The 57,176-nt window shown below is 63.1% G+C and carries 51 protein-coding genes and 3 pseudogenes (2 of these 54 running past the window's edge); 32 read left to right on the forward strand and 22 right to left on the reverse strand.

The genetic code is table 11. From position 1 onward, the window contains the following. A protein-coding gene (locus tag MOD31_RS00740; RefSeq protein WP_142936654.1) for a DNA-formamidopyrimidine glycosylase family protein crosses the window boundary here: on the forward strand, positions 1-253 show its 3' end. Its footprint begins 578 nt before the window's first position; the window shows 253 of its 831 coding nt (coding positions 579-831); the start codon falls outside the window, past its left edge; its stop codon occupies positions 251-253. A 260-nt stretch (positions 254-513) separates the two neighbouring features. Here MOD31_RS00740 and MOD31_RS00745 read toward each other — a convergent pair whose 3' ends face one another. Continuing rightward, entirely contained in the window at positions 514-1,770 is a 1,257-nt protein-coding gene (locus tag MOD31_RS00745) for a ricin-type beta-trefoil lectin domain protein (protein ID WP_250819607.1), read from the reverse strand. A gap of 341 nt (positions 1,771-2,111) precedes the next feature. Between MOD31_RS00745 and MOD31_RS00750 the strand changes: the two genes are divergently transcribed. From MOD31_RS00750 to MOD31_RS00760, 3 genes are read left to right on the forward strand one after another with little or no spacing between them, the layout of a single operon-like run. Further along, a complete protein-coding gene (locus MOD31_RS00750) occupies positions 2,112-3,995 on the forward strand; it encodes a glycosyltransferase (protein WP_250819687.1) in 1,884 nt (627 codons plus the stop codon). 44 nt (positions 3,996-4,039) lie between these two features. Continuing rightward, positions 4,040-4,492: an STAS domain-containing protein gene (locus tag MOD31_RS00755; protein WP_250819608.1), complete on the forward strand. Its 453-nt coding sequence runs from the start codon at positions 4,040-4,042 to the stop codon at positions 4,490-4,492. Further along, the gene (locus MOD31_RS00760; protein ID WP_374206952.1) at positions 4,483-5,715 is read left to right on the forward strand and encodes a glycoside hydrolase family 26 protein; all 1,233 of its coding nucleotides are present in this window, start codon (positions 4,483-4,485) and stop codon (positions 5,713-5,715) included. Before MOD31_RS00755 ends, MOD31_RS00760 begins: the two co-directional genes overlap by 10 nt. Positions 5,716-5,732: 17 nt before the next feature. Here the strand turns inward: MOD31_RS00760 and MOD31_RS00765 are convergent, their stop codons facing one another. Next, positions 5,733-6,362: a YitT family protein gene (locus MOD31_RS00765; protein ID WP_250819609.1), complete on the reverse strand. Its 630-nt coding sequence runs from the start codon at positions 6,360-6,362 to the stop codon at positions 5,733-5,735. Positions 6,363-6,421: 59 nt separating this feature from the next. Here MOD31_RS00765 and MOD31_RS00770 point away from each other — a divergent pair, with 59 nt between their 5' ends. Then, positions 6,422-7,885, forward strand: a complete 1,464-nt coding sequence (locus MOD31_RS00770) for a PLP-dependent aminotransferase family protein (RefSeq protein ID WP_250819610.1) — start codon at positions 6,422-6,424, stop codon at positions 7,883-7,885. On the opposite strand, the gene MOD31_RS00775 is transcribed toward MOD31_RS00770, so the two are convergent. Continuing rightward, complete coding sequence (locus tag MOD31_RS00775; RefSeq protein WP_250819611.1) at positions 7,882-8,385, reverse strand: DUF4188 domain-containing protein; 504 nt, start codon at positions 8,383-8,385, stop codon at positions 7,882-7,884. The genes MOD31_RS00770 and MOD31_RS00775 overlap by 4 nt on opposite strands. Positions 8,386-8,504: 119 nt before the next feature. Here MOD31_RS00775 and MOD31_RS00780 point away from each other — a divergent pair, with 119 nt between their 5' ends. Next, entirely contained in the window at positions 8,505-9,092 is a 588-nt protein-coding gene (locus MOD31_RS00780) for a TetR-like C-terminal domain-containing protein (protein ID WP_238703247.1), read from the forward strand. On the opposite strand, the gene MOD31_RS00785 is transcribed toward MOD31_RS00780, so the two are convergent. Then, entirely contained in the window at positions 9,089-9,781 is a 693-nt protein-coding gene (locus MOD31_RS00785) for an SRPBCC domain-containing protein (RefSeq protein WP_250819612.1), read from the reverse strand. The two genes, MOD31_RS00780 and MOD31_RS00785, sit on opposite strands and share 4 nt — an antisense overlap. Beyond that, the gene (locus MOD31_RS00790) at positions 9,774-10,415 is read right to left on the reverse strand and encodes a helix-turn-helix domain-containing protein (RefSeq protein WP_142936666.1); all 642 of its coding nucleotides are present in this window, start codon (positions 10,413-10,415) and stop codon (positions 9,774-9,776) included. Before MOD31_RS00790 ends, MOD31_RS00785 begins: the two co-directional genes overlap by 8 nt. A 145-nt stretch (positions 10,416-10,560) precedes the next feature. On the opposite strand from MOD31_RS00790, the gene MOD31_RS00795 reads away from it, so the two are divergent. Then, positions 10,561-11,490 (forward strand): RluA family pseudouridine synthase, encoded by a 930-nt coding sequence (locus MOD31_RS00795; RefSeq protein ID WP_142936697.1) that lies wholly within the window; start codon positions 10,561-10,563, stop codon positions 11,488-11,490. A 12-nt stretch (positions 11,491-11,502) separates the two neighbouring features. Here the strand turns inward: MOD31_RS00795 and MOD31_RS00800 are convergent, their stop codons facing one another. Further along, entirely contained in the window at positions 11,503-11,997 is a 495-nt protein-coding gene (locus MOD31_RS00800) for an Lrp/AsnC family transcriptional regulator (RefSeq protein WP_250819613.1), read from the reverse strand. A gap of 173 nt (positions 11,998-12,170) precedes the next feature. On the opposite strand from MOD31_RS00800, the pseudogene MOD31_RS00805 reads away from it, so the two are divergent. Beyond that, a pseudogene (locus MOD31_RS00805) lies at positions 12,171-13,391 on the forward strand (amino acid permease); the annotation flags it as partial. Positions 13,392-13,474: 83 nt separating this feature from the next. On the opposite strand, the pseudogene MOD31_RS00810 reads toward MOD31_RS00805, so the two are convergent. After that, positions 13,475-14,016: pseudogene (locus MOD31_RS00810) on the reverse strand (O-acetyl-ADP-ribose deacetylase). A gap of 54 nt (positions 14,017-14,070) precedes the next feature. On the opposite strand from MOD31_RS00810, the gene MOD31_RS00815 reads away from it, so the two are divergent. Then, complete coding sequence (locus MOD31_RS00815; RefSeq protein ID WP_250819614.1) at positions 14,071-14,715, forward strand: DedA family protein; 645 nt, start codon at positions 14,071-14,073, stop codon at positions 14,713-14,715. Between the two features lie 5 nt (positions 14,716-14,720). Here MOD31_RS00815 and MOD31_RS00820 read toward each other — a convergent pair whose 3' ends face one another. The 5 genes and pseudogenes from MOD31_RS00820 to MOD31_RS00840 all read right to left on the reverse strand — a co-directional run bounded on the left by MOD31_RS00820 (position 14,721) and on the right by MOD31_RS00840 (position 21,152). Then, positions 14,721-15,026, reverse strand: a complete 306-nt coding sequence (locus MOD31_RS00820) for a hypothetical protein (RefSeq protein ID WP_142936668.1) — start codon at positions 15,024-15,026, stop codon at positions 14,721-14,723. Between the two features lie 104 nt (positions 15,027-15,130). After that, positions 15,131-17,928: pseudogene (gene ppc, locus MOD31_RS00825) on the reverse strand (phosphoenolpyruvate carboxylase). Positions 17,929-18,042: 114 nt separating this feature from the next. Further along, positions 18,043-18,363: a hypothetical protein gene (locus MOD31_RS00830; RefSeq protein WP_142936670.1), complete on the reverse strand. Its 321-nt coding sequence runs from the start codon at positions 18,361-18,363 to the stop codon at positions 18,043-18,045. A gap of 60 nt (positions 18,364-18,423) precedes the next feature. Then, positions 18,424-19,353: an ATP-grasp domain-containing protein gene (locus MOD31_RS00835; RefSeq protein WP_223941769.1), complete on the reverse strand. Its 930-nt coding sequence runs from the start codon at positions 19,351-19,353 to the stop codon at positions 18,424-18,426. 173 nt (positions 19,354-19,526) lie between these two features. After that, on the reverse strand, positions 19,527-21,152 hold the full coding sequence (locus MOD31_RS00840; protein ID WP_250819615.1) for a sigma-70 family RNA polymerase sigma factor: 1,626 nt from the start codon (positions 21,150-21,152) through the stop codon (positions 19,527-19,529). A gap of 269 nt (positions 21,153-21,421) precedes the next feature. Between MOD31_RS00840 and MOD31_RS00845 the strand changes: the two genes are divergently transcribed. The 3 genes from MOD31_RS00845 (at position 21,422) to MOD31_RS00855 (ending at position 24,523) form a co-directional block, all read left to right on the forward strand. After that, positions 21,422-22,060, forward strand: coding sequence for a hypothetical protein (locus MOD31_RS00845; RefSeq protein WP_250819616.1), 639 nt, complete (start codon positions 21,422-21,424; stop codon positions 22,058-22,060). 106 nt (positions 22,061-22,166) lie between these two features. After that, positions 22,167-23,453, forward strand: coding sequence for an Ig-like domain-containing protein (locus tag MOD31_RS00850; RefSeq protein WP_250819617.1), 1,287 nt, complete (start codon positions 22,167-22,169; stop codon positions 23,451-23,453). Positions 23,454-23,695: 242 nt separating this feature from the next. Further along, positions 23,696-24,523 (forward strand): DUF1684 domain-containing protein, encoded by an 828-nt coding sequence (locus MOD31_RS00855; protein WP_166843148.1) that lies wholly within the window; start codon positions 23,696-23,698, stop codon positions 24,521-24,523. An 11-nt stretch (positions 24,524-24,534) separates the two neighbouring features. Here the strand turns inward: MOD31_RS00855 and MOD31_RS00860 are convergent, their stop codons facing one another. Together MOD31_RS00860 and MOD31_RS00865 are read right to left on the reverse strand one after the other, a co-directional pair. After that, the gene (locus MOD31_RS00860; protein ID WP_374206953.1) at positions 24,535-25,800 is read right to left on the reverse strand and encodes an acyl-CoA dehydrogenase family protein; all 1,266 of its coding nucleotides are present in this window, start codon (positions 25,798-25,800) and stop codon (positions 24,535-24,537) included. Next, positions 25,797-26,594 (reverse strand): SDR family NAD(P)-dependent oxidoreductase, encoded by a 798-nt coding sequence (locus tag MOD31_RS00865; RefSeq protein ID WP_166843147.1) that lies wholly within the window; start codon positions 26,592-26,594, stop codon positions 25,797-25,799. The genes MOD31_RS00860 and MOD31_RS00865 overlap by 4 nt, the downstream gene beginning before the upstream one ends. Positions 26,595-26,685: 91 nt before the next feature. Here MOD31_RS00865 and MOD31_RS00870 point away from each other — a divergent pair, with 91 nt between their 5' ends. The 4 genes from MOD31_RS00870 (at position 26,686) to MOD31_RS00885 (ending at position 31,864) form a co-directional block, all read left to right on the forward strand. After that, positions 26,686-27,870, forward strand: a complete 1,185-nt coding sequence (locus MOD31_RS00870; RefSeq protein ID WP_250819618.1) for a glycoside hydrolase family 76 protein — start codon at positions 26,686-26,688, stop codon at positions 27,868-27,870. Between the two features lie 175 nt (positions 27,871-28,045). Beyond that, positions 28,046-29,095 carry an iron ABC transporter substrate-binding protein gene (locus tag MOD31_RS00875; RefSeq protein WP_250819619.1) on the forward strand — a complete coding sequence of 350 codons (1,050 nt, stop codon included), beginning with the start codon at positions 28,046-28,048 and terminating at the stop codon, positions 29,093-29,095. Positions 29,096-29,099: 4 nt separating this feature from the next. Beyond that, the gene (locus tag MOD31_RS00880) at positions 29,100-30,701 is read left to right on the forward strand and encodes an iron ABC transporter permease (RefSeq protein WP_187697055.1); all 1,602 of its coding nucleotides are present in this window, start codon (positions 29,100-29,102) and stop codon (positions 30,699-30,701) included. Further along, positions 30,698-31,864, forward strand: a complete 1,167-nt coding sequence (locus MOD31_RS00885) for an ABC transporter ATP-binding protein (RefSeq protein WP_187697056.1) — start codon at positions 30,698-30,700, stop codon at positions 31,862-31,864. Before MOD31_RS00880 ends, MOD31_RS00885 begins: the two co-directional genes overlap by 4 nt. A 13-nt stretch (positions 31,865-31,877) precedes the next feature. Here MOD31_RS00885 and MOD31_RS00890 read toward each other — a convergent pair whose 3' ends face one another. Then, positions 31,878-32,471: a YdeI family protein gene (locus MOD31_RS00890; RefSeq protein WP_223941762.1), complete on the reverse strand. Its 594-nt coding sequence runs from the start codon at positions 32,469-32,471 to the stop codon at positions 31,878-31,880. 43 nt (positions 32,472-32,514) lie between these two features. Here MOD31_RS00890 and MOD31_RS00895 point away from each other — a divergent pair, with 43 nt between their 5' ends. Then, positions 32,515-33,213: a hypothetical protein gene (locus MOD31_RS00895; RefSeq protein WP_223941761.1), complete on the forward strand. Its 699-nt coding sequence runs from the start codon at positions 32,515-32,517 to the stop codon at positions 33,211-33,213. Here the strand turns inward: MOD31_RS00895 and MOD31_RS00900 are convergent. The 5 genes from MOD31_RS00900 to MOD31_RS00920 are packed head-to-tail and all read right to left on the reverse strand — an operon-like array spanning position 33,210 to position 40,549. After that, positions 33,210-34,466: a M20 family metallo-hydrolase gene (locus MOD31_RS00900; RefSeq protein WP_250819620.1), complete on the reverse strand. Its 1,257-nt coding sequence runs from the start codon at positions 34,464-34,466 to the stop codon at positions 33,210-33,212. The two genes, MOD31_RS00895 and MOD31_RS00900, sit on opposite strands and share 4 nt — an antisense overlap. An 8-nt stretch (positions 34,467-34,474) precedes the next feature. Continuing rightward, positions 34,475-36,178: an amidohydrolase gene (locus MOD31_RS00905; RefSeq protein WP_250819621.1), complete on the reverse strand. Its 1,704-nt coding sequence runs from the start codon at positions 36,176-36,178 to the stop codon at positions 34,475-34,477. An 8-nt stretch (positions 36,179-36,186) separates the two neighbouring features. Further along, complete coding sequence (locus MOD31_RS00910) at positions 36,187-37,584, reverse strand: gamma-aminobutyraldehyde dehydrogenase (protein ID WP_250819622.1); 1,398 nt, start codon at positions 37,582-37,584, stop codon at positions 36,187-36,189. A gap of 14 nt (positions 37,585-37,598) precedes the next feature. Next, positions 37,599-39,221 (reverse strand): thiamine pyrophosphate-dependent enzyme, encoded by a 1,623-nt coding sequence (locus MOD31_RS00915; RefSeq protein WP_250819623.1) that lies wholly within the window; start codon positions 39,219-39,221, stop codon positions 37,599-37,601. Then, positions 39,218-40,549 (reverse strand): MFS transporter, encoded by a 1,332-nt coding sequence (locus MOD31_RS00920; RefSeq protein WP_250819624.1) that lies wholly within the window; start codon positions 40,547-40,549, stop codon positions 39,218-39,220. Before MOD31_RS00920 ends, MOD31_RS00915 begins: the two co-directional genes overlap by 4 nt. A 136-nt stretch (positions 40,550-40,685) precedes the next feature. On the opposite strand from MOD31_RS00920, the gene MOD31_RS00925 reads away from it, so the two are divergent. The 9 genes from MOD31_RS00925 to MOD31_RS00965 all read left to right on the forward strand — a co-directional run bounded on the left by MOD31_RS00925 (position 40,686) and on the right by MOD31_RS00965 (position 49,449). After that, positions 40,686-41,897, forward strand: coding sequence for a CdaR family transcriptional regulator (locus MOD31_RS00925; RefSeq protein ID WP_142936685.1), 1,212 nt, complete (start codon positions 40,686-40,688; stop codon positions 41,895-41,897). Positions 41,898-42,202: 305 nt separating this feature from the next. Further along, a complete protein-coding gene (locus MOD31_RS00930; protein ID WP_162520262.1) occupies positions 42,203-43,570 on the forward strand; it encodes an MFS transporter in 1,368 nt (455 codons plus the stop codon). Further along, positions 43,567-43,974, forward strand: a complete 408-nt coding sequence (locus tag MOD31_RS00935) for a RidA family protein (RefSeq protein WP_166843139.1) — start codon at positions 43,567-43,569, stop codon at positions 43,972-43,974. The genes MOD31_RS00930 and MOD31_RS00935 overlap by 4 nt, the downstream gene beginning before the upstream one ends. Beyond that, complete coding sequence (locus MOD31_RS00940; protein ID WP_142936687.1) at positions 43,971-44,579, forward strand: RraA family protein; 609 nt, start codon at positions 43,971-43,973, stop codon at positions 44,577-44,579. The genes MOD31_RS00935 and MOD31_RS00940 overlap by 4 nt, the downstream gene beginning before the upstream one ends. A gap of 77 nt (positions 44,580-44,656) precedes the next feature. Beyond that, positions 44,657-45,196, forward strand: a complete 540-nt coding sequence (locus MOD31_RS00945) for an NUDIX hydrolase family protein (RefSeq protein ID WP_024819523.1) — start codon at positions 44,657-44,659, stop codon at positions 45,194-45,196. Between the two features lie 73 nt (positions 45,197-45,269). Further along, on the forward strand, positions 45,270-46,307 hold the full coding sequence (locus tag MOD31_RS00950; protein ID WP_250819625.1) for a DUF6707 family protein: 1,038 nt from the start codon (positions 45,270-45,272) through the stop codon (positions 46,305-46,307). Positions 46,308-46,367: 60 nt separating this feature from the next. Beyond that, the gene (locus tag MOD31_RS00955; protein WP_142936689.1) at positions 46,368-47,078 is read left to right on the forward strand and encodes an SRPBCC domain-containing protein; all 711 of its coding nucleotides are present in this window, start codon (positions 46,368-46,370) and stop codon (positions 47,076-47,078) included. A gap of 47 nt (positions 47,079-47,125) precedes the next feature. Further along, positions 47,126-48,436: a tRNA guanosine(34) transglycosylase Tgt gene (gene tgt / locus MOD31_RS00960; RefSeq protein ID WP_250819626.1), complete on the forward strand. Its 1,311-nt coding sequence runs from the start codon at positions 47,126-47,128 to the stop codon at positions 48,434-48,436. 83 nt (positions 48,437-48,519) lie between these two features. Beyond that, entirely contained in the window at positions 48,520-49,449 is a 930-nt protein-coding gene (locus MOD31_RS00965) for a type IV toxin-antitoxin system AbiEi family antitoxin domain-containing protein (RefSeq protein WP_250819627.1), read from the forward strand. A gap of 69 nt (positions 49,450-49,518) precedes the next feature. On the opposite strand, the gene MOD31_RS00970 is transcribed toward MOD31_RS00965, so the two are convergent. Next, a complete protein-coding gene (locus MOD31_RS00970; protein ID WP_223941754.1) occupies positions 49,519-50,229 on the reverse strand; it encodes a queuosine precursor transporter in 711 nt (236 codons plus the stop codon). Between the two features lie 269 nt (positions 50,230-50,498). Between MOD31_RS00970 and MOD31_RS00975 the strand changes: the two genes are divergently transcribed. Both MOD31_RS00975 and MOD31_RS00980 read left to right on the forward strand, forming a co-directional pair. After that, a complete protein-coding gene (locus MOD31_RS00975) occupies positions 50,499-51,161 on the forward strand; it encodes a TetR/AcrR family transcriptional regulator (RefSeq protein WP_250819628.1) in 663 nt (220 codons plus the stop codon). After that, the gene (locus tag MOD31_RS00980; RefSeq protein ID WP_250819689.1) at positions 51,158-52,072 is read left to right on the forward strand and encodes a TIGR01777 family oxidoreductase; all 915 of its coding nucleotides are present in this window, start codon (positions 51,158-51,160) and stop codon (positions 52,070-52,072) included. Before MOD31_RS00975 ends, MOD31_RS00980 begins: the two co-directional genes overlap by 4 nt. A 329-nt stretch (positions 52,073-52,401) precedes the next feature. Here the strand turns inward: MOD31_RS00980 and MOD31_RS00985 are convergent, their stop codons facing one another. After that, positions 52,402-53,097: an isoprenylcysteine carboxylmethyltransferase family protein gene (locus tag MOD31_RS00985; RefSeq protein ID WP_250819629.1), complete on the reverse strand. Its 696-nt coding sequence runs from the start codon at positions 53,095-53,097 to the stop codon at positions 52,402-52,404. 313 nt (positions 53,098-53,410) lie between these two features. On the opposite strand from MOD31_RS00985, the gene MOD31_RS00990 reads away from it, so the two are divergent. From MOD31_RS00990 to MOD31_RS01005, 4 genes are all read left to right on the forward strand, one after another. Continuing rightward, positions 53,411-54,814 carry an MFS transporter gene (locus tag MOD31_RS00990; RefSeq protein WP_250819630.1) on the forward strand — a complete coding sequence of 468 codons (1,404 nt, stop codon included), beginning with the start codon at positions 53,411-53,413 and terminating at the stop codon, positions 54,812-54,814. A gap of 118 nt (positions 54,815-54,932) precedes the next feature. Next, on the forward strand, positions 54,933-55,595 hold the full coding sequence (locus MOD31_RS00995; protein WP_250819631.1) for a response regulator transcription factor: 663 nt from the start codon (positions 54,933-54,935) through the stop codon (positions 55,593-55,595). Next, positions 55,592-57,004 (forward strand): HAMP domain-containing sensor histidine kinase, encoded by a 1,413-nt coding sequence (locus tag MOD31_RS01000; protein ID WP_250819632.1) that lies wholly within the window; start codon positions 55,592-55,594, stop codon positions 57,002-57,004. The genes MOD31_RS00995 and MOD31_RS01000 overlap by 4 nt, the downstream gene beginning before the upstream one ends. Beyond that, on the forward strand, positions 56,997-57,176 hold the start of the coding sequence (locus tag MOD31_RS01005; RefSeq protein WP_250819633.1) for a TAXI family TRAP transporter solute-binding subunit. Its footprint extends 798 nt past the window's final position; 180 of the gene's 978 nt are visible here — the first part of the coding sequence; it begins with the start codon at positions 56,997-56,999; the stop codon falls past the right edge of the window. Before MOD31_RS01000 ends, MOD31_RS01005 begins: the two co-directional genes overlap by 8 nt.

Here is a 57,176-nt window from a genome sequence, read left to right on the forward strand (position 1 = left end):
GCCGGTGGGAGAAGTTCCTGACCTTCCCAAGACCGTCAGGGACGCCAAACGCCTTCTCGGCGAAAATCTGGGCCCCGGGCGGCGGACCACCCTTGGTCCGCGCGCCCTCCGTCCCGGGTATTGGGTATACGGCAGGGAACGCCAACCCTGCAGGCGCTGCGGCACCACAATACGTCGCGGCCTCCTGGCAGGACCGGACGGTACAGAGGAACGGGACATCTACTTCTGCCCGCACTGCCAGCCGGCGCCGTAGACGGCCCGGCTGCCCAACAACCCGGCACGCAACCAACCGCGCGCCCAACAACCCGGCACGCAACCAACCGCGCGCCCAACAACCCGGTACGCACCACCGGCCGGACCCGGCCACACATCAGCCAGCCAGGTCCGGCCCTCAACCGCCGCGACGGCTGCGCACAGTTGCCAGCCCGGCCCGCTACTCCAGGAAGCTCCCCAGCCGCCCCAGCAATAGCCGCCGGACCCCGCAAAGTTGCGCGCCGCCGTCGGACGCTTTTATTACACCATTCGCCACCACTTTTGGTTCGTGGTACCTGCGCAATCCCACAGCTGCAGCGTCGCACCGTTGGCTGAATTCCAGTCAACTACGTCAACGCATTTGTTGGCCTGAGGATTCACCAAATCCCCGGAAGAATTCAGGACGAATTGTTGCGCTGCACCGCCGTTGCAGCCGGTGAGCTGGATTCTGGCACCGTTTGCCGTTGATCCCCAGGCAACATCCATGCATTTGCCCAGCGAGCGGATGGTTCCGTTGGCGGCAAAGGTCCATTGCTCCGAAGCAGAGGTATCGCAATCCCGGAGTTCCAGCGGGGCACCATCGGCTGCTTGGCGGCCGGCTACATCAAGGCACTTTTCGGAGTAGCCCTGGATTCGGGTGCTGGACGCAGAAAGTGCAGGAATTGAAGCGAGGTCATACACACGGACGTAATCGACCAACATGGACTGTGGGAACACCGTGCCCGAGTCCGGCGCTCCCGGCCAATCGCCGCCCACGGCAAGGTTGAGGAGCACAAAGAAGTCGTGGTCGAATACCCACGGTCCGGCAGTTGAGGCCTTGGTCTTGTGTGAGTAGGCCGTTCCGTCGATGTACCACGTGATGGACTCGGGGCCCCAGTCCACAGTAAACGTGTGGAACCCATCGCCCAGGGCCTTGGCGCCGGGCAATGTGTAGCTGGCGTTGGTGGCGTTTGGCCCTGAGTAACCGGGCCGGTGGATACTTCCCCATACCGTTCCGGGTTCCTTGCCAACGTTTTCCATGACGTCCAGCTCACCGCTGGCAGGCCAGCCGTCGGTGAATACGTTCTCTCCGAGCATCCAGAAGGCAGGCCACATTCCTTGCCCCTTGGGCAGTTTGAGCCGGGCTTCGAACCGGCCGTGTGTCCGGCTGAACTTGCCAGCGGTTGTCAGCCGGGCGGACGTGTACTGGCACGTCCCGTAGTGGCACTGATATCCGGCGGGGTTTTCCTTAAGGGCGGTGATGGCCATGTTTCCCTGACCATCGGCTGCAGCGTTGCTTGTGTTGTTGGTGTAGTACTGCAGTTCGCCGTTGCCCCATCCGGACCCTCCGGTGTCGTGCGTCCATTTTCCTGCGTCGGGTGCCGTGCCGGCGGGTCCGTTGAATTCGTCGCTCCAGACCAGTGTCCCGGGGGCGGGCATACCAGCCGATGCAAGTGCAGAAGGCTCCGGGGCTATGAGGGTAGCTGCGATGGTCAGGCCAGCGACGAGCATCGTCAGGGGCATGAGTCTTCGCTTCATGAAGCCACTTTGTAGGGCCATCACCGTGCCGCGCAAGCTTTTTCGATGCGACACGCAAAACGTCACAGCCAGGAAATAATCAACGCGAGTTTACTTATCAGTGCCGTAACGGGGATGAAATGTGGGCGGGAGAAAGTGGAATCAGGAACCAACTGGCTTGAGATGAATTCCCTCAAGCGGGTTGGCAAAAGGACATTCCGTTCGCAACCGAATTCCTTCCCTTGAGCATCGACGATGCAGCTCCAGGCGCGTCAGCCGTGTCTTCCCAATTTCGCTCTGAGGAGCGTGTGGACATACTGGCGCGCCTTGGCCTTTTCCCCAGCAGTTACCGGAGGCTAAAGATGGGCATTTACAGACAAATACTGGTAAGGATCCTTGCAGTTCTGGTGGTTTCCTTTGGAGTGATCTACATCAGTTGGCGCTGGTCGAGCACTGTGGCCTGGGATGCTTGGTGGATCTCGCTGCCTCTCGTGGTCGCGGAGACTTACAGCCTCGGCGAATCGGCACTTTACGCCGTGACTATGTGGAACGCACGACGACGTCCACCTCCCCCACCTGCCCTGCCGGGCAGATCGGTGGACGTATTCATTGCCACGTACAACGAGCCACTGGACCTGGTGCTCACCACGGCCATCGCGGCCAGGGACATGACGTATCCGCACGAAACGTGGATCCTGGACGACGGCGATCGAGCTGAGTTTGCCGCCGCAGCCAGGCAGATCGGCGTCGGGTACATCACCCGCGGCCCGGAGTGGGACGGACGGCAGCGCTTCGCAAAGGCAGGGAACGTCAACAACGCCCTGTCCGTGACAACAGGCGAGTTCGTGGCCATCTTTGACGCAGACCAAGTCCCCGAGCCCCGCTTCCTGGACCGTGTTCTGGGCTATTTCGACGCTGAGGAAGTGGCCTTCGTCCAGACCCCACAGCACTTTTGGAATGTTCCGGAAGGGGACCCCCTGGGTAGCCAGGCGGAACTTTTCTATGGCCCCATTCAGCAGGGCAAGGACGGTTGGGACGCGGCGTTCTTCTGCGGTTCGAACGCTGTCCTTCGCCGGGAAGCCCTCATGGCCTTAGGCTTGACCCGTTACACAAGGACAGCCACTGAGCAGACGTGGCGTGCCTTGCGCAGGGGCCGGTCCAGGCTGCAGGATCTTCATGGCGAACTGGGCAGGCGTCATCCTGCCGCCATGCCGGTCGCAGAACAGGCGCTGGAGGCAGTGGCACGCGCGGAGCACCAGGTGCGCAGGGGCGATGTCCTCGCCGAGATCACTTTCGAGCTCCGGGTTGCCTTCCATACGGCTGCGTTGGCGGTCCCCGATGCCATGGACGATGTGGTGCCGGAACTGGACGCGGTCCTTGAATCAGTGGATGTGGCGCACACGGACCAGGCATTGGCCATCCACCCCATGGACACCACCACCATTACCGAGGACATGGCAACGGCCATGCACCTTCACGCGATGGGGTGGGGCAGCGTCTACCACCACGAGGTCCTGGTCCATGGGCTTGCCCCTGAGGACGTGTCCACCATGCTTTCGCAGCGGCATCGATGGGCGGCAGGCACCATGCAGGTGTTCTTCAGTGATAATCCGGTGTTTTTGAGGGGCCTTACCGTGGCCCAACGGCTCATGTATCTGGCCACCATGACGAGTTACCTCAATGGCTTCGCCGCCCTGAGCTACATCGCGGCGCCTGTGGTGTTCCTGATGGCTGGGACCTACCCGCTGACTGCCAGCCCGGTGGTGTTCTTCTGCCTCTTCCTCCCCTTTTTCGTGACCTGCCAGCTGCTTTTCCAAGTGGCGGGCAACGGGTCGAAGGGACTGTGGCGGGGCCAGCAATGGTCCTTTGCGCTGTTTCCCACGTGGATAGCGGCCACGTGTTCCGGTGCGGCGGCGGTCTTCCTTGGCAAGCACCTCACGTTTTCGGTGACGGCCAAGAGCAGGCAGGCTGCAGGACGCGGTTTTCAGCACGTCAGGCTGCAGATGGCAGCCATGGCATTGCTCGTTGTGTCCTCACTCATCGGCATTGCCCGAGTGTCCTTCGGGGAAGCGCCGCTGTATCCCACCCTCATCACGCTTGCCTGGGTTGCTTTGGACCTGGCGCTGTTGAGCGTGGTGATCGGCGCGGCAAGGTACCGGGGACCCAGCGAACAGTTGGAGGAACCCGTGTCCACCCCGAAGGAGCTCGCCAGCGTCCTTGGGACTACCTCCGAACATAAAAACTGACAGCAATCACACGCCGTTCCATCCCCCAGCAAGGAGCGACTCCCATGTCCATGATTTCCCCTGCCCCAATGACCATCTCCTCTGCCCGGCAGCCAGTAGATCTGATAAGTCTGGATCTGACCGTTACCGGCGATTTGGACGCCACTGCCGTTCTCGACGTTCGCCAAGCGTCCGCCAAGGCCGCCGCGGACGGCCCCATTCTGGTCCTTCTCGATATCGCCGCGGTGACTTCGGTGGGAGCATCCGGCGTCGTAGGGCTCCTTGAGGTACTGCACCTGCTGCGCTCACGCGGCGGCGATCTGCGCCTCTTCGGGGACTCCAGCGCCCTGACGGAAACCCGCCTCCAGGCCCATCTGGGTCACGTGGCCCGCATCTACGCAAACCGCCAGGAAGCGGTCGACGGCGGCGCGGCCCTTATGCGGCCGCGCGGGCTTACGCCGCGGTTCAGTTGGCGCACCCTCTTCGGGCGCCGGCGCCGTTCCCTTGGATGGGGCTGACCATGGCGCAGGCTCCTCCAGCTTTCACCGGGCATCCGAACCGAAATCGACGGCGGGCCAGCCTGCTCATCCCCTTGGTGGTGACTGCCCTGGCTGCCACGGGTTTGGGTTTCGCGTCCAAGGAGGTGGTGCCTGTGGTCCAGGCTCTGTCCCTTTGCCGGGCCGGCGACGCATCCACGCTGATCCCCCAAGATGGCGTGCTCCTTGGCGTCAACCTGGATTGGGACTCCGAGACCCTGGCCGAACACCGCGCAAACCTTGGCCACGATCCCGCGGTGGTGGTGCAGTTCTCGGATATCCCCTACGACGACGAAACGTGGTCGCACACCACCAACGCCGTCACCCAGGTCCGGGAATCCGGCGGTGCGTTGCTCCTCACCCTCGAGCCGCACGGCGGATTAGAGACGATGAGCGACGAGGTGATCGCCAAACTGGCCACCGACTTACGTGCCATCAACGATCAGGGGACCACCGTCGTCGTGCGTTTTGCGCATGAGATGAACGGCTCCTGGTACTCGTGGGGCCAGCAGCCCATCCGCTACGTGGAGGTTTTCCGCAAAGTGGCGGCGGCGGTGCACTCGCAGGCTCCGGGCACGTCCATGATGTGGGCGCCGAACTATGGTGGCGGCTATCCGTTCACGGGTGGCCAGTTCGCGGCGCGACCAGGCACCCCGGACTTCGCTGCCCTGGACACGAACCATGACGGCGTTCTCACCATGGCCGACGACACCTACTCGCCCTACTATCCAGGGGACGACGCCGTGGATTGGGTTGGAGTTTCGCTATACCACTGGGGCAACCAGCGTCCCTGGGGGAACAACGACATCTCCGAGCCAGGCAAGTTCCTGGCCATGCTGACCGGCACTTACAGCGGCACCGCCGGCGACGACAGCTCCGTCCCGGATTTCTACCAGGTGTACGGGGTGGACCACGGCAAGCCGGTGGGCGTTCCGGAGACGGCCGCCATCTTCACACCAGCGCGTGGCGGTGCATCCGAGTTGGACGTCAAACAGGCGTGGTGGCGTCAGGTCTTCTCCGCCGAAACCCACCAGAAATACCCCCAGCTGAAGATGATCAACTGGTTCGAGTGGAAGAAGTACGAGATCGAAATTAACGACGACGTCGACTGGCGCAGTGCGGGATCGCCCGCCATCCGCGATGCGCTGGCCCAGGACCTGCCGGACTGGTTGCGGTACGGCGAGGACCTGGAGGCGTGCCGTTAGTGACTGAGCGACAAGCCCTACGCAGCAGGCGCGGCCTCCACGGCTTCCGTGGGGGCCGTTGCCTTGGGACGTTCCGGCACCATGAACTTCGGCAGCAGAACCTGCACGATCGGGCCGATTGCCAGGGCGTACACCACGGTGCCCACGCCCACGGATCCGCCCAGGAGGAAGCCCACAGCAAGGACAACTACTTCGATGCCCGTGCGGACCAGACGCACGGACCAACCCGTGCGGCGGACCAGTCCGGTCATCAGGCCATCACGGGCGCCGGGCCCAAGACGGGCACCGATGTAGCAGGCGGAGGCGATGCCGTTGAGGATCACAGCACCTGCGAGCATGGCGATCTGTCCGCCAAGGTGCGTGAACTCCGGGATGAGCCAGAGCCCCAGATCAGCGAAGAGTCCCACCAGGACGGCGTTGGCGATGGTTCCGATCCCTGGCATCTGCCGGAGCGGGATCCACAGGAGAAGGACCAGAAAGCTGACCGCGATGACCACAACACCAATACTGAAGCCGGTCTTTTCGGACACGCCTTGGTGGAAGACGTCCCAAGGGTCCAAGCCAAGGCCGGCCCGGATGAACATGGCCAAGGAGATGCCGTACATCGCGAGGCCGATCAGGAGTTGGGTGATTCTTCGGGTCATCATGGGTTCCATCCTCCGATAAAACTGGCCTTATTCCATAGCCAGTTTGGAATACTGGTCTTATGTCCGGCTCCCTGAATCCCACCGCACTCGTCCGTCTCCTCGGCTCCTGGAACTCCGGCGCCCTGCCCGCCTACCGCGAGCTGGCCGACGTCGTACGTTTGCTGGTGATGGACGGGCGCATACCGTTGGACGTCGCCCTGCCCAGCGAGCGGGCGCTCGCCCAAACACTCGGCCTCAGCCGCACCACGGTCACCGCCGCGTATGCGAGCCTGCGCGAACAGGGATTCCTTACGGCGGGTCAGGGCAGTCGCGGGCGGACGTGCATTCCCCACCGCACCGCGCCAGTGAGCGCCCCCGGACTCGCAGTCCCGGAAGGACTGTTGGACCTGGCGTATGCGTCGCTTCCGGCCGCCGGGGAGGTAGTCCACCGCGCCTTCGCCGACGCTCTGACCGAGCTGCCCGCCCTTCTGCCGGGGTTCGGGTACGAGGCCGTGGGAATTCCGGCCCTCCGGGAAGCCATCGCAGAAAAGTACACCTCAGAGGGGGTGCCAACAACCCCCGGCCAGATCCTTGTTACGTCCGGCGCGCAGCATGCACTCAACATCGTCCTTCGCACCCTGGCCGGAAAGCAGGACCGCGTCCTGGTGGAACACCCCACGTATCCCAACGCTTTGGATGCGATCCGCGCCGCCGGCTGTAAGCCCCTTCCCGTGGCACTACCGCTAATACAGTCGAGTACGTCACCGGCCTGGGATATCGATGCCATGGTGGCCATGATGAACCAGCAACGCCCCGCAATGGCCTATCTGGTGCCGGACTTCCATAACCCCACCGGGCGCATCATGTCGGACCTGCAACGGCGGCGCCTCGCGCGGGCCGCCGCCGCTTCCGGAACCGTGTTGGTGGTGGATGAAACGCTGCGGGGGTTGAATCTCGACGGCGTCCGCAGCGCGCCGATGTCCTCTTTCAGTCCCGCGGTGGTTTCGATCGGATCGCTCAGCAAGTCGCATTGGGCGGGGCTGAGGACCGGGTGGATCCGGGCAGACGAGTCACTGATTGCCCGTTTCATCTCCACCAGGACCGTGATGGATCTGGGCGGCCCGGTAGTGGAACAACTGGCGGCTGCCCGCTTGGTCCGGGCTTTCAGCGAACCGCTTGATGCCCGGCTCGAGGAACTAAGGAATCAGCGCGAATCGCTGCTGGGGTTGCTTGCCGAGCACTTGCCATCGTGGGAGGTGGAGCGACCCCGGGGTGGGCTCACAGTCTGGTGCCGCCTTCCCACGCCATGCAGCACCGCGTTGACTGTGCTGGCTCCCGACTTCGGCGTTCGCTTGGCGGCCGGCCCCCGCTTTGGGGTGGGTGGCGCCTTTGAGCACTTCCTGCGCGTTCCGTACACCTTGCCTGCCGCACAGTTGGAGTTCGCCGTCGGTGCGCTCCGCGCCGCCCAGGACAAGCTGGACGCCTCGCCGCATCTCCGCCGAACCCTCAAGACAGAGCGGCCAGCCGCCGTCGCAGTCGCCTAGGCTGCAGGGCCTGCGGAACGAGCGGCCGCGCCCATGCGCTGTTTTGCCGTGTTGCTGCCGGGTCCAACGGGAACATGCGTGGTGGCTTTGGCCAGCCCGTACATCGGCATGCCGTTGTACACCACTTCAATGCCCGACGCCGGCACCTGATACGTCTCGTGCCACACGCCGATGTCCCCGCTCCCGGCGATCTCCTTCATGAACTTCCGCCACGGCCCCAGATGTGGCGAGTCCTTGTCAGCGGCAAAGCGCCTCAGATGCTCCGGGCTTTCCCAATAGCTGAGCATCACCGTGGTCCGCCCAAACCACTGCTCGCTCCCCAGGAGCCCCGCCTCAGGATGAGCGGCGAGGTGTTGCATCATGGCGGGCATGGCCGACGTTACCTGAGCGATGCGACCCATCTTCCACCACCTGTTGGCCCGCATTCCGATGAGGAAGACGGTTACTGTATCGCGCCCGATATCCGCGGTGAAGCGGCCGGGGAAGATGTCCTGTGCCATGAGAATCCTTCAGTTGGGGGGAACCGATGAGTTCGCGGAACCCTTGTTTTGGAACGCCGGTTTCGTAACGCCGGTTTCGTAACGCTGTTATAAAACAATGTTATGGAACACTTGGAGGTATGGCAAGACCCGTAATTCATGATCAACACGTACAGGATCGGCTCCTGGCGGTTACGGCTGAACTGGTAGACCGCGAGGGACCGGCCCGCGTCACCCTCCGCGATGTTGCCGCTGCCGCCGAAACGTCCACCACGGCGATCTACTCGCTCTTCGGCGGGAAAGCGCAACTGTTGACGGCCGCCGTCGACGACGGCTTCCGGTCCTTTGGCGATTCCCAACGCGAGGCCGCCAAGCACGGGCTGCTGGGATTGGGCCGCGCATACCGCGCCTGGGCGCTGGACCACCCGGCCCTCTACCGCTTGATGTTCGGCGGGACGCTGGCCGCCTACGTAGATTGCAGCCCGACGCCGGAAGTCACCTCCGAGTCGATGCTCCCCTTGGTGGAGGCGGTAGTCGCCGCACAGTCGGCGGGCGCACTCCGCTCAGACGAACCCACGCTCGTGGCCATGGCCATCTGGGGGCAGGTTCACGGACTCGTCAGCTTGGAGCTGGCCCAGATGAACGATCCCGCCACCGACTGGGCCTCCATTTATGAGGCCGCCCTGGATTCTGTAGCTCGGGCCTGGGCGGCCTCACCGGACTCTTAGGCGTACACCTTCTCCAGGAATGCTCCCCAGGTCTTGGCCGTGAGTTCCGAATCGCCGGAGCCGCTGAACTCGTGCACCGTCATGCCTACCGGAGCGCCGAAAGCGTTCCTGCCGAAGAAGCGGTACATGGTGTCGGCAGTCCTGAGGCCCAGGAAGTTCTCGTTGGAAAAGTCCACTTCCCCGCTCAGCCGGCCTACGCCGTCGACGTCCACATCCACTGCAGTACCGGCGGCCGCGCCGTCTACGCCAAGGGCCCTCTTCAGCTGCACGAAACCATCCGGCGTCTGCGAAGACGGCGGCGCCTGAATGTCCGTGAAGACCGCCGGCTTGCCGTCGAAATACCGCAGGTACTGACCCAGGGTGTGCAGGTAGAACTCGGTGTGCTTGCTGGCGCCGTCATACTGCTCGTCCCAGTTGTCGGCGAAGATCCCGCTGTGAACGTAGTGCAGCTTGGCGCGTCCGCCTTCCAGCGGTTCAAGGACGTGTTCCAGCTGGTTGAACCATCCGTCAGGACCGTCCATCCTGGACACCAAGTGGGTGGGGTATTCCTCGGTGGTCTTGACGTCGGGCCACTGATCCGTGGGGAACATCCAAGCCGGCGTGTCCTTAGTGACCGCCTGCCATACCCGCTCGGGAGTGCCCGGCAGTTCGACGTCCGCTTCGATTTCGAATTTCCGGTTGTCAGTCATTGCTTTGATCCTTTTCTGCTGATTGCTCCGGGGAGGCTTGGGTTGTTTTAAGTGCCGGGTGAAGCACGACGACGAGGCGGTGCTTGCGTGCACCACCCGCCTCTGCGGCAGCACCGCCGTCGTGATACTTATCCACGAGGCGAGTCACCGCCACGCCGAGTTCCTCGGCGAACGCTGCACGTTCGGTGGCGGAGCGGAAAGTGATCTCGCCATCGATCGCGAAGCTGGCCAGCTTCTTCTTGGCCAGTGCAGCACCGGCTATGAGCTTGCCCATCTCCTGCACGGTGCGGGAGGCCAGTGCCAGCAGCCAGAAGGCCGAAAACCGGTCAGAGAAGCGCCGGGGGTCCGGTGCCACAGAAGCGAGGGCGACGGGCGAGATCAGGTAGGACGCAGCCGTGGCACGCAGCACCCTCTCGGTGACGTTGCCTTTGCGCCGCTCCTCCACCAGCTCCACCAAGCCATGGCGTTCCAGGGCTTTGAGGTGGTAATTCACCTTCTGCCGGGGCAGCCCCACCTTCGCGGCCAGTTGCGTGGCGGACGCAGGTTCCACGAGTTCCCGCAGAATACGGGTGCGGATGGGGTCCAGCGAGGCTTCCGCCGCGGCCGGGTCCTCGATCACTTCGATGTCCAACATGCTTCAAGTATGCTTACCGACAACTTTTATTGTCAAGAACTTTTTTATCGTCGGAACTGGATGCGTTGTGAGGCCCGCCCTGCATGCTTTGTGCGCGACTTAGCGCGCAGAGCGGGCCTCGCAACGCCGGTAGAATTGCCAGGTGATGCAATCCCCCCTCCCCGTGCGTGACGGCGTGAACGCCACCCGCCTCCGCCTGCCGGACGAGGGGCCATGGACCACCGCCATGGACTACATGATGCACCGCTGGGGACACATCGACCCCCAAGGCATCGAGGACCGGTTCGACGCCGGCGAGATCGTAGGCGAGGGCGGAATTCCCCTTGATCGCAGCACCAAACTGGAGGACCACACCTTCATCTGGTACTACCGCACGCTCCCCCCGGAGACGCGGCTGCCCGTGGAAATCAGCATCCTCCACCAGGACGAACACATCCTGGTGGTGGACAAGCCGCATTTCCTCCCCACCACACCGGGCGGCACCTACATCCAGGAATCCGCGCTGGTCCGGCTCCGGAACCTCTTGGACCTCCCGGATCTCATCCCCATGCACCGCCTGGACCGGATGACCGCCGGCCTGTTGCTGCTCTCCACCAACCCGGAGACGCGCGGCAAGTACCAGGTCCTCTTCGAGAAGCGCCAGGTCCAGAAGGAATACGAGTGCGTGTCCGCCGCGACGCCCGCCGCAGGCTATCCCGCCGTCGAGTTCCCAGCAGTGGTACGCAACCGCATGACCAAGTCACGCAGCTATCTGCTCGCCGAGGTCATCCCCGGTGAACCGAACGCTGAAACGCGCATTGAACAGACAAAAACGTTCGACGCCGGAACTCACCAGCGCGCGCTGTACCGGCTGGAGCCTCACACCGGAAAGACCCACCAACTGCGAGTGCACATGGCGTCGCTCGGGCTGGGCATTGTCAACGATGCCTTCTATCCGGATCTGCTGGACAAAGCGCCGGACGACTACAGCAAGCCGCTCCAACTCCTGGCCCGTGGGATCCGGTTTGTTGACCCGATCACCAAACAACCCGTGGAATACCGCAGCCAACTGGAGCTCAGCGAAGCCCACGGCTGATTCCCCGAAACGTCAGTCCCCCGGGGTCAGGTGATCGAACACCAGGTTCGTCTGGGTGTTGGCAATTGCCGGATCCGATGCCAGGTGAACTGCGATGAAGTCCCGAAGTTCCGTGGGAGTTCCGCAGGCTACGTGCATGAGGAAGTCTTGGTCGCCGGCCAACAGAAACACGCTCTGGACGTTGGGCAATGATCGCAGGCGCTGACCGATGGCAAGCATTTTGTTGCGCGCTTGGGAGTTCACCCGCACCGAGATCAACGCGTAAACCAGCAGGCCCAGGGCTTCAAGATCCACGGATGCGTGGAAGCCGCGGATGATTCCCGCATCACGCAGTGCCCTGACCCGGCCCAAGCACGTGGAAGGCGCTATTCCCGCTTTGGCGGCGAGGATGTTGTTGGGGATCCTTGCGTCCGCCATGAGCTCCTGGAGGATCAAACGGTCTGTGTCGTCCAGCCGAACCCGGTTCGGCAGCGACCCCCGTGTACGGGTCGTGGGTGAATCTGGCACGAACCCACCTCCAATATTTTCCTGATCCTTCGAAATCCTTGGCACAGCTCTGAGCTGGATTCTATCTTGAAGCGATTTGCAGAATCGACGAGGAGGTCGTTGTGGGCGGTTTCGATAAGATCCAAGAACGTGAGGGCGGGCTTAAAAGGCAGCTCACCTCACGGCAAATGACCATGATCGCGCTGGGCGGAGCGATCGGTACCGGTCTGTTCCTGGGGAGCAAATTTGCCATCGGCTTGGCTGGGCCCAGCGTCATCATCAGCTACGCCATCGGAGGCCTGATCGCACTCCTCCTCATGGGCAGCTTGTCCGAGATGACAGTGGCACACCCAACCTCAGGATCCTTCGGAGCTTTTGCCGAACACTACGTCAGCCCGCTGGCCGGTTTCCTGGTGAAGTACATGTACTGGTCCTGCATCGTGCTGGCCGTGGGAACTGAGGTGACCGCGGTGGGCGAATACATGAAACTGTGGTTCCCTGACGTGCCGTCACTGCTATGGGTGATCTTCTTCTCGGCGGTTCTCATCGGCGTGAACACCATGAACGTGAAGGTGTTCGGAACTCTGGAGTACTGGTTCTCCAGCATCAAGGTCTTCGCAATCATCGCGTTCATTGTGCTCGGCGCGTACATCGTCTTCGGCGCCCGCACGGAAGGCACTGGCTTCCAGAATTACACAGCCGAAGGCGGCTTCTTCCCCAACGGATTCTCCGGCACCTGGTTCGCGGTGATCGTGTCCATCTTCAGCTACCTCAGCATCGAGATGATTGCCATCGCCGCTGGTGAAGCCAAAGACCCGGCAACCGCCGTGAAGAAGGCTTTCCGGACCACTATCGCCCGGCTGTTGCTGTTCTACATCGTCACACTGGCACTGATCCTGGCAATCGCCCCCGTGAGCCAGATCCTGGCCGGGGGCAGCCCTTTCGTCACAGTCATGCAGAATCTGGGCATTCCCTTCGCGGACAGCCTTTTGACCTTCGTGGTGATCATCGCTGCGCTCTCAGCCATGAACAGCCAGCTCTACATTTCCACGCGAATGATCTTCAGCCTGTCCCGCAGCGGTGACGCACCGGCCGTATTTGGGAAACTCCGCTCCAACGGCGCCCCCGTGAATGCCTTGGTCCTATCCACGGCAGGAATCGCGATCGCCACTGTCGTCTACGCCATGTTCCCCGAGACTGCCTTCACCTTCATGATGGCCATCTCCATGTTCGGGGCCATGTTCACCTGGTTCATGATCTTCGTGACCCATTGGTTCTTCCGCCGCAGCATGAAGCGCAGCGGCACTGAACTCGCCTACAAGACCCGGTTCTACCCGGTGGGCACCATCCTCGGCGCGGTCCTCATGATTGCCATCGCCATCAGTACACTCGGCACCTCGGCGTTCAATATGACCTTGATCTTCGGCCTGCCATCCCTGGCACTCGTCACGGTCCTCTACTACGTGGTGCAGCGCCGCAAACGTCAGGAATCGCCTGGTCAGGAATCCTCTGGCGAGGCAGCAAACACACTCCGGAAGACCGCCGTCGTATCCTCCGAAAACAGCACAAACTCCACCACCTCAAGCGGACTGTCCGACGCCGCGCCGGCGGAAGACGACGACGAGAACGATCTCACGGCGTCGAACGCTACCTCCGCCACCTGAGCGGGGTCCCACCCGTAAATTCCGGCGCTGATCGCAGGGAAGGCCACAGTCCGGACGCCACTGCCAGGCTTTCGTGGAAGCACGAGGCGAGCAGGGCCGGATCTGTCTGTCCGGCGTGCCGGTTGGGACCCACAGTGTGGATGACCCAGCGCGCCGGGAGCCTGAATGCGGAAGTCGCGACGGCGGAACCCACCGGCAGTCCGTCCGGCAGTTGCGTCCGCCTCAACTCGCGGCACGCCTCGAGCAGTTCCCCGCCAGCGGCCCTGTGGATGGCGCCGTCCACTCCCCCTCCACCCAGCAAAGAGGAGTTGGCGGCGTTGACGATCGCATCAACAGCGCGGATGGTGAGATCGCCGTGCAGTATGTCGATTCGCATGGCCACAGTCTCACTCCGGAGCGGCGGACACGGCAAGTGCGGTACCTTGTGGCCATGGACATCATCGCCCCGGAAACATGGGGATCCGCGATTTACCTGTGGATCGTCCCCATTGTGCTGGGCGACGCCATCTTCCCGCCCATCCCCTCCGAAATGGTGGTCATCACCGGCGGGGCGCTGGCAGCCGATGGCCACGCGAACTTCTGGCTGGTCCTTTTCCTTGCCGCGTTCGCGTCCTGGTTGGGCGACATGGCGGTGTTCGTGCTGTTCAAACGGCGCATCAGCCATGTCCTGGATAGGTGGGCGTGGGGCCGCCGCGTCCACCGCGGCATCCACGAGGCCATCGCCAAAGCCGGCCGCTCCTCAACGTATGGCGCCATCATCGGCGCACGCTTCATCCCGGGAGGCAGGCTCGCCACCTCATCCGCGGCGGGAATCGCCAACGTCTCGGTACGCGGGTTCAGCCTGTGCGCAGGCCTTGGCGCAGTGCTGTGGGCCGTGTGGCAGGTGGGGCTGGGTTACTTCACCGGATCCACCACCAAACTCCCGTTTTGGGCCAGCTCACTCATTGGTGTGGGACTGGGCTTGGTGATCGGCGTGGTGGTGGGATTGATCGTCACGCGGCGGCGCGGCAGCCGTTCCCCCGTGGACGAACCGTTCGACGCCGACAAACCCGGCGACGTGCCACAGCCCGAGTAGGTCCTTTAGACCGGGGCCCAGCGTCCGCGGCTGCGACGCAGCACGTAAAGGCTGCCGGTCAAAGCAACACGCTCGACGGCGTCACGCATCATGGCTGCCGACGTCCGGGCTTCGTCGTTCTCGCCCAAGTAATCGCGATCGTCAACTGTGAAACGGAGGCTGAGCTGGGGCACTCCGCCGACGATGTCCAGCTGGTTCGACTCCACGTGGTGGCGGGTTTCCAGCGCTTCCACCGCTGCGGCCATCACCGATTCAGGTGCGTTGCCCGGTTTGAGGCCAGTGATCTTCAACTTGGTCTGGAACGACGGCATCCCACTACCCTAACCTTCTCTCACATCCCGCGCCCTTGGACGGATCGCTCTCTCACCAGATGAGAGAGCGATCCAGAAAAACCCGCGGGATGTGAGAGAGGGTGCTAGCCGGTGTTGCGCAGGCCGGCGGCCACACCGTTGACGGTGATGAGCATGGCCCGCTGAAGCCGCTCGTCAATCTCGGCTCCGGAAACCTGTTCCTCGCGAACGCGCCGAAGGAGTTCCACCTGAAGGTAGCTGATCGGGTCCAGGTACTGGTCGCGGATTTCGAGTGAACGCTTCAACGTGGGCTGGGCGTCGAGGAGCTCGATCTCACCGGTCAGCCTCTCGATTTCTGCCACCGTGAGTTCGTACTCATCACGGATCATGTGGAACAGACGGTGCAGCTCCTCCGGGACCAAGGAGGACACGTAATGACCGGCAATCTCCATATCTGTCTTGGCCAGGGTCATTTCCACATTGGAGATCACCGAGCGGAAGAAGTGCCAGCGATCCATCATTTCAAGGAGCGGATCGGTGTTGCCTGCCTCGCGGGCAGCCTTTAGGCCTGAGCCCACACCGAACCAACCCGGAACGATCTGCCGGGACTGGGTCCAGCCGAAAACCCACGGGATGGCCCGAAGACCGCCGAGTCCGGCTCCGGAGTCCGGGCGCTTGGACGGGCGTGATCCAATATTCAACGAACCCAGTTGCTCCACAGGGGTGGAAGCGAGGAAGTAAGCCGGAAGATCAGGATCATCAATCAACGCGCGGTAGCGGTCGAACGCTGCGTCGGAGATGATCTCCATGACGTTTGCGTAGCGCTCGCGCTCGTCCTCGGAAGTGCGCGGAGTCCGGTGCAAGGCCGAGCCCTGCATGACCGCTGCCAAGGACAGCTCAAGGTTTTCGCGTGCCAGTTCGGGCAAGGAGTACTTATCCGAGATGACCTCACCCTGCTCGGTGAACTTGATCTCACCCTCAAGCACGCCGTTCGGCTGGGCCATGATGGCATCGTAGGTGGGCCCGCCACCGCGGCCTACCGAACCACCACGGCCATGGAACAAGCGGACACGAACACCATGCTTGGCTGCTACATCGCGCAGCTTGCGCTGGGTCTTGTGGATCTCCCACTGGCTGGTCATCACACCGGATTCCTTATTGGAATCCGAGTAGCCCAGCATGATCTCCTGGACATCGCCGCGAAGGCGGACAAGTTCCCGGTAGGAGGGATCGGACAGCAACTGGTCCACGATCTCAGCCGAAGCACGGAGCTCTTCCACTGTTTCCAGCAGCGGGGCAAAGCCGATCTTGGCGTGCGGCTTGGCGCCGAAGAGGTCAATCAAGCCGGCTTCGCGCGCCAGGACCGCTGCAGCAAGAACATCATCGGCACCGCGGGTCATGGAAATGATGTAGGTTTCCACGACGTCCGGGCCGTAGGTGTGCAGGGCTTGGCGGATACTCCGGAAAACGTCGTAGGTACCGTCCGCAGTGCCCTCAAGCTTGATCGGGTGTCCGGAAAGAGGACGGCGCGAAGCCAGCTCCGCACCCAAGTAAGTGAATCGTTCCTCACGCGTCAACTCGCTGTAGGGCTTCTGCGTGCCGAGCCGGTCCACCAGCTGGCCAACAGCATCGTGGTGGTAATCGGCGTGCTCACGGATGTCCAAGGTTGCCAAGTGCAGACCAAAAGCGGCGATTGCCCGGCGGACCCGGGCCAGGGCGCCATCTGCAACCAAACCGGCGGAGTGGTTGCGCAGCGAGGCCTCAAGCAACCCAAACTCCGCAAGCAGCTCGGGAGTGGTTGCGTAGTCGCGGCCCGGCTCGTGATACGTCGACGCTGAAATACGTCGGCCGGTGTTGATGAGCTTGGCCTTGATGCAGGTCAGTTTGAGCCTGTACGGCTCTTGGGCATTCAGTTAAGGATGCGCTTATCCAGGCCGGGGAGGTTCTTCAGATCAGTCGCGATCGAGTCCAGCAGTTCCTGGTCGGCCCCAAAAAGAGCGGTCGAGTTGGAAAGTACCGAGATGAGTTCGTCGATCAAGGCAATGCTGATGCGGACAGCATTCTGGTTCTGCAGCTGCAGGATCTCCCGGGTGACGGCGGCGGTAACGTTCGGGTTGCCGTCGCGGTCACCACCGATCCACGAACCAAACTTCAGGGGTGCGGCAGCGGCCGGCAGGGAGACCCCGTGCTCAGCCAAAAGCTCTGAAAGGTCCGTCAACATCTCCGGCATGGCGTCGGTAAGGATGCTGTTCAGGTAATAGATGGCATTCCGGGCCTCATCCACAGGAGTGGGACGCACTTGCCGCAGCTCGTCGGTCTGCCACATTTGATCAATGATCTCGGCGAGTTGGCGGTCCTGACGGCGCCGCGCTGAGGTCCCCTCCGTGGTGGGCTCGGCCAGAACGTCCGAGAGCTTGCGGACCTTGTCCAGTACGGAGCGGCGTGAGGCCTCGGTGGGGTGTGCCGTGAAGATGGGGCGGACGTCCAGTTCATTGATCACGTCCTGCAAAACCTGGGGACCAGCTTGGCCGGCGATCTCTGAGACCGCTTTTGCCAGCCAACCGTCCTTTTCCTGCCGGGTGCGCAATCCTCGGACGCGGTGGACCTGCTCGGCAGCGTTGCTGAGGTGAAAATAGAACGCAAAGGCGCGGACCAAGTCAGTAGCCTGGTCAAGCGGCAGGGAGGCAAGCAACTCGCGGACCTGGGCGACGACGTCGTGCGCGCTCCATGGGCCGGTAGCGTCCGCGCCGCCTCGGGCTGCTTCCTTGGACTCCTTGGTCAGCAGCCGCACCTGCTCCACGAGTTGGAGCAGCTCCGGACCATGTTGTCTTACCAGGGACTCGCCGAGAAGCGTGGAAACGCGGCGTACGTCGGCCCGCAGTTCAGCAGCGAGATCGGTGTCTTGATGGGCAGTGTGAACCATAGATACTTACCTTCGGGGATCTGGTTGGCCCGTACACTGCGCTGGATACTGTGAGCCGGATTACTTGTTCCTACGGGATCTTACCCGCACCTAACTCAACAAAAGGAATGCGTCTCAGATTTTAACGTCGCCTTCTGCCGGCTTCTGGACAGGCCTGGGCAAGACTACTTTTCCACCGAAAACATCCCGGCCCTCCGAACCCGGGCCCGCGGACAGAGACTCGTGCCGGCGCTGCCTCATCTCTTCTATGGCTGCTGCCGCTTCCATCCGGGTGGGTGCACCCGTGGCCGGTTCAATCATGGACAACACACTGCCCAGGGTGCCGGTTGCTCCTTTTGACGGAACGCCCCTCTGCACCAGCCGCGTGCCGGCCCAGAACGATCCCACAATGAGTGCCAGGCTGACCACGGCCGGAACCACTGTCTCAATCCCCATGCAATGAGGGTACGCCCCGGGCGAAAGGGAACACAGACCGGGCCTCACGGAGACCAGGCCTCACGCGAACTCTTCCAAAGGGTGGTCCTGCTTGCACAGCTCCAAAACCGTATCCAACACCCCAGGCGCAAGGGCACTGAACATGCCAAAACGCGCCTCCACTTCCAATACTGCCGGCTTGCCGTCCTGCAGGCGCTTGATATCCACGCTGAATGGTCCGGTCAGCCCAAGGGCGGCAGCAGCTGAACCCGCCACCACCGCAACGTCAGAGTCCGAGGGCGCTTGAACCTTCCGGACACGAACTGTGGGCGAACCATCCTCCTTGGCTGCCTCTCTGAGCGTTCTCTCCAACACAACCAGGACATCATCCGGCCCGGTGAGTTGTCCGTGGCGAAAGCCTTGCGCAGCGTACTCGGTACCCGGTGCAAACCGTTGGACCATCCAGGAATCGTCCAGGCTTGCCCAAATACGGGCAGCCCGCGCACCGGAGTCGGACGTTCGCCCCAGCAACCGGATGCCGCGTCCGTTGCGTGAAATGCGAGGTTTCACCACCAGCGGGCCGCCCAATATATCCATGGCATCATGCACAGACCCGAGTGCGCTGGGCAGGCCGAATCGGGGAACGCTCACACCCGCACCCGCAAGGCAGGTCATGGTGAGGTATTTGTCGTGAGCCCTCCTCACCGGCGCAGGATCGGCGATCACCACACGAACTCCCGGCGCGAAATCGTCGCGGGCTTCAGAAAAGACGACCAGCTCGGCACTCATGGTGGGAATGAGGATTTCGATCCCATAGCCCGCCACCAGGCCCCGCAACTCCCAAAGGTAACCGCGGGTATTCGAAGGTGAAACGACCGCCACACCATCGGCCGCCCCGCAACGGGCAGGAATCTCGTCCACCCCCAGCACCCAATGGCCCTTTGCCTTGAGCTGCCGGACCAAGGACGAGCCAGCCGGGTTGGCAATGCCTGTCACCAGGACACGCGACATCAGAGCGTTCCCACACCAAGGTAGGGCACGGAAGGATCCACCACACGGCTGTGGGTTTCTGTCTTCATTTCTCACCTTTATGGATAGAGCACGCCACCCGCTACCGGGCCTTGCCGATGGATGAGTGCACCGGGGCGAAGGATCATGACGCAACCCGCACTGCGATATTGGAATCAGTACACGGCAGAGAACCTTTTGGAAGCCAACCCCGGTCCGCTCAGCGTGTAGGTAAGAACTCTTTCGCCTCTTTTGACGTCGTCCTTGCCACGCTTGAGGCCGGCTCCGATCTGAAACCGAAGATCAGCGCGCTGCACCGAGTTAGTGGAACAACTCACCACACTCCGGCTCTCGAACGAGCAGATCCAGCCATCCGGGGCACGAATTGAGTCTTCCACCACCAACGAATGCTTCCCCACGGAGAACACCGCCGTCGCGCTCCCCAAGGAACTTCCTCCGGAGACCCGGAAGTCAATTTCCAGGACCTTGCGCTCGGAATCTTCCTCCCCGGCCTCGCGCGCCGAGCCATCCACAACCGCTGGAGCAGTCAACGACGGAACAGCCAAAGGCGAGGCAGACGGTGTGGTGACCGGGAGTGGAGCAGGGGACGGCGCGATCGGCGGTTCCGCCGGGATCTGCGGCACGGGGTTCTCCACAATAGGATTCTCGTTTGCGGGCGGCCCTTCAACGGATGGCACGTCACCCGGCGGTGGCGCCTGTGGCGGCGCCGGTGTTGAAGAAACGGCCGGTGTTGTAGAAACGGGAGTCGGCGCGCTCGTTGGGGAAGGGGCTGGAATCACCGGAGCCTTTTCTGACGGAGCCACAACGGATTCCACGGCCCGCTTCTCCATATAGGCGTCCGGAGTCAGGTGGTCAACTATGCCCACAGCCCCCAGCACAAGTCCTACGGCAGCTGCTGCGATGACTGCCATGAGCACCGGTTGGGCTAGGGCAGGGACCGCAACGGCCGCGTTGGCGGGCACCATGCCACCCACAACTCCGAGCCCCGCCCCTTTGCCCGCCCACAGCGCGGCCGGGATCCCTGTCACCAAGGGCAGCAGGACAGCCCTCATGCTCCCCTGAACGTCTTTCAGCTCCGCAAGGGCCGCGGTGCACGATGGGCAGCCGTTAAGATGCTCACGGATCCTGCGCCCGGTGGCATGGGAGACCCCACCACGGATGTAGTTGCCTAGCTTCGAGGCGTACTCAGCGCATTTAGTGTCAGCCTGCTCCGCTATGTGGTACTGCAGGTACTGCCTCCTCAGGCCCTCACGGGCGCGAAGAGCGAGTGCAGAAACGGCATTGGCTGAGAGACCCAGAACCGGTGCCACAGCTGCGGGTTTCATGCGTTCGACGTCCAAGTACCACAGCACAGCCTGCCACCGTTCAGGCAGGGCCCGGAATGCTTTGGCCACTGTGTGCGATTCAAAGGCGCTGATTGCTGCGTCCGAGTCCACCAAGGTTTGGTCCAGGACGGCATGGTCACTACTGGGCAGGACCTTGCCGGCTTTCCGATTACGTTGGTGGGACAATCGGGCAACCGTGGAGAGCAAGTACGCCCTAAAGAAGGTGTCCGGCCCTTTCCCCGAGATGAGGCTTTGCAGGACCGCCTGGAATGCCTCAGCCACTACGTCCTCGGCGTCACTTTGGTTGTCCACGTTGCGTCTGGCGACGCTGGAGGCAACGGACACATGGCGCTCGTAGAGTCCGTCGAAGGCAGACATGTCTCCATTGCGGACCAAATCAATGAGTTGTCCGTCGTCGACGCTGGTTTTGTTGCTCGCATGTGACGTGCGTGCCATTTATGGCACCCCCAAACCGTAGAGAACCCTGCCCATATCTATGGAGTGTGGGTACCGCCCGAGTCGTGACGCCAGTTTGTAAAAAGTCTTTAGCAACCATGTTCGAGGCACTCCCTTCGTCACGAATCGGCTCTTCTGCGCACTGTTGGGATATGACATCGTTCCGGACAAAATCACCTGCCGAACGCACGTTTTCACAGCACCACTTGCTGCGCAGATGGCGGACTGCCAGTTACCAAAGGGGTTGGCGGTTCCGAGCGGATTGGTACGTGCCGGAAGTCCGGACAGTCGTCATTCCCCTGGCAAGCGGGGCAGTAGTTCCCGCCCCCGCGGCGAAATTACTGGGAGCTGCGCGCGCCAGGAACGGTGTCAGCATCAGAGAGACCCTGAACGACTTCCGCGCCCTGTTCACTGCCGCGGATCAGGCCCTGGACGTCGATGCCCTCCTCTCAATCGCGGAGGGCTGGGCGGAGGTAGCAGAAACAGCCCCCACCATCTCCTGCACCGACGTTTACACGGGACTGGCCACCCAGGCCCACTTCCAACGAAGGGTCCACGATGTATCCGCGTTCGGTGCGGAGGGGCCGGGTTCCCACGCACTGGCCATCATCGCGCTGCCCCGGCCCCGCGATAGCCGCACGCATGGTTGGACATTGTTGGCCCGGCTGGGGGACGCAGTGAAGGCCGCACTGCAAGGAACCGGAGCGACGGCAATGTATCAAAATTCCGCCATTCACGTCCTCTTTTCCGTCAGCGAAAGCAACCTTTCCCGGCTGATGGCGTGCAAGGCAGTTCTGGAAGCTCTCGACGACGGCAGCCTCTACCCTGCCCGCATGAAGTTCTACCCGCTTTCCCGGGCGGAGGCCACGGCTGCCACCACCTCAACTGCCGCGCGGGACTCGTCCTGAAAGCCGGATTTGGCCGAAATCCGTTCTGCAGCGTAACGAACCACTCCCGGCGAACACTCACCTTGTGACGGAATACATCCCAAGGACTCAAAGGACCCACCCACTAATGAACAAGCAGATCCATCCAAGAACCGCCTCACTGGTGGCTGCCTTTCTGGCCGCTGTCATGGCCATCCTGGGCCTGGGGCTCTCGGCCCTGCCAGCGAGTGCTGAGGAGATCCCGGGAGCGGAGATCACCCTCAGTACCGGTTCCACAGTCACCGGGCAATGGGACCAAGTGGATCTATCCTGCACCTGGTCCGTCCCGGATAACTCACAGCCCGGGGACACTTTCACTTTGCAGCTTCCCCCCGAACTGCGGTGGTTTGGCGCTGCAACCTTTGACCTGAACACTCCTGATGGCCAGACCGTAGCAACAGCTGCGGCCAACGACGCCGGCCGTGTGGTCTTCACGCTCACCGACTTCGTCGCCCTGCATCCACTCAATGTGGGCGGTACCTGCTCTTTTGCCACTCAGTACTCCGTGGCTCCGGCAACGGGCGAAACCAAGGAACTTAGCTTCGTGTTCGGTGACAGCGTGATTCGCGTCCCCGTGCAGATTGAACCGTGCACTGAGAACTGCCTCCCGGATGCTCCGACGACTGCCGGCAAGTCGATGTGGTGGGCGGACTCTTCCCAATCAGAACTTCAGTCAGTCCTTTACATGCCGCCCATGGTGTCAGCAACCAACGATGTTGTAGTCACCGATATCCCCTCAGCCGGCATGGTGATCGACTGCAGCCGCGTAACACCCCGCGTGGGCAAGGTAAGGGGCGAAGCAGGCAACATCATTGAACCCTTCGACAATGAGCAGTACCCCGCGAGTATTGAATGCACCCCTCAGTCGCTAACGGTCTCCTGGACCGGCCTTCCCAAAGGCGAACACGTGGAGCTCTTCGTTGTGACCGAGGTGTCTGATGCTTCCCTGGACGTTTACCAAAACAACGGGACAGTGACCATCTCAGGCGAGGAAAACCCGGTAGGGGCCCAAACACGCCGAAGCAGTGCCAGCGGAACCGGGCAAGGGACAGCTACGCCGACCCCCACCCCCAACCCCAGCACCGCCACGGTGACCCCCACACCCTCACCGAGCACCAGCACCAGCACCAGCACCAGCAGCCCAGTAATAGTGGTTCTTCCAACAGAATCCACTACACCGGGGCAGACGACCCCACCGGCCCCCGGCAACCCAGCACAGCCCGCCAACAATCCAACACAGCCCGCAACTGCGGCACAGTTGGCCACCACGGGGGCGCAGGGCCAGGCGTTCGTCGTCCTGGCTGCGGCGCTTCTGGCCGTGGGATCTCTCCTCGCCTTTGCCGGTGCCCGTAAGCATAGGCGGCGCTCGCACTAGACGGGCGATCGGGAAACGCCCTTCGGGGCAAGATGGCGACGGTGGGCCTGGGGTGCATGGTCCATCACGCCGTCCAGCAATCCCGGCTCGCGCTGGCATGGGTTTGGGGCCAGCGCGAGCCGATCCAAGGTAGTGGAGTTCTGACCCAGCTGGGCCGAATTCCGGGAATGCCCACGCCCGGCGCATAGTTGAGGCAAGTGGCAACCGCCGCGAACGGACGCGAACCCCAGCCGAGGAGAACCATGAGCTCGCCCACCACCGCAACCGATCCCCAACTCGCCCGTTGGGAGCGGTTCCGTGCAGGTCGACATTCAGCCCTTGCCACCGCGCACGGATGGCTGACCCTCACGTCCTTCCAGTGGCTTGAGTTCCAGCCCTCCGAGGTGGAACTTGCCCCGGGCCTCTGGTCCACCGACGGCACCACAGCATTCCTCACGGCGAGCGCTGCGGATGGACTCACCGTGGTGGAAACGGGACAGCCCGTAGAGGGGACCATTACGGCGACGCTGCAGGACGAAGAGTCGCTCATGTGGGTCCAGTTTGGCGGCGACGACGGTAAGCAGGTTGTGGTGGAACTCGCCATGCGTGCGGACAAGTACGCTATCCGCACCCGCGACAACAGCTCCCCCGTGCTGACCGGTTTCGTAGGTGTTCCCACCTACGAGTACAACCCTGAGTGGGTTATCCAGGGCCGGTTCGAGGCTTACGTTGAGCCCGTGGACGTGCCCATTGGCACGGCCAACCCCTTGGTGGATGGCGTCCACCGGTCAGTGGGCGAGGTTGTCTTCCGGGTACCGGGCGTTCCTCACGAAATCCGGCTGCACGCTGAAGAGGAGAAGCTGGGTGCGCTCAACGTCACCTTCCACGATGAGACCAACGGGGAGACCACGGACGAATGGCGGAAGGTTTTCATTCCCCGGCCTCGCCCCGACGGGTCCGTGATCATTGATTTCAACCGGGCCATCAACTACCCCAGTGCTTTCACTCCGTATGGCACCTGCCCCATGCCGGTGCGGGGCAACTCTCTTGACGTTCGGGTAGAAGCGGGAGAGAAGCTCCCTCAGGAATGAGACCGGCAGTTCTAGGTGATGGCTGAAACCCCTGTCACCGCACGGCCTACGATCAGGGAGTTGATTTCGTAGGAGCCTTCATAGGTGTAGATTGCCTCGGCATCAGCGAAGATCTTGGCTATGCGGTAGTCGGTGACGATTCCGTTCCCGCCCAGGATGGACCGGCCCATGGCCACGGTCTCCCGCATCCTGGCACTGCAATAGGCCTTTGCGAGCGCCACCTGCGCCATGTCGGCCCCTCCGTGGCGCACCCCTTGGGCGTCCGTGAAGATGTCCTCCTGCAGCTGCGCTATGCGAACCATCATTCCCATACTGGCAACCGCGTTGCCGAGCATATCCACCAGGTGTTGTTGGATGAGCTGGAACTTGGCCAACGGTTTGCCGAATTGGAAGCGTTCGACGGCGTACTGCCGGGCGACGTCGAAGGCTGCCAATTGTTGGCCTACTGCTTGCCAGGCCACCATGATCCGGGACCCTCGGAGGAGGTGGTTGGTGTCCGCGAAGCTGCTGATGCCGGCGAAGCGATCGGTTTCAGCTACCTCGACGTCCTCAAAGACGATGTCGGCGTTCTGCACCGTCCGCAGGGCAATCTTGTTTTCTATGCGGCTACGGGTGATGCCGGGCAGGGTCGCGTCGACGATGAAGGCACGCACTGCTCCGTCTGTTTCGTCCTTGGCCCACACCAGCATGTAGTCGCAGAACGTCCCGTTGCCAATCCAGCGTTTGGCGCCGTTGATCACCCAGTAATCGCCGCCGTCGGAGTCTGGTCGTTCAACACGGCGGGCGGTGGTCTCCATCCCACCGGCGACGTCGGACCCGTGGTTCGGCTCTGTGAGCGCGAAGGCCCCTGTGGTGCGAAGGTTGGAGGCGTCGTCGAGGTAGCGGTCCTGTTGATGATCACTGCCGAAGTCGTAGAGCGATTCGACGAAGAGATCGTGATGGACCATGAAGAAGGTGGCGATCGAGGTGTCGACGCGGGTCATCTCAGCGATCACAAGCCCGGCAAACAGGTGTGTGTATCCTCGCTGGGCGGGGGCGCTGAGCCGGAGGGCCGCGAGTTTGGGGAGGATGTGTTCCGGGAACTCCGCTTTCTCCCACCATCGCCCGGCGTAGGGGGCGATCTCGGAGGCCAGGAATGCCCGGAGTTCGTTGAGTTTACGCTGTTCCTGGACACTGAGCAGCGATTCGAAGTCGAAGAAGTCAGCAGTGGGAAGGTCGGCTACGGAGGGCCGAGCGGACCCAACTAACCCCGGAGCGCCGCTGTAGTCGCCCATCATTTGAGGCCCATGCGGATGGCGCCGTCGAGCCGGATGGTTTCCCCGTTGAGCATGGCGTTCTCCACGATGTGGGCGGCCAGGTTTGCGTATTCCGCGGCACGGCCCAGACGGGCGGGATGCGGAACCTGCTGTCCAAGGGATTCCTGGGCCGATTGGGGAAGTCCGGCCATCATGGGTGTTTCAAAGATTCCGGGCGCAATGGTGGCCACCCGGATCAGTGAACGGGCGAATTCTCGTGCCAGGGGCAGCGTCATGGCTGCTACGGCGCCCTTGGATGCGGCGTAGGCGGGCTGGCCGATCTGGCCTTCGAAGGCGGCGACGGACGCGGTGTTGATGATGACGCCGCGCTCGGGCCCACCCAGTTCCGTGGAGATGGGCTGGGTTTCCACCATGGCTGCGGCGGCCAATCGAATCACGTTAAAGGTGCCCACGAGGTTGATCTGGATGACCTTGTTGAAGGTTTCCAGCGGCAGCACGCCATCACGGCCAAGGACTTTTCCGGGTGTGGCTATGCCTGCGCAGTTGACCACGATCCGGAGCGGCCCCAAAGCAACAGCGGCGTCGACGGCGGCCTGGACTTGGGATTCGTTGGTGACGTCTGCGGGAGCAAAGACCGCCCGCTCCCCTGCACCCGTCGCCGAGGCGTTGAGCTCGGCCGCGTAGGACTCGCCGGCTGACTGTGGCAGATCCACCAACACCACCGAGGCCCCGGCGTCGAACAGTCGTTTGGCGGTGGCAGCGCCCAAACCTGACGCGCCACCAGTAATCAGTGCAACCGTGCCCTTGATGTCCATTCATCCTCCTTGTTGCAGACCCAAATCCGTTAATGCATGTTAACTGGAATTGTGGCCCGGTGCACACTATCGGCCCCGCTAGGCTAATGACATGTCCAGCCAGATCCAGCCAGCCGGGATTCCAGCACCCTCCGCCGACGCCACCGAATGGGCCAGGCGTGCCAATCAGGCTGCGCGGTCCGTGACCCGAAGCTTTGGCAGGCGCCTCCTTTTCCTGCCCGGCACCCACATCGGTGCGGTGACCTTGCCCAGCGACACCCTCAGGAGCCTCTCCGGCCCTTGGCATTACTGGTGGCAAGCGCACTACGTTGACTGCCTGGTGGATGCGGGCCGCCGCGAGCTGGCGGGCAAAACAAAGTTCGACGGCGACTCCCGCCCGAGCGCCGGACGGCTCGCCTCGCGGCTGGTCACCACCATCCGCTTGCGGAATCTCCTGAGATTCGTGAACGACTACTACGACGACATGGCGTGGCTGGCCCTGGCCACGCTGCGTTTGGAGAAGCTGGCCGAGGAGACCAAGAAGCCTGGCCGCAGGAGGAACGCCTATGTTCAAAAGTGCTTGACCTTGCAGTTCGATTCGGCCTGCACAGACCACCTTGGAGGTGGCACCTTCTGGAGCACCAAACGGGACTTCAAGAACACTCCGGCCACAGCTCCGGTGTCCCTGTACTACGCCCGGACCGGCCATACCGAGCGTGCACAGCACTTGGTGAACTGGCTAAACAGCAAGCTCCTTCACCCGGAACGGGGTCTATATCAGGATGGGCTGCGGATCAGTAACGGCGAGGTGGTGGTTGATGGGGCCATTTACACCTACAACCAGGGCCCGGTGCTGGGTGCGCTGCTGGAACTGGGCGGCGAAGAGAATCTGCGCAGGGCGGCACTTTTGGTGGACGCCGTGGAACGTGAGCTCACACTGCCCGGCACGCGAGTGATCCGCGGCGACGGCACGGGCGATGGCGGCCTTTTCACCGGCATCCTGCTCCGCTACCTGGCACTGGCCGCGCGGGACGTCAGGCTTTCAGCCACTACCCGCGAAAAGGCGGCGTCTTTGGTTTACGGCACGGCAGAGGCCTTCTGGGCGGGCCGCCGTGTAAGTACGGGCAGTGCCGGCAAGGGCACACCTGCGATCGTGTTCTCCTTCGAGCCCCAGCGGCCGGCGAGCGAAACATATCCGGTGGGCGCCGCCGTCGAACTTTCCACGCAGCTGCAAGGGTGGATGGCGCTTGAGGCGGCGGCGAGCATTACAAGCAACGCGAGCAGTCCCGGCAATTAGGGCACGCAACACTTCCGTAATTCAGGTGATCCTCGTCACTTAATGCCGTTTCGGCTTCATAGCAAAGGTATGGCTAACCTACGCTTTTCACAGCGGGCTCCCCAACCTACCCGCCAGCACGGACCCAAGGCATTGTCCTAGCACTGCCGTGCTTGTTCCCAGAAAGTAGCCCTCCATGAAGCTCCCCAAAAACGCTCTGGCCGGAATCGCACTTCTCGCCACCGCCGCTCTTGGCCTTTCCGCCTGCGGCTCCAACGCCACCACCGCACCGAATTCCTCCGAATCCGCGGCCGCCGGCGATGGCATCACGGTCTACAACGCTCAGCACGAGAGCCTGACCAAGGAATGGATCGACGCCTTCACCAAGGAGACCGGCATCAAGGTCACCCTGCGCCAGGGCTCTGACACCGAGATGTCCAACCAGATTGTTCAGGAAGGCGCGGCCTCACCGGCGGACGTCTTCCTCACCGAAAACTCCCCTGCAATGGCGCAGGTGGAAAATGCGGGTCTGTTCGCAGACGTCGACAAAGCCACCATCGACCAGGTTCCGGCCGAGTTCCGCCCGTCCACCGGCAAGTGGACCGGGATCGCAGCCCGCTCCACCGTCCTGGTATATGACAAGAACAAGATCAGCGAAGACCAGTTGCCCACGTCCATGCTGGATCTGGCAAAGCCCGAATGGAAGGGTAAGTGGGCCGCTTCGCCGTCGGGCGCTGACTTCCAGGCCATCGTCTCGGCTCTCCTTGAACTCAAGGGCGAGGCCGCAACCGAAGAATGGCTCAAGGGCATGAAGGAAAACTTCAAGGCTTACAAGGGCAACAGCACCGCCATGAAGGCCGTCAACGCCGGCGAAGTAGACGCGGCGCTGATCTACCACTACTACTATTACGGCGACCAGGCCAAGACCGGCGAGAACTCCAAGAACGTCACGCCGAACTACTTCAAGAACCAGGACCCGGGCGCGTTCGTGTCCGTATCCGGTGGCGGCGTCCTCAAGTCTTCCAAGAAGGCAGCCGACGCCCAGGCGTTCCTGAAGTTCATCACAGGCAAGGCCGGCCAGGAGATCCTCAAGACCGGAACCTCCTTTGAGTACGCCATCGCCTCAGAGGTTGATGCCAATGAAAAGCTTGTTCCCATCAAGGACCTGCAGGCACCCACGGTGGATCCCGCCAAGCTGAACTCCACCAAGGTCACCGATCTGATGACCAAGGCAGGACTCCTGTAATTCTGTGACCACTGATCTATCGGCTCCCGACGTTCCACGTTCAGAGGGAAGCACGACGACGGCGGGCCGGGGCAAGCGCCCCCGCCCGCCTTTCGGCGTTTCCACGGTGTCCTTGCTGGCGGTGCTGATAGCGCTGTTTTCGCTGCTTCCGCTGGGCTATGTCCTGTACATGACAGCAGCGACCGGCTGGGACACCGCCGTCGATCTGATCGTGCGTCCCCGCGTGGGCGAGCTGCTGCTGAACACGGTTTTGTTGATGATCTTTACCGTGCCCCTATGCTTGGTGCTCGGCGTGGGCGGGGCGTGGCTGGTGGAGCGAACCAGGCTCCGCGGACACCGCTGGTGGGCGGTGCTATTGGCCGCTCCTTTGGCTATACCTGCGTTCGTCAACAGCTACTCCTGGGTGTCCGCTGTCCCTTCCTTGGAGGGGCTCTGGTCCGGGGTGCTGATTGCCACGTTGTCCTATTTCCCGTTGGTCTACATCCCCGCAGCGGCGACGCTTGGCCGTTTGGACCCCGCCATTGAGCAGTCCGCGGCATCGTTGGGCCTGGGTTCCTGGGCCGTGTTCCTCCGCGTTGTCCTACCGCAGCTGCGCATCGCCATGACGGGCGGCGCCTTGCTGGTGGCCCTGCATTTGTTGGCTGAGTACGGTGCTTTCGCGATGATCCGCTTTGATACGTTCACCACGGCGATCATGGTCCAATTCCAGTCCACCTTCAACGGGACCGCAGGCAACATGCTGGCCAGCGTTCTGGTGTTCCTGTGTTTGCTCCTGCTGCTGGCCGAAGTAAAGAGCCGGGGCACTGCCCGCTATGCCCGGATCGGCTCCGGCGCGCAGGCAAAGGCTATCCGCTTGCCCCTGGGTGGCTATCAAGTGCCTGCCCAGCTCGCTCTGCTGGCCCTCACGGTCCTAGCCTTCGGGCTGCCGCTCTGGTTTGTGCTGAAGTGGGTGATGGCGGGCGGTTCTGACGTGTGGGCGGCTGATGAGTTCATCCCGGCACTCTCGCAAACCCTCATCTATGGGGCAGCGGGTGCACTGGTCACCACAGTGGTGGCATTCCCCATGGCTTACCTGGCCGTCCGGCACCCGAGCTGGTTCTCCAAGATGCTGGAACTGTCCAACTACGTCACCAGTTCGCTGCCGGGAATCGTGGTGGGCCTGGCCTTCGTCACCGTCAGCATCCGCGTGGTCCCCGGGGTTTACCAGACTGCGGGGGTTCTGATTGCGGCGTACGTCCTGCTGTTCCTTCCGCGGGCTTTGGTGAACATCCGTGCCGGCTTGGCACAGGCCCCCAAAGAACTCGATGAGGCCGCGCAGTCCTTGGGCAAAACGCCTTTGGCATCCTTCTTCAAAGTGACGTTGCGGCTCACCGCGCCGGCAGCTGCCGGCGGGGCTGCGTTGGTCTTCCTGGCCATAGTCAACGAGCTGACAGCCACCCTGCTACTCTCACCCAACGGTACGCGCACCCTGGCCACGGAATTTTGGAGCAAGAGCAGCGAGATCGACTACGCCGGCGCCGCACCCTACGCGTTGCTGATGATCCTGCTGTCAGCCCCCATGACATACCTTCTTTTCCAACAGTCCAAGAAAGTAGCCGGACAGTGACCGAACAATCTCCTTCCAGGCTTCCGGCGCCCCGCGTGGCCCCCTCGGTGGCTCCCACTACGAATGCGCATCTGGATATTCGGGAGGTCACCAAGAACTTCGGCTCCCAGGCGGTGCTGAAGGGCGTAAACCTCTCTGTGGCCAAAGGCGGGACCACTGCGATCGTGGGTCCTTCCGGTTCAGGCAAGACCACGCTGTTGCGGTTGATCGCGGGCTTTGAGCATCCGGACACCGGTTCCATCAGCCTGAACGGTTCCCGGGTGGCCGGAGAAGGCGACTGGGTGCCTGCGCACAAACGGCAGGTAGGGTACGTCGCCCAGGACGGCGCGCTCTTTCCACACTTGACGGTGGGTCAGAACGTCGCGTTCGGCTTGGATTCGGGAAAGCTCGACGGCGGTCGCGGTGCCGTGAGGTCGCGGGTTTCGGAACTGCTTGAGATGGTGTCCTTGGATGCGTCCATGGCCAAGCGCCGGCCGCACCAGTTATCCGGCGGTCAGCAGCAGCGGGTCGCCTTGGCCCGGGCGTTGGCCAGGGAACCTGAACTCATGCTCCTTGACGAACCGTTTTCAGCGCTCGATGCCGGACTTCGGGTAGCCACCCGCAGGGCCGTAGCCAAGGTGCTCAGTGCTGCCGGTGTGACCACCATCCTGGTGACCCACGATCAAGCTGAAGCGCTCTCCTTCGCTGACCAGGTGGCCATCATGCGCGGCGGCAAGCTGGCCCAGATCGGTAACCCTTTTGTGGTTTACACCCGGCCGGCGGATCGCGCCACGGCTGAATTCCTTGGCGATGCCGTGATTCTTGATGCCTGGATGGAGGGCTCCCTGGCCACGTGCTCACTGGGTGGAATCCCGGTCCGTCGACCCCCAGCCCAAGGGAAAGTCCAACTCATGCTCAGGCCCGAGCAAATCCGCATCGCACCCGATGGGCCCATCCGCGGAGTGGTGGTGGACACCGATTACTTCGGGCCGGAAACCACTGTTCGCATCAAGCTGGGTGAGTACACGGCCCCCGACGGCGGCGCCTCGGGCAACAGCCACCGCTATCCGGGCGGCGGCGAGATCATCACCATCAGGCACTGGAACGCTTCGATCACCAAACCCGGCACTGAATTGTGCCTGCGCGTGGTGGGCGAAGGGGTGGCGTTTCCTTCCGAGGCCTGACCGGCCTGCTGGATTACGTCGGCCGCTTTTTCTGGGGGTACGGGGTTTCATGGCGGGCCAGCATCTCCACGAAACCAGCGATTTTGCGCGCCCGGGTCTCTGCCCGTTTGACACCGTTGGTGCGGTGGATCAGGGCGAAGCGGTTCTGTGACGTCAGGACATCGAACATAGCCTGCGCCTCCGGGACTGCGGCGATCGCTGCCGCGAGATCGTCCGGAACCACCGAATCCGCCGGGCCCGCGTATGCAGCTTCCCACCGTCCGTCAGCTTTCGCGGCCTCAACCACGGCACGTCCGGCGTCGGTCATCCTGCCCTCGGACTCCAGACGGGCAATGTGCCCCACATTCCGCACTGACCAGATGCTTTTGCGGCCGCGGGGCGTCATCCGCTGGAAGTAGCTTTGGTCGTCGCGCCTCTTCACCTGACCGTCGATCCACCCAAAGCACAGGGCCTCGTCCAACGCGGCGTCATAGTCCAACTCCGTGACGTTACCGCCCTTCTTGTGCAGGATCAGCCACACGCCGGGGCTGTCTGTGGCATTCGCGGAAAGCCAGGCACGCCACGCGGCGCCGTCTTTGACAAGGAGTTCCTCAAGTTCATTGGGCATGGATTCAGCATAGGCTTTGATGAGGACCCACCCAGGAGGACCAATGTTGCGAGCCCGCCCCACCCACTACACCTCACGCCCCGAACAGTGGGCCACGCTGCTGATGGCCCTCGGTTTGGTGAAGACGGTGGACGACGGCGACTGGCGGGAGTTCGACGCCGGTTCGGGTCGCCTGGCGGTGGGCTCAGTAGTCCACGCACACCCCTTGGACGGCTCCACGGTTTTTGGGGTGGAGGTAGGGAACCTGGAGGAGTTCGCGCGCCGCACCGAGGAAGCCGGCACTCAAGCGGAAATCCACGAAGGTCATGAGGAAACCACCGTGCAGATCTCATCCGATGACGGCTTTGAGTTCTTCGCCTTCCCTGCGCAACGGGCAGCGGATGGCACGTGGGCCGCCTCGGACGAGGCCGACCCAGGGCTGACAGTGGTGGCTACCTGGGTCAGCCCTTTAGTGGGCATTGCCGCCACCGCCTTGCGGAACACCGGCGCCCGGCCGCGCACTGAGGACGACGAATCAGCCACGTTCACCACCAAGAACGGCGGAATCCTTCGCATCATTCATGGCGCGGATGCCACTAACGGGGACCTCGCGTTTGAGTACGACGGCGATCTGGAACCACTGTTGTCCCGCCTCAAAGATGCAGACATTGAGGCCAGGATCGATGAGGACGTCCTGTACGTCGCCAACCCGGACGCCGTGAGTGGCGCGGCCCCGGCGTCCATCGTGGTGGTGGCTGTTTAGTCCTCCAGCGCCCCGTCACACAGGCGGCCGACCACCTCGGTAAGCATGGTGAGCCCGGCCACGATGTCCTCATCCGTGGTGTATTCGTGCTCATTGTGGGAGATGCCATCCACGCTGGGCACGAAGAGCATCACCGTGGGAACCAGGTCCTTCATATTCGTGGAGTCATGCCCGGCGAGGGTCATGACTTCCTTGTTGGACAACCCGAGGTCCGCGGCAACCTTGGCCGCGAGTTCCACGCCTTCGGGCTGGTACGGGGTGACGGCCCAGGAGTGTGAGTGGTGCTTCTCAACGGACACGTTGGCAAGCCGTTCGATCTCCGAGATTCGGGCGTGCAGCAGGGCGTCGGCCTCGGCCAGGACGGCTTCGTCGGCGCTGCGCAGGTCCAGCAGCAGGTTCACGCGGGACGGCACCACCACGGGCGAATTTGGGTAGACGTTGAGCTGACCCACCGAGGTGTGCAGCACTCCGGGGAAGCGGTCGGCGAGTTCACGTGCGGCAACCACCAGCATGGACGCCCCAAGAAGGGCGTCTTTGCGGTCGGCAATCACCGTGGAACCGGTGTGTGCTTGCTCGCCGTGGACCACGAACTCGTACTTGTTCGCTGCCCAGTTGGAGCTGACCAGGCCGATGGTGATGCCCTCGCGCTCCATGCTGCGGCCCTGTTCGATGTGGATCTCGGCGCAATATGCAGCCTCCGGCCCCTCAAACGTCCCGCGGCAGCCGATCGCGTCCAAGGCATCACGCACGGTGACTCCGGCGGCGTCCTGGGTATTGAGTGCGTCCTCGAGATCCAGCTTGCCGGTGTAGACGGAGGAGCCCATCATGGACGGCTTGAAGCGGCTGCCTTCCTCGTTGAACCAGTTGACGACGGCGAGGTTGAACTTGGGTGCCTCGGCGCCGGCTTCCCAACGGGCTGCAAGGCGGAACGCGGCGTGGGCCGCGGCGAGGACGCCATAAGCGCCGTCGTAACGTCCCGCCGTCGGCTGTGAATCCATGTGCGAGCCCACCACCACGAACGGCGCACCTGGCACGGCTTCGTAGAGGCCCCACTGGTTGCCGGTGTGGTCGAACTTCACCGTGAAGCCGTGCTCCTCCAAGAGACCGGCGAGCCAGCGGCGCTGTTCGCCGTCGGGAATGGTTGCGGCTTGGCGGTCCACGCCGCCGTTCGCCGTGGCACCGAAGGCGCTCATGGTCCGGAAGTCCTGCACGAAAGCGGTGTCCTGGTTGGTGAAACTTGTGGTGGTTGTCATGGTCTCCCCTATGAGTGGGCCGCGAACGAACTTTCACGGGAAAGTTCAGCGTTGAAGCCGGTTGATTGATAGGTAAATCGGCCTCCGACGGCGGTGGCCAGGACGTGAAGTTCGCTGATGTCCAGTGCCGTCAAAGGTGAGGCAGAAAGGACGGTGAAGTCGGCCAATTTGCCAGCTGAAAGGGTGCCCTTCTTGCCCAGGGACCCTGTGGCTGCCGCGGCTCCGCTGGTGTAAGCGGCGAGGGCCTGCTGCGGAGTGAGGCGTTCGGCCGGGTTCCCGAAGACGGCCCCGGACCCGGTCCGGCGGTCCACGAACGCCTGCATGCCGCGGAGCACGTTTCCGTCGGCGACCGGCCGGTCCGAGCTTCCCGCGAGCACCACTCCGGCTTCCAGGAAACTGGCTGCCCGGTAGGCCCACGGCAAGCGGTCCGGCCCGAGGGACGCGGTCATCCCGTCACCGCCTTCGCGGAAGAAGCTTGCCTGGGGTGTCACGGCAATTCCTGCGTCCGCGAGCCTTGCCAGCTGCTCAGGGCGCGTCATGGAGGCGTGCTCGATCCTGTTGGGCAAGCGGCGCTGCCCATACTGAGCCTGGCAATCCGTGATGATGTCCACCGCGAGGTCCACGGCCCTGTCACCGATGGCGTGGGCTGCGATGGACCACCCGGCGGCGTAGGCGGCTTCGATGCGTTCCCGCAGCTGGGCGGGGTCCGCTTGGAAGTAGCCAACGTTGCCGCGGTTGTCCTTGTGGCCGTGGCTGCAGAACTCGTGGCTCACGGCTGCGGTTTCGCCCAGAAGTGAGCCATCCAGGAAAACCTTTGCCGGGCCCAGGGACAAGTAGTCATTCCCGAATCCGCTGGTGATGCCAAGATCCAGCCCGGCCGGGGCCGCACCGGGACTGTCAGATGCATGCCCGCCCAACCCGTGCAGCACATCCAGCACCGGCATGACCTGGGCACGGGCATGCAACCGGCCGTGGGCGGAGGCGCTCTGGTAGGCGGCAAGCTCGGCCGGGCTGTGCCCGATCCACCCGCCGCCCACCCCGGCCTCAGTGAAACTCGTGATGCCCTCGGAGGCGTAGAACAGCGTGGCCCTCTCAAGGGCGGCCTCGATGTCCTCCAACGAATACGGCAGGATCAGCTGCTGGATCAGTTCCTGGGCCGTCTCTTGGACCAGCCCCGTGGGATGTCCCGCCGCGTCGCGGACGATCGCTCCGCCGTCGGGATCCGGGAACGACGGCGACTCGGCACCTGCCAGCCGCAGCGCGGCGGTGTTGACCACGGCCATATGCCCGGAGTTGTGCCGCATGAACAGCGGCCGCTCCCCCGTGATGCGGTCCAGCTCGGCGATGTCCGGGAAGGCCCCGCCGTGCTGGGTCTGGCTGAAGCCGGTAGCGAAAAGCCAGCCCACGCCGTCGATCCCCGAGTGAGTAACAGCACCGCGGAGAAGCTCATACAGCTCCTCCAGGCCGCGGGCACCGGACACGTCCAGCTCCGCCAGGCCCAGCCCGAACCACGTGGTGTGGCAGTGGGCATCGATGAAGCCTGGAGTGACGGTGGCACCGCCAAGGTCCAGGACCTCAACGGCGTCCAAACCATCAAGGTCCTCGTCCAGGCCCACGATGCGCCCCTTCCATATGCCCAGCGAACTGGCCACCGGGTGGTCCGGATCCATGGTGATGATGTCTGCGTTCCGCAGGAGGAGGTCTAGTTTCATGTCAGGTTCTAGCGGTGGGAGGTGGTGACGGACTTGATGCGCGTGTAGTCCTCAAGTCCATAGACAGAGAGGTCCTTGCCCGTACCCGAATGCTTGAATCCGCCGTGCGGTGCTTCGGCCGGGATCACCTGGTGGCAGTTGATCCAGACGGCTCCGAAGTCCAGCTCCATGGACACACGAGTGACCACGCCGTGGTTCTCGGACCACACGCTGGATGCCAGGGCGTACCTGGTGCCGTTGGCGAGTTCGATCGCTTCCTCCTCGGTGGCGAACGGCTGAACGGTCAGCACGGGGCCGAAGATTTCGTCGCACACTACCTCGTCTGTCTGGAAGACGCCGTCGATCACCGTCGGCTCAAAGTGGAAGCCTGTCCCGGTGCGCTTGCCGCCGGCGAGGACGCGGGCGTTGGCAGGCAGGCGGGACATGAAGCCCTCCACCCGATCCAACTGCGCGGCACTATTGAGTGGACCGAGGTCCGATCCCACTTTCAAAGCAGCAGCGGCGTCAGCCAGGGCAGCCGCGAACTCCGTATGAATATCCTGGTGGACCAGGACGCGGGTCACCGCAGTACAGTCCTGCCCGGCGTTGAAGAACGCAGCCAGGGCGATTTCGCTGGCGGTCCGCTGGATATCGACGTCGGCAAACACCACAGCGGGCGCCTTGCCGCCCAGCTCCAGGTGGACATCCTTGAGGGTTTTGGACGCCGCGGACATGACCTGCGCACCGGCCCGGGTGGAGCCCGTAATGGAGACCATCTCCGGGATGTCATGCTCCACCATCGCGGCACCGGCCTCGCGGCCGCCGCACACGATGTTCACTACGCCTGCCGGGTAAACCTGCTGTGCCAGCTCACCCAGGACCAGGGTGGACCAGGGGGTGGTGTCGGCAGGCTTGAGGACCAAGGTGTTGCCCGCAGCCAGGGCCGGACCAATCTTCCAGATGGCCATCATGAACGGGTAGTTCCACGGCGTAATCTGGGCCACCACACCAATGGGTTCGCGCCTGATGGTGGAAGAGAAACCCTCCACGTATTCGGTCTGGGCCGTACCGGAAACCACCCGGCATGCCCCGGCGAAGAAGCGCAGTTGGTCCGCGCCGCGCAGGATTTCAAGCTCTTTGGTGAGTGCGGCAGGCTTTCCGGTGCAGGCCACCTCAGCCTCGAGCAGACGGTCAACGTTCGCCTCGATGAGGTCGGCCAGCTGCAACAGCAGCGACTGGCGCGTTCCCGGCGTCGTGCGCTTGTAGCTCTTGAAAGCTGCGGCAGCGGCCTGGAAGGCGGCGTCGACGGCGGCAGCGTCACTGTCCGGCGCGGTGCCGATCTGCTGGCCCGTGGCGGGGTCGAAGAACGGCAGGCTGGCCGCGGCGTCCACGGACTCGCCGTTGATGATGTTCTGAAGCTGGATCACGGTAAGGGCTCCGGTCAGTTGGTTGAAGTCTTGGGGGAACGCGTGGTGGGGTCCTGCGGCAAGTGCAACAGGGCCGGGAGGCCGGAGTCGACGGCGCGGCGGAACGCGGCCGCGAAGTCTTCCGTTCGCTCCACCCGCTCGCCGTAGCCGCCGTAGGAACGGGCGAGTGCGGCGAAGTCCGGGTTGGTCATGTGCGTACCTGAGGGCCGGTCCGGGTAATGCGCTTCCTGATGTTCGCGGATGGTGGCGAAGATGCCGTTGTCCACCACCAAGACGATGAACGCGGCGCCGTAGCCCATGGCCGTGGCGATTTCCTGGCCGTTCATCATGAAGCAGCCGTCGCCGGCCACGGAAATGACCTGACGGCCGGGATATGCCAGCGAGGCTGCCACGGCTGCGGGAATGCCCATGCCCATGGCCCCGTTGCGCGGAGCGGCCAAGGAGTTGGCCGAGTTGTGGCCCAGGTACCGGGCGGGCCACAGGGCGTGGTTTCCCGCACCGAAGGTGAGGACGGCGTCGTCGGCCATTTCCTTTGTGAGGACCTCCATGGCGACGCCCAGGTCCCCACCGATACCGCCGTCGGGCCGGGGCGTGGAGAAGGTGAGCTGCTCGGCGCGGGCGCTGGCGAACCAGCCTTCCTGGCGTTCGCCAGCCGCATGAGTGCCAGCCAACGCGGTGGCGAACGCGGCGACGTCCGCGATGATGTGCTGGTCCACCCGGCCGAAGTGGCCCAGGAGGTTTGCGTCGGCGTTGACCACGACGGTCTCGGCGTCGAGTCCGCGTTTGTAGCCATCGGAGAGGACGTCGCCGCGGACACAGCCCACAAAAACGAGCAGATCGGCGTCGTCCAGGCGCTGGGCGTTGGCGTCGCTGCGGCCGTAGCCCAAGTAGCCGGCGTAGGCGTCACTGCGGTGGGGAACGGCGTCGTAAGCCCTGAAATCGGCAACCACCGGGACGCTGTGTCGGCTCGCCCAGGCGGCCAGCTGCTCGCCGGACTCCTGGGTCCAGCCTTCACCGCCGACGACGGCCAGCGGCTTGCGTGCCTTCTCCAGCTTCTGGGTCAGCTCAGCCAGCTCCGCGGGGGCCGGCTCTGGACGGGCAATCCTGCGGGGTTCGACGGTGGCGTTCTCCACCACATGCACCAGCACGTCCTCCGGCAGGCCGATCACCACGGGTCCGGGGCGTCCGCTGAGGGCGGTGAAGATGGCGTCGTCCACCACGCGGGCGGCGGAAGCTGCGTCGTCGAGCGTCACTACTTTCTTGGCTGTGCTGCCGAACCAGGCGTTGATGTCGAACTCCTGGAACGACTCGCGGCCACGGTCGGCCACCGGGATCAGGCCGACGAACAGGATCAGCGGAGTGGCATCCTGGTAGGCGGTGTGTATGGCGATGAAGGCATTGGCTGCGCCCGGGCCACGGGTCACCATGGCGATGCCGGGAAGCTCAGTGAGGCGGCCTTCGGCCAGTGCCATGAATCCGGCGCCGCCTTCCTGGCGGGCCACCACGTTCTGGATCGGCGAACCGTGCAGGCCATCCAGGACGTCGAGGAAGCTCTCACCCGGCACGGTGTAGACGCGCTTGACGCCTGCCCGTTCCAGTTGGCCAACAATCAAGTGGCCGGCAGTGGTTGTGCTCAATGCTTCATTCCTTCTTCTTCGATGGAAAGGGCGGGGAGGAACAGGCCGGAAAGTGCCGTCAGTGCGGACACGACCAGCAGGATGATGGCGCCGGGCCAGAAGGAGTTGTTGGCGGCCACCAGCGCGGTGGCGATCAGCGGCACGAAGCCGGAGATAACGCCCGCAGTGTTGGAAGTGATGGCGACGCCGGTGTAGCGGACCTTCGTGGCGAACAGGGCAGTCAGCGCGGTGCCGGAGACGGCGTATGGGATGGAGAGGACAGCAACGCCGATCATCATGCCTAGGACCACCAGGACGGGGTTGCGGGAGTCGATGGCCAGGAAAACGGGAACTGCGATAGCGGCCGAGGCAACACCGCCCCACAGGATGACCTTACTGGCGCCGAACTTTTCGCCGAGCCGCCCGGCCCAGATGAGGGCGCCGATCTCAAGTGCTGCAGCCAACAGGGTGCCCAAGAGCAGGAGTTCGGAGGGCAGCTTGAGCACCTTGGTGCCGTAGAAGACCACAAAGCTGGTGATGAGGTAGAAGCCACCGATGCCGAGCAGCGCCGAGCACATGCCCACCAGGATCTGGCGCCAGCTGTTCTTCAGAACTCCACGGATGGGAGCATGTTCGGTCTCACCGGACTCCATGAGGGCTTCGAATTCGGGTGATTCGCTCAGGCGGCTGCGGATCCAGAGTGAGATTGCCAGCAGCGGGATCGCGGCGATGAACGGGATGCGCCAGCCCCACGCGTCAAAGTTGCTCTGACCCACCAGGAACAACATGCCGAAGAAGCCACCGGAAGAAAGGATGGTACCGATCGGGGAACCGATCTGCGGCAGGGCCGCGTAGCGTGCACGCTTCTCCACAGGAGCGTTTTCGACGGCGATGATCACCGCGCCGCTCCACTCACCGCCGACTGCGAGGCCCTGAACGATGCGCAGGGCCACCAGAAGAATAGGCGCCGCCAGGCCGATGGTCATGTAGTTCGGAAGCAGACCGATGAGGCCGGTGACAATGCCGATACCCACGATGGTGACCATGAGGATCTTCTTGCGACCCACCTTGTCACCCAGGGCGCCGAAGATGAAACCACCGATGGGGCGGGCCACGAAGCCGACGGCCAAGGTAGCGAAGGATCCCATGGCTGCGACAAAAGGGTCTTGGGAAACGAAGAACTGTGCGTTGAACACCAGCGCAGCAGCTGTGGTGAACAGGAAGAAGTCGTACCATTCCAGCGCAGTACCCACCAGGGCCGCGAGGGCCACCTTCTTGGTGACGCTTTCATCGACGACGCGTGCTGCCTTGGGACTGGTGTCCGTGGCTCCGCTGACCGTGCTTGCCATTGTTGCTCCATGAGTGCGAACGGGACCGGACCTTGGGGATGCCCGGGCAAATTTGTGTGACTCAATCCATAGTGCCAGTAGTTTTTCCCAAAATGACTAGCAATCCATCACGGAAACATGGCGCTAGAATGTGTGAATGCACAATTCCGAGACATCCGGGCACGCCGTTCGTTGGACTGAACTGGTGGATCAGCTTGAAGGCCGGCTGGACACCCTGGCCCAAGCCTTCACCACGAGGGTCCGCGAGATCCCCGAGTACGGCGAAAGCCAGGTGACGGTCCTGGAAATCCAGGAGACCGCACGGGAGACATTCCGGCGGCTAATCAGCGGCTTGAGGAATGGCAGGACGGACAGCCGTGATGGCCTGCTCGACTTCGCTTCCGACCTTGGATCCAAGCGCGCAAGGGCCGGCATTCCGCCGGAGTCCCTCACCTCTGCGGTCCGGTTGGACTTCAGCATTCTCTGGGCCGAGCTGCTGGAGATCGCCCACACCGAGGACGCCGCGTTGCTGGCCACACGGGTGGACCAGGTATGGAGTGTGGTGGACGAATTCGCCACCCGGACGCACACGAGCTACCTGACCGAGCGCGTCAGGATGGCCCAGGAAGAATCAAGCATTCAGCGCGAGTTCATTGCCCGCCTCTTCAACCAGAGCACCCCCTCGCAGGAAACCTCCGCGCAAGTGGCTTCGGCTTTGGGCATCAATCCTGAATCACGCTTCGCCTTGGTAGCGGCCAGCGGTGAACCTGGTGCACGGCTGCGGGCAGCAACGTCCCAGTTCGGATCAGGACAGCACTCCCGGCAGCGGCTGTTCCTCCATGAGTCGGGCGGCAACACGTATGTCTTCTGGGCTCTGCCTGCCACCCGGACCCGCGGTCCGGAACCCCGGGGCGAGACGCGCAGCCCGGAACCCGACAGCCAGCAGCTGCCACCCGGCGTCGTGAACGTCCCCTGCGGCTACGTGCCTGAGGTCCTTGGACTGCGCGCACTTCCCGGAGCGGCCCGCACCGCTGAAAGCCTGGCGGCGCTGCTTCGCCCCCGCGACGCCGGCCCGCTGTCGGCCGATTCGGCCTGGGCCCGGCTGGCCCAGCAGAACCTGCAGGACGCCGGCCTCGACCTTGCCGCCGAACTCGAAGAGGCTTTGGCGGAGTGCCGGGGCGGCGAGCGCGAACGCCTGCTGGAGACGGTCCGGAACTATCTGGCCACCGGCAATGTCACAGTTACCTCCGAGCAATTGTTTTGCCACCGCAACACCATTCTTAACAGGCTCAATCGATTCCAGGAACTGACGGGAATCGATCTCGCTGTTCCCGCGAAGACGGCCCGGCTGGTAGTGGCCTGGGCATGACCGGCCGCTGCCGCGTTGCTACCTGACCCTGTTTTCCGGCGGCGAGGGTGAAAAGTGACCGGAAAGGGTTGATCTCGACCCGGCTGGGGCCAAAATGAGGTCACCAAGCCACGGCGGCAGGCAGGCAGGCCCCACCAGGAGGCCCGTCGTCGGGAATTCCGTGCCCCGTGGCTTCGGTGTGTGTTTTCACATTCCCGGGCCAGTTTTGATGGGAGTTATGCCATTGATGGTGTGATCGGGCACACACCATAGTTGTAGCTACCTTGCACCGGACATTCGTCCCCGCACCGCATCCGGAGAATCAGATGGCCCATACGGTAGATACTGCCTCCGCATCATCGTCCAGGCTTGACCTGGCAAAGATGCGCAAGATTGCCCTCGCCAGCGTTATTGGCACCACCGTCGAGTGGTACGACCTTTTCGTCTTCGGGACGGCGTCGGCCCTTGTCTTCAACAAGATCTTCTTCCCCAGCTTTGATCCGATCGTCGGCACCATGCTGGCCTTCGGTACGTTCGCTTCCGCCTACATTGCCCGCATGGTGGGCGCCATCATCTTCGGCCACTTCGGTGACCGATTGGGCCGCAAGTCCATGCTGCTGGTTTCCCTCCTGACCATGGGAGCGGCTACCTTCGCCATCGGCCTGCTGCCCGACTACAACAGCATCGGCATCATGGCGCCACTTCTGTTGCTCTTCCTCCGTGTCATCCAAGGCCTGGCCCTCGGCGGCGAATGGGGCGGTGCCGTGCTCATGACAGTTGAACACGCGCCCCCTACCCGGCGCGGCTTCTACGGTTCACTGGTACAGGTGGGGGTTCCCGCCGGCACCCTGATTGCGAACGTAGCCTTCCTGATTGTTGCCTCCACGGTCAGCACCGAAGCCCTCTATTCATGGGGCTGGCGCATCCCGTTCCTGGCCTCAGTCCTCCTTGTCACTGTGGGCATCTACATCCGCCTGCACATCGAGGAAACTCCGTCGTTCCAGGCAGTCAAGACCGCCGGCGCCAAGGCGAAAATGCCGTTCGCTGCGCTGATGGCCAAGTATTGGAAGCAGGTTGTCCTCGGCGGCGTCGCAACCCTGTCCACGGGCAGCACGTTCACCCTGCTGGTAGCCTCCGGCGTCTCCTACGGCAAGAAGGAACTCGGCCACTCCGAGAGCCTGATGCTCTGGGTGGTGCTGGCTTCCTGCGTCCTGGGGCTGTTCCTCATCCCGTTCTTCGGAAAGCTATCGGACAAGTTCGGGCGCAAGCCCATCATCTTCGCCGGTGTAGCTGCCGAGGCCGCCCTCGCGTTCCCGATGTTCTGGCTCATGGACACCAAGTCGGTGGCACTGCTGTTCGTGGCCTACCTGGCCATGATGACCGCGTTCTGCGCCAACTACGGACCCATCGCCACCTTCCTGGCCGAGCTCTTCGGGTCCAAGGTCCGCTACTCCGGCCTGTCGGTGGCCTACATGCTGTCCGGCCTCCTAGGCAGCGCCGCCACCCCGTTCGTCACTACCTGGTTGTTGGGCATGACGGGGCAGAGCTCCTCGATCGCCTGGTACATCATGGCCGCGGCCGGACTGTCCTTGGTTGCACTCTTCCTACTGACCGAGACCCGGTACGGCAACATCGACGCCGTCGATGAGGCACCGGCGTCCGCTGGCTCCACGGAAGCCGCGGCAGCGCGGTGACCGTCACCACCATCGGGCGCCTGGCCGGTATCCCCGGCCAGGCGCCCGCCGTCGGGCCTTTTTCCCCGGCGGTCATTGCGAACGGTTTTGTGTTCACCTCCGGCCAGATACCGGCCATCACTGGACTGGATGATCAGCCGGAGACCTTCGAAGAACAAGTCCGGCAAACCATCCAGAACCTCGACGGCGTCTTGGAAGCCGCAGGATCCAGCCTGGAGCACGTGGTCAAGGTCAACACCTACTTGACCAGCCAGGACCAACTTGAGGAGTACAACCGCGTGTACGCGGAGTACTTCGGCACCGCCAAACCGGCCCGGACCACCGTGTGCGTGAGCCTGTGGGGCGTGTCCTTGGAAATCGAATGCGTAGCTGTCCTTGCGCAGAAAGCGGAGGTAACCCCGTGAGTCCAACACTCCTGAAGGACCTGACCGACGTCAGCTACCCGACCATCGGCCACTTCCTCGAGGACGGATTCGTCTCCCCCGCTATCCAGTCCCTGCATGCAAACGTGAAAATAGCCGGACCTGCCGTCACAGTCCGAATCGCGGACCACGATGCCATCGCCATGAACCACGCACTCCTGGCACTCCGGCCGGGCGACGTCCTGGTGGTGGACATGCTCGGAGACCACCATCATGCGCCCGTGGGGGCCGTCACGGCAGCCGCGGCACTCGCACAAGGTGCTGCCGCCGTCGTGGTTGATGGCATGGCCACTGACGTTCTGGAACTGCGGCAGACAGGTCTGCCGGTGTTTGCCCGCGGGACATCGTGCCTCACTACCAAACGGCTCCATGGCACAGGTTCCGCCGTCAATGTCCCTGTGCGCTGCGGAGGGACAGAGGTCAACCCCGGCGACCTGGTGCTCGGAGACGACAACGGACTGATTGTTCTTTCACCGGAAACTGCCCGGGATGTCCTGGAAAGAGCGCTGCAATCGGACGCCGCGGAGCCCGCCATCCTTGCCCGCATAGCATCCGGGGAACCGCTCGAGTCGATCCTGGCCCTCTAATACTGCCGAGAGCGTAACCACGCAGCCACGGCAGCGCCGCCAAGGAAGTTCGGCGGGTGATGCGGTAGAACTTAACCATGAGCGTACGTACACCCGACCCGTATCCAGGCTGGCTTTCTGACGAAGACCTCTTCGAAGCCCGCGGCCGACTCCCCATGGTCTATGTGGAGGCCGTTCCGGTCAGGCTGGATCCGCTCGGCTATGTCAATGAGGTGGGCACACTCCTGCAGGGCGACGCCGACGGAAACATGGTCCGCTACCTCGTCTCCGGCCGCGTTCTGTACCGCGAAACCATCCGCGCAGCACTGCTGCGGCACATGGAAAAGGACCTCGGCCCCTTGGCCTTCCCGCAGCTGCCCATCAGCCCCGTTCCTTTCACGGTGGCCGAGTACTTCCCTGCCCCGTCACAGACCGGTTTCACGGATGACCGCCAGCACGCCGTCTCGCTGGCCTACGTCATCCCCGTCACCGGTGAATGTGAACCGCGCCAGGACGCCCTGGAACTGACGTGGATGACGCCCCAAGAGGTGCTGAGCGAGAACGTCCAGCAGGAATTCGACGGCGGCCGCGGGAACCTCGTGCGGCAGGCACTGGCTTTCTCGGGCATCGTTCTCTAGCGGGTCCCGGCCCTTGCGCCGGCTGGTCTTTGTAGACTGGACGGCGGACCCCACGAGAACCAAAGGACTTCCGATGACTCACAGCCCAGCCACACAGCAGTACAGAGAAAAGCAGGCTGGGGACCTGCAGCCCGGGGATTTTGTGTTCCCGCCCGGGGATGGCCCGGCCGAGGAAATCGTCGCCCTTGAGGTGCAAAACGACGATTACGGCGTAGCAGCGCTGCTGCTGGTAACAATGGTGGACGGCGGCACGGTGCGGATCGCTACAGGGTCCAGTGTTCCTGTGGGCGACGGTGTTCCGGCCGACTCCGGCGCAGACTCAAGCGCCTCGGACTCCTCCGCCGACGCAGCCCTGAACGCCACCACCGCTTCCGAGTCCGGCCACTCCCGCACCAGCACCCCCGCGGAAGGCGACGCCCAAGCGCAAGCCGGAGCCGCCGTCGTCGTGCCTCCCCGCCCGGAGACCCCACCAACGTACACCGGCCCCACCGCCGAGGAGCTTGCGCTCATTCCGGAGCCCGACGGCACACCCGAAGCCGTGGTCCGTGCCGCGGCCGCCAACCACAAGGGCAAGAACGGCGTGCAGGTCCTGGCGGAACGGCTGGCGAAGGGCATCAACACGAAATCCGGGAGCTGCCTCCGGGACCTCAGTGATCTTGCCTTCGACCTGTGCATCGTGCTGCGCGATCCGGACCACGCCCTGGCCGTGGCCGATCTGCTGAACGTGCTGCCCTTTGACGGCAACCTGGACCGCTGGGCCTCGATCGAACGGGCGCTGGCGCTGTCCAGTTTCATATGCCGCGAAGCCGGCCAATCCGAGCGCGCCGCTGTGTACGAGAAACTGCTGCGTGCGCCCGAGTCCCAGGAAGAAGACCCCTTCAAGGCCCGGATCAACGCCCGCGTGCGCCAGCGCTCACTCAACGAACCCAACCTGTATGACAAGGAAATCTTCCGCGCGATCGACAATGGGAATCGTGAGGCCGAGCGCGAATGGCGGTTCCTCCGGCTTGAAGCGCTGATGTTCCTGCGCGCCCACGGGGGCTCCAAGACCATCGGCGAGGAAGAGCTGGCCCGGCGGATCGGCAACGAACTGGAATCGGTCCGCGCCTAACTGTCATTGGGGGCTGTCAAGACCTGTTATGTGGGCGCCAACGACGGTAGATTCGGGTCCATGACGAACAATCTGAGCGTTGTGGTTAATGCCGACGCGCAGCAGGTTTGGACAATGCTGCGCGAACCGTCGCTGGTGGCTCAATGGCACGGCTGGGAAGCTGACGATCTCACCGACGAAATCAAACAAATTTACTTCAACACCGATGTGGTGGAGGGGCCCGATCACACAAGCCTGACCGTCAACGGCGGTGACATTTTTGAGCTCCACCCGGTCTCCGGAGGCACCGAAGTGAAGGTCACCCGGGCCGCCCTGGACCACAATTCGGAATGGGCGGACTGGGACGAGGACATCACCCAGGGCTGGCTCACGTTCCTGCACCAGCTGCGTTTCGCCTTGGAACGGCACCCCCACGGGCACCGCAGGACGCACTTCCTGTCCCTGCCCGGCAAAGGCGGGCCTGCGATCGAAAAATTGGGGCTCGGTGATCTTCCGCCCGTTGGGGAGGAATACTCACTCACGCTTGCCACCGGCGAGAAGATCTCCGGCAAGGTGTGGTTCAAGAGCCGGCACCAAGTGGGCCTCACCGTTCACAGCTACGCCGAGCACGGGGACGGGCTACTGATCGTGGCCGAGCAACTGCCCATTCCGGAGAAAAGGCCCGACGGCGGCTCCATGGTGATTGCCTCCACTTACGATTTGGGGGCCCACACTTTGGCGGACATCCGGTCCTCGTGGGACAACTGGAAAGCTGAGAAGTACGGGTCCTAGGGTTTGTCCGGCGGGTTACTCACGGTAGAGCTGGCACACTTGGAAGCGTGCCAGCTTCCTCATCTGCCCCTGCATCTTCCCCTGCGCTGCCCGGTTTGTCCCGCCGGCAATCCGAGTTCTCCTTTTCGGTGGGCCAGCGCCTGACCGAGACGTGCTCGCCGTCGGACGCCCAGATAGCCGCCAACGGCGGTTCTTTCCTGGGCCGCACCGGAACCATCACCACGCCGCACGGAACCATTCAGACGCCCGCGTTCATCGCCGTCGGAACCAAAGCCACGGTCAAAGCCGTACTGCCCGAGTCCGTTGCGGACCTTGGCGCGCAGGCCGTGCTGGCCAACGCGTACCACCTGTACCTGCAGCCGGGAGCGGAAATCCTGGACGCCGCGGGCGGACTGGGTGCCTTCATGAACTGGTCCGGGCCGACCTTCACCGACTCCGGCGGATTCCAGGTGATGAGCCTGGGCTCGGGGTTCAAGAAGGTCATCGATATGAAGAATGTGGACAGCTCCGGGCCTGATGACGCTGTGGCTCCGGGCAAGGAACGGCTGGCACACATTGACGACGACGGCGTCTGGTTCAAGTCGCACCTCAACGGGGACCGGCACCGCTTCTCCCCTGAGATTTCCATGCAGGTACAGCACCAGATCGGCGCGGACATCATGTTCGCCTTCGACGAGCTGACCACGCTGCAGAATTCGCGGGCCTACCAAGAGGAGTCGCTGGAACGGACCCGGTTGTGGGCGCTGCGGTGCCTGGAGGAGCATGCTTCCCTAACCGCCTCCCGCGAGGGCAAGCCGTACCAGGCCCTGTTCGGGGTGATCCAGGGAGCCCAGTATGAGGACCTGCGCCGCAAGGCATGCCAGGACCTCGGCGCCATGCCCTTTGACGGGTACGGGATCGGCGGTGCGCTGGAGAAGGAGAACCTGGGCACTATTGTGCGTTGGTGCAATGAGGAATTGCCGGAGAACAAGCCACGGCACCTGCTGGGCATCTCCGAGCCGGACGATATCTTCACGGCAATCGAGAACGGCGCCGACACTTTTGACTGCGTCTCCCCCACCCGTGTGGCCAGGAATTCCGCGTTCTACACGCCCTTTGGCCGGTTCAACCTGTCCGGGGCTAAGTACAAGGCCGATTTCGGACCACTGCAGGATGGCTGCGACTGCTACACGTGCGTGAACTACTCGCGCGCCTACATCCATCACCTGTTCAAGGCCAAGGAAATGCTCTCGGCAACGCTGATCTCCATCCACAACGAGCGCTTCGTGGTGAAGATGGTGGACGACGCCCGCCTGGCCATCGAATCCGGGGAGTTCTTCGAGTTCAAGGCGGAGACCCTGGGCCGGTACTACTCCTAGCCGCGCCGAGATCGCCGGAGCCGTTGTCCACATAACGACGGCGGGGGCTACTTTCGGCGTCCAGCCTGCCTAAGGCTGGGGTGATGAGTCAGAAACCAACTGCTACCCTCCCCCAACTTGGAGCCCTTTGGCGCACCAGGCAGCTCAATGAACTGGGACTCAGTTCACGGGCAATCGGCACGCTGGTCCGCCGGGGTGACCTCATCCGAGTGCGCCAAGGCTGTTATATACGCCGCGCGGCATGGGCAAATCAGCCGGATGACGTCCGCGGCAAGCTACTGATCCACGCACATGCACACGGAACCCTCACCACCTCCACCGACGGCTACGTTTATAGCCACACGTCGGCGGCGAGGCTGCACGGACTTTTTCTGTGGAACGTGGATCAAACCATCCACGTCACACTTCCCACCAACCCATCCAGTGAGCGCCTCGGCAAAGATGTTCGCGGGCACAAACTACGGTTGCCGCCTTCCCAGATCACCACTGTGGAGTTCCTCCGGGTCACCGACCTTGAGCGGACTGTTCTGGACTGTGCCAAGACTCTGAATTACCGGCAAGCGTTGATCATCATGGATCACGGGCTGCGGCTCGGAGCGGACAAGCAGCTCATGCAAGCCCACTCAAGTACTTTCTCCGGACGACGAGGCTGCCGTACCTTGCAGAGATGCCTGGCCAATGCTGACCCCAGTTCCGAATCTCCTGGCGAAACTCTGTGCCGGGAACTACTCGCCCGCCTCAAATTGCCCATGCCCACGGCGCAAGTGGAAGTGCAAAGTCGGGTTGGTCGGCACCGGATGGACTTCGCATGGAAGAAAGAGAAGGTGGCCCTTGAATTCGACGGGGAGGTCAAGTACTTCAAGTACGCCCGCACTGACCGGGTGATCTTTGAGGAACGACGCCGGGAGAAGGCCTTGGTAGAGGACGGCTGGTTCTTCATCCGGGTGGAATGGAAGGACCTGTTTCAGGAGCAGGAGTTCAAAGCACGTGTTCTGAAAGCGCTCAGGAGATGAGGGTGGCCGGAGCAGCGCGACAACGCCGGAGCAGCGAACTCACACGTTTCCGGCGAACTCAGCACAAGCCTAGGCTGCGGCTGCCCCGTAGCTCGGTTCGCGCTTCTTGATCCAACCAACCACCAGCACAGTGACCGGTACGAACAGGAACTCCACGGCGGTCTTGTACACGAAGCCAACCAGGACGTAGTTCAGGAACGAACCCGCGTCAGTGATGCCAATGACGGACGCTGCGATGCTGCAGAAAATCAGGGTGTCCACGAATTCGCCCACCACGGAGGAGCCCATCAAGCGCGCCCAGAGGCTCTTTTCGCCGGTGCGGGCCTTCATCTTCACCAGGATCCACGAGTTGATGGTCTGTCCTGCCAGGAATGCGAGCAGGGAAGCGAGCACGATCTGCGGCACGGGACCAAGGGCGCCCTCAATGGCAGCCTGCTTGGCGGTTCCGTACTCGTCGTTGAAGCCGGGCAGCACGATGATGATCCAGTAGCAGAGCGAGGCGAAGACCGACAACGCAAAGGAGGTAATGATCGCCTTGCGGGCAACTTTGAAGCCGTAGACCTCGCTCATCACGTCACCCAGGATGTACGCGATGGGGAACAGGAAGAACCCGCCGTCTGTGATGATCGGCCCGAGCACAACGCCCTTGGAGGCGCCGATGTTGGACAGGATCAGCACCACGGCCATGATGGCCAGCATGATGCCGAAATACGGGGAGCCGATCGACGCAAAGCGCGGCGCGGGCTTGCTCAAGGTACTGGAGCCTGAGGGCGAGGGCATGGGTCATCCATTTCGTAGTGGTTCGCGCAGGCCCCCTTATTGAGGGTGCCCCGCTGTATCAGCACTGTGGTTGGTGGGGCATTCGGCCCGGCACCGGTTCCATTCTCCCACCACGCACCCTCTCTCACATCCCACCCCTTTCGGACCACCTTCTCTCACATCCCGCGGGCCTAAACCAAATGCTCGCTCACTCAAACTTTTGAACACGTTCAGAACTCGTGACATACTCATTCTTGAACACGTTCAAAACTTCACGCAAGGAGCAGCTGATGGCAGCAAAGAGTGAACAGACCCGGCAACTGGTGGCCGATGTGGCGCTGAAGATGTTCCGTGAGATCGGCTTCGAGAAGACCACAATGCGCGCCATTGCACAGGAGGCCGGAGTGTCGGTAGGTAACGCCTACTACTACTTCGCTTCCAAGGACGAGCTGGTCCAGGAGCTGTACATCCAAGTCCAGGATGAGCACGCCGTAGTTGCGGCGCAGGCGCTTGAGGGCGTCCAGGATCTCTCAGGGCGCTTGAAAGCCGTGCTGCACACCGGCGTCGACGTCATGTCTCCGTACCACCAGTTCGGTTCCGACTTCATCGCGACGGCGATCCGGCCGTCGTCGCCCGTCAACCCATTTGGCGAGGCGTCCACCGCCGCCCGCGAGGCCTCACTCGCAATCTTCCGTTCCGCCGTCGACGGTTCCTCCCCCGCCGTCGCCAAGAAACTGCGCGGCGATCTGCCCGAACTGCTGTGGTTGGCGTACATGGGCGTGGCGCTGTTCTGGGTTTATGACCGGTCCGAAGGCCAACGCCGCACACGCAAACTGATCGACGGCGCTGCCCCGCTGGTGGCTCGCGGCCTGTCGCTGGCGAAGATTCCCGGCGTGAGCAAAGTGTTCGACGACGTTTTGGGGCTCGTACGCAGCGTCAAGGAAGACTCATAATGCCGCGGACGGTGGTGATCGCAGGTGCTTCCGGCTTCATTGGCAGTTACTTCAGGCGTCGGTTTCTTGAAGAAGGCTGGCAGGTCAGGACGGTGGGGCGGGACGCTTCGGCTGACGCACAATGGGACGACGACGGCGCCATCACCAAAGCGCTGGACGGCGCCGAACTGCTGGTGAACCTCGCCGGACGGTCTGTGAATTGCCGTTACGACGAGAAGCACCGGCGGGAGATTCTGGACTCCCGGGTTCTGACCACGCGTGCATTGAGCCGGGCTGTGGCTGCTTGCGCCCAACCGCCCCGGACGTGGATCAACTCGAGCACCGGAACCATCTACAGGCACGCAGAAGATCACCCACAGTCCGAGGTATCGGGCGAATTGGGCAGCGGGTTCTCCGTGGACGTGGCCAGGGCTTGGGAGGATGAGTTAGCGGCTGCTGTTGTGCCGGCTACGCGAAAGGTGCCGCTGCGCATTGCGATTGTCTTGGGGGCCGGTGGCGTGATGAGCCCTCTCCGGAACCTGGCCCGGCTTGGGCTGGGCGGACACATGGGCCCGGGCACGCAGAAGTTCAGCTGGATCCATGTGGAGGACTTGTTCCGTGCGGTGGTATTTATCCACGCGGATGCCGGAGTGGCGGGTCCGGTGAACGCGGCAACGCCCTACCCCGTGGACAACCGGGAGCTGATGTCACTTGTTCGGCAAAGTATGGGTGTCCCCTTTGGCATTCCCACTCCAGCGTGGCTGCTCGAGGCCGGAGCCGTTCTGATCCGCACGCAAACGGAGCTGGTGTTGAAGAGCAGATGGGTGGAGCCCCGCAAGTTGCTCGACGCAGGATTCTCTTTCCAGTACCCCGCCCTGGCTGGTGCGCTGAATCAGATCGCCAAGGGCAAAGCCGATCCCTCTCTCACATAATCGCCCCTTGAGCCGATCCCTCGCTCACATCCCTCGGAGGTAGTCATGAGTCAGGACCCGTGGTCAATCGATGAAGAGTACGCACTGGCAACAAGGAGCCCATCCACTGGATGGCGCTACGGACCGAAGGATCGGGTGGTACTGGGAGGCAAGGGACTGACGCTGGGCATCGCCGTAGCGCACTTGACGTTCTGCGTGTTGCTGTCCAGCCAAAGTCCCGAGTGGGCCGTTGTCTTTTTCATTTACAGCCTTCTCCCAGTCTGGGCAGTTGGTGCCGCAGTAGGATCACTCCTCGGACTGGCCCTCCGACGCGTTCGGAACCAGTGGGTTCACGTGGCCGCATTCTTCGCTGCGGGTTTGCTCATGTGCGTACCCTTCGGCGCATTTTCGTCCACGGGTTCGTTTCTGTTTTCCTTGTCGATCGCAGCCGCTGCCGGCGTGGGCCGCCTCGCAGTGTGGAAGCTGGTGCGAATCAACCAGATGGGCGAGCCCACATAGCGGGGAACGTCTCTCTGATAGTCGGCATAGGACTGGCCGAATCGCTCCCTGAGCATATTTTCTTCCCACAGCGCGCCCAGATGTTCCACCAGCATTCCAGCAGGCAAAGTCACCAGAGCCCAAGCGGAACCCCTGGAAACCGCCACACCTGAGTGAATCAGCCACCACCCCAAATACATCGGGTGGCGGCTCGCCGCATAGGGTCCGCTGGTCACCAAACCTTCGGGATGGCCCAGAGCAAAGCTTCCAGTCGTTTTACGCCGGCGCTCCGCAACAGCCCAAGCGGTGATTCCCGCGCCGGTCAGCGCCAAGCCCGTACCGGCCGCCCGGAGTCGGACGTCGCGGCGTCGGACGTCGTGCCCAGGGAGAGCGTCGCGCCCAAGGTGAGCGTCGCGCCCAGGGACGGAGGCGGGATGCACACGATCGAGGACTACATCCAGCACCAGGCCCACAACCTGCCCTGGTGGCAGCGGAATGCTGGCTGCCTCACGTTTCACCGCGCGGGCGGTTCGTAGAACTGCACCCATGCCAAGAAGATAACCCCGGCCGCCCGGGAAAGCCACAGCCGAACCGGCAGCCGGGAATCCTGTGGCAAACGCCCGCCGTCGAGCACTAACCGACGTCACCCGAAACCTAAGGAAGTGTTAGGAAATCCCCCGCGGACTAGGGCTGTGCCGTGCATCACCCATAGTTTGGAACATGTCCTCTTCACCCCGGAGGGCCTTTCTTAGTCAACGAAGAGCCATGCGCAAGGACGCCATGAGCACGAGCTTCATGGACAGAACGAACTCATGCAAGACACGGCCGTTGCAAAACGCTGCCGTCCAGGAAGGTTCATTGATGAGCACCCAACAAGCTGCACCTCTGAGCGAAGCCGCCCAGACACGTAAAGCCGTGAGCAACATCCTCAAGGGCTCCGCGGGCAACCTCGTGGAGTGGTTCGACCTCTACGTCTATACGGTTTTCGCGGCGTATTTCCAGTCGCACTTCTTCAACTCCTCGGACGATCTGCAGGCAGGCCTTGAGGCGATGGCTGTCTTCTCGACGTCGTTCCTCATGCGTCCCATCGGTAGCTGGTTCTTCGGCCGCTATGCCGACCGGAAGGGCCGCAAGGCTGCGCTGACGCTCAGCGTGACGCTGATGTCGGCCGGTTCCTTCGCCATCGCGATCCTGCCGACGCAGGACGTGATCGGCCTCTGGGCCCTGATCCTGCTGGTGTTCATCCGTGTGGTGCAGGGCTTCTCGGTTGGCGGGGAGTACGGCACCAGCGCTACCTACATGTCCGAGGCGGCGACGGCCAAGCGTCGAGGCTTCTTCTCCAGCTTCCAGTACGTGACGCTGATTGGCGGACAGATGCTGGCCCTCCTGGTGCTGGTGATCCTGCAGAACACCATGAGCAAGGAAGACCTGACGGCATGGGGCTGGCGGATTCCGTTCGCCATCGGTGGTGTCGCTGCTTTGGTTGTTCTCTGGCTCCGCCGTTCCATGGAAGAAACGCTGTCCTCCGATCAGCTCCGCGCCGCCCACGTCAAGGTTGAGGGCGAGGCCCAGCCTGGCACTATGAAGCTCCTGCTCACCAAGCACTGGAAGCCACTGCTCATCTGCATCGGCATCACCCTTGGCGGCACCGTGGCGTTCTACACGTACACCAACTTCATCCTGAAGTTCATGAACGATACATCCGGCATCGCCAAGACCGATACCTCAGTGATCAACTTCTGGGCGTTGTTGATCTTCATGCTGCTGCAGCCTGTGTACGGCCTGATCTCGGACAAGGTTGGCCGCAAGCCCTTGCTGATCTGGTTCGGCGTGACCGGCGTGCTCTTCACGTGGCCGCTGCTCTCCACCCTTTCCGGCACCAAGGATCCGTTCATCGCATTCCTGCTGATGCTCGGCGGCCTGCTCATGGTGGGTGGTTACACGTCCATCAACGCTCTGGTGAAGGCTGAGCTGTTCCCGGCGTCCATCCGCGCGCTCGGCGTTGGGCTCGGTTACGCGATTGCCAACTCGCTGTTCGGTGGCACCGTTCCACTGATCGGTGCTGCGCTGCAGAAGTCGGACCAGGTGGACCTCTTCTTCACCTACGTGACGGCCGCAATCTTCATCTCGCTGCTGGTGTACATCTTCGCGTTGAAGAACAAGAAGGCGACGCACTTGGACGCGGAGCAGGGCAACGCCTTCGTCGCCAAGGTCTCTGCAAAGGAAACCGACGACGACGGCATGAAGGCTCGCGTCGACGCCTAGCCTGCCTGCCTTGTGAGGCCCGTTCTGCGCACTTTGGATACTCCGAAGGGCGCAGAGCGGGCCTCGCAACGTTAAGCTCTAGTAGCGAACCAGACCCGCGAAACAAAGGACCCAGACAGTGCATGTGCTCATCGTCGAGGATGACGACGCCATGGCGTCGGCCTTGAATGCTGCCGTCGCCTCCGCTGGCCACAAGCACACCAGGGTGGCCCGCGGCGAGGACGCACTCCTGGCCCACCGGCAGCACGAGGTGATCCTGCTTGACCTTGGCCTTCCGGACATGGACGGTTTGGACGTGCTGCGGAAGCTGCGCCAAGTCACAACGGTTCCCATCCTGATCCTGACGGCCCGCGACGACGAACGCAGTGTGGTTCTTGGACTCCGTTCGGGAGCGGATGACTACCTCGTCAAACCGGTGAAGCTCGTGGAATTGCTGGCCAGAATCGAGGCCGTGACGCGCAGAACCAATCGGGCGGGCAATGCAACGCCGCACAGCATCGTGCTCGGAGAACTGGAAGTAGACCTCGATCGCCGCACGGCCGCCGTCGGGGAAAGACAACTGGCCCTGACCGCCACGGAGTTCGACCTCCTGAGCCTCCTCGTCAGGAACGCAGGCTCGGTTGTCACGCGTGAGCAGATCCTTGACGCGCTCTGGGGCGACGCCTTCCTGGCCCACTCACGGTCATTGGACGTGCACCTGACCGGCCTCAGGTCCAAGCTCCAGCTTCCCGGTTTCATCATCAACGTCCGCGGCGTCGGCTATCGCGTCGAGCAACCGTGAAAGTCCGCGTCCTCGGCATCCTGAGCCTGCTGGTGGTGATCATCGTGGTTACGGTGTCCAGCGTGATCCTGACCTCGGCCAGCCGGGAACTCACCCAGGAACTACAAATCAACCGCGTCGCAGCCCTGAACCGCTTTGCGCAACTGGCCAGCGAAGCTGCGGAGGATAACGACACCACCCAACTCCAGCGCGAGATGGACCGATACTCAGAGCTATATGATGAAGGAATTCTGATCCGGCTCCAACAGAAAACCCTCCGTTCCGGCGGCCTCAGCGAGGACCAGCCCGAGGTCAGGGATGCTCTGAACCGGGCGAGCCTCAACCTCAGCGACACCACGCTCAGCCCCATCCGTGCCTTTGGCTCCGGCGGGGACACTATTTCAAGATCTTTCGGCACCGCCAGCCAGGTACTCGGCGAGGTAGTCCTTGAAGTGGACCTCGACGCGGCCCGGCAGAAGCTACGGGAGCGCTGGCTCGCCGTCGGAACCGCCGCCTTGGCGCTGGGTGCGCTGCTCCTGCTGGCGGCATCGCGCATCACTGCCTGGGTCCTTCGCCCGGTGCACAGACTGAGCAAAGCTGTCCACGAGTTGGAATCCACGGGCAAAACCAGCCAGCTTCCTGAAGCCGGTCCGCCTGAGCTGCGCGAGCTGAGCCGCTCCTTCACCACTATGGCCGACGCCGTGACCGAAAGCATGGAGTCGCAGCGCCGGCTCATTGCCGACACTTCACATCAACTCCGGAACCCTGTTGGCGCGCTGCGCCTGCGCATCGATCTGCTGCAGCTCGCCTTGCGCTCGGAACCCGAGAAGGAGGCAGCCGCCGGCGTCGTTGCGGAACTCGAGCGGGTGGAGGAAATGCTCGACGGCGTGCTGAAGCTGGCGACGGCGGAACACCGCGCCTCTGAGGGGGCTACGCGCGTGCAAGAAGCAGAGCACAAACGCCTGGCCGTCATCGACCCCTACCCGGTCCTGCAGGGTGAAGTGGAAAGGGCGGCGCCGGCCGCTCACCGTGCAGGATCGCAGCTGACGTTGTTGGCCCCAACCTCGGAAAACCACATCATGTGCGACCCCGACGAACTCGCGCACATGGTGGGCGAACTCCTCGCCAACGCCATCAAGTACGCCCCCGCTGCGCGTATCTCCGTGGCGACCCAGCCGACGCAAGGCGGCACCGCCGTCGTGATTTCCGACGACGGGCCCGGCCTCCCAGCCGAGCAACTGGCCGCGTCCACCACCAGGTTCTGGCGGGCGCCGCAGCACAGCAAGATTCCCGGCAACGGTCTGGGCATGACCATCGTGGAGCGGCTGGCGCAGGCAAATGGAGGGCGACTGATCCTGGAGCCGGGCGATCCCCATGGCCTGACGGCCCGCCTCGAGTTCGTGAAACCCAAGGAGGGCACGCATGCCTGACTTACCCAGGTTCTCCCGGCGGAACGCCCTCAAAACCGCCGTCGCGATCGGCCTGGGCGGCAGCCTGCTCGCGACGACCACCGCCTGCACGCCGGAGGAACCCCTGCAGGAGCTCACGGTTGCCGGTGGTGAATCCGGTGGCTTCTATCTGGAGTTCGCCACTCTCCTGGCA

Origin of the sequence: Paenarthrobacter sp. TYUT067 (assembly GCF_023656375.1) — a bacterium.
GTDB lineage: Bacteria > Actinomycetota > Actinomycetes > Actinomycetales > Micrococcaceae > Arthrobacter.

Coding starts and splice junctions, on each gene's coding strand:
- MOD31_RS00835 (WP_223941769.1), bottom strand. CDS start 19,353: ATGTCGCGTGTCCTGGTGACAGGCATTGCCAACCCGGCTGGCTCGTCC.
- MOD31_RS00870 (WP_250819618.1), top strand. CDS start 26,686: ATGTCCAGCCAGATCCAGCCAGCCGGGATTCCAGCACCCTCCGCCGAC.
- MOD31_RS00930 (WP_162520262.1), top strand. CDS start 42,203: ATGGCCCATACGGTAGATACTGCCTCCGCATCATCGTCCAGGCTTGAC.
- MOD31_RS00770 (WP_250819610.1), top strand. CDS start 6,422: ATGTCCGGCTCCCTGAATCCCACCGCACTCGTCCGTCTCCTCGGCTCC.
- MOD31_RS00780 (WP_238703247.1), top strand. CDS start 8,505: ATGGCAAGACCCGTAATTCATGATCAACACGTACAGGATCGGCTCCTG.
- MOD31_RS00865 (WP_166843147.1), bottom strand. CDS start 26,594: ATGGACATCAAGGGCACGGTTGCACTGATTACTGGTGGCGCGTCAGGT.
- MOD31_RS00860 (WP_374206953.1), bottom strand. CDS start 25,800: ATGATGGGCGACTACAGCGGCGCTCCGGGGTTAGTTGGGTCCGCTCGG.
- MOD31_RS00790 (WP_142936666.1), bottom strand. CDS start 10,415: ATGTTGGACATCGAAGTGATCGAGGACCCGGCCGCGGCGGAAGCCTCG.
- MOD31_RS00750 (WP_250819687.1), top strand. CDS start 2,112: ATGGGCATTTACAGACAAATACTGGTAAGGATCCTTGCAGTTCTGGTG.
- MOD31_RS00815 (WP_250819614.1), top strand. CDS start 14,071: ATGGACATCATCGCCCCGGAAACATGGGGATCCGCGATTTACCTGTGG.
- MOD31_RS00965 (WP_250819627.1), top strand. CDS start 48,520: ATGAGTCAGAAACCAACTGCTACCCTCCCCCAACTTGGAGCCCTTTGG.
- MOD31_RS00895 (WP_223941761.1), top strand. CDS start 32,515: ATGTTGCGAGCCCGCCCCACCCACTACACCTCACGCCCCGAACAGTGG.
- MOD31_RS00830 (WP_142936670.1), bottom strand. CDS start 18,363: ATGGGGATTGAGACAGTGGTTCCGGCCGTGGTCAGCCTGGCACTCATT.
- MOD31_RS00755 (WP_250819608.1), top strand. CDS start 4,040: ATGTCCATGATTTCCCCTGCCCCAATGACCATCTCCTCTGCCCGGCAG.
- MOD31_RS00760 (WP_374206952.1), top strand. CDS start 4,483: ATGGGGCTGACCATGGCGCAGGCTCCTCCAGCTTTCACCGGGCATCCG.
- MOD31_RS00765 (WP_250819609.1), bottom strand. CDS start 6,362: ATGATGACCCGAAGAATCACCCAACTCCTGATCGGCCTCGCGATGTAC.
- MOD31_RS00785 (WP_250819612.1), bottom strand. CDS start 9,781: ATGACTGACAACCGGAAATTCGAAATCGAAGCGGACGTCGAACTGCCG.
- MOD31_RS00795 (WP_142936697.1), top strand. CDS start 10,561: ATGCAATCCCCCCTCCCCGTGCGTGACGGCGTGAACGCCACCCGCCTC.
- MOD31_RS00985 (WP_250819629.1), bottom strand. CDS start 53,097: ATGGGTGCAGTTCTACGAACCGCCCGCGCGGTGAAACGTGAGGCAGCC.
- MOD31_RS00850 (WP_250819617.1), top strand. CDS start 22,167: ATGAACAAGCAGATCCATCCAAGAACCGCCTCACTGGTGGCTGCCTTT.
- MOD31_RS00970 (WP_223941754.1), bottom strand. CDS start 50,229: ATGCCCTCGCCCTCAGGCTCCAGTACCTTGAGCAAGCCCGCGCCGCGC.
- MOD31_RS00745 (WP_250819607.1), bottom strand. CDS start 1,770: ATGAAGCGAAGACTCATGCCCCTGACGATGCTCGTCGCTGGCCTGACC.
- MOD31_RS00900 (WP_250819620.1), bottom strand. CDS start 34,466: ATGACAACCACCACAAGTTTCACCAACCAGGACACCGCTTTCGTGCAG.
- MOD31_RS00955 (WP_142936689.1), top strand. CDS start 46,368: ATGACGAACAATCTGAGCGTTGTGGTTAATGCCGACGCGCAGCAGGTT.
- MOD31_RS00925 (WP_142936685.1), top strand. CDS start 40,686: ATGCACAATTCCGAGACATCCGGGCACGCCGTTCGTTGGACTGAACTG.
- MOD31_RS00905 (WP_250819621.1), bottom strand. CDS start 36,178: ATGAAACTAGACCTCCTCCTGCGGAACGCAGACATCATCACCATGGAT.
- MOD31_RS00775 (WP_250819611.1), bottom strand. CDS start 8,385: ATGGCACAGGACATCTTCCCCGGCCGCTTCACCGCGGATATCGGGCGC.
- MOD31_RS00855 (WP_166843148.1), top strand. CDS start 23,696: ATGAGCTCGCCCACCACCGCAACCGATCCCCAACTCGCCCGTTGGGAG.
- MOD31_RS00990 (WP_250819630.1), top strand. CDS start 53,411: ATGAGCACCCAACAAGCTGCACCTCTGAGCGAAGCCGCCCAGACACGT.
- MOD31_RS00875 (WP_250819619.1), top strand. CDS start 28,046: ATGAAGCTCCCCAAAAACGCTCTGGCCGGAATCGCACTTCTCGCCACC.
- MOD31_RS00890 (WP_223941762.1), bottom strand. CDS start 32,471: ATGCCCAATGAACTTGAGGAACTCCTTGTCAAAGACGGCGCCGCGTGG.
- MOD31_RS00920 (WP_250819624.1), bottom strand. CDS start 40,549: ATGGCAAGCACGGTCAGCGGAGCCACGGACACCAGTCCCAAGGCAGCA.
- MOD31_RS00950 (WP_250819625.1), top strand. CDS start 45,270: ATGACTCACAGCCCAGCCACACAGCAGTACAGAGAAAAGCAGGCTGGG.
- MOD31_RS00840 (WP_250819615.1), bottom strand. CDS start 21,152: ATGGCACGCACGTCACATGCGAGCAACAAAACCAGCGTCGACGACGGA.
- MOD31_RS00945 (WP_024819523.1), top strand. CDS start 44,657: ATGAGCGTACGTACACCCGACCCGTATCCAGGCTGGCTTTCTGACGAA.
- MOD31_RS00975 (WP_250819628.1), top strand. CDS start 50,499: ATGGCAGCAAAGAGTGAACAGACCCGGCAACTGGTGGCCGATGTGGCG.
- MOD31_RS00820 (WP_142936668.1), bottom strand. CDS start 15,026: ATGCCGTCGTTCCAGACCAAGTTGAAGATCACTGGCCTCAAACCGGGC.